Raw genomic sequence first — 56,158 nt, forward strand, 5'->3', positions numbered from 1 at the left:
TGGGGGCCTTGGCTAATGGCGCCTCGTTCCGGCCCCACCGTCGGGTGCGGGCAGACGAAGAACCGTCATTCATCTGGCGCGCCCATAATGGGAAGATGCGCCCTTCGACAAGCGCGCGGCGCAGGAAAATGGCCGCAGGCGGGGCAAGCCCCGTGCTATTTGCCCATTTTGTCGAGCTTCTCCTGCATCGCGGCCATTTGCGCGCGCATTTCGGCCAGCTCGTCCGCCTGCTCGCTCGCGGGTGCCTGCCTGGGCGCGGGCGCCTTGCGCGAACCGGGAATGAACGCTTCGGCGGCGTTCTGCATCATCTTGAAATTGGCTTCGGCCATCTGCGCCAACGGATTGGTCTCGAGGCCCTTGGCGAAGGCTTCCTGGATCTGTTCGCGGTTCTTCTGCAGATTGGTCATGCTGGCTTCGAGATAGCTCGGCATCATGGCCTGCATCGAGTTGCCATACATGCGGATCAGGTCGCGCAGGAAGCTGACCGGGAGCATGTGCGAACCATGGCTTTCTTCCTCGACGATGATCTGCGTCAGGATGGTGTGCGTGATATCGTCGCCCGACTTCGCATCCAGCACGTGGAAATCGACGTTCTCGCGGACCATCTTGGCGAGATCGTCGAGCGTGATGTAACTGCTGGTGTCGGTGTTGTAGAGGCGCCGGTTGGCGTATTTCTTGATGATGATGGGTTCGCCCTCGACGCTCCGCTTGGCCATTCTCTCATGCTCCCCATTTGTGCAATGCGAGAGGATTAGCACGCGCGAAAAGTGCAGTGCAACATGACGTAAAGGTCAACCGAAGCGATTGCCCAGTACGGTCAGCAATTCATATTGCGATAGAGTGGTTTGCTGCGCAGCATCAGGAAGCCGGTAGGGCAGGTCGAGCCAGTCCCCCTCGGCCAGCTCGGGGGCCGCCGACAGGTCGAGCACGATCATGTCCATCGATACCTTGCCGAGGATCGGCAGGCGGCGTTCGCCATGGGTGAAATGCGCCCCGCCCCAGCTGCGCAAAATCCCGTCGGCATAGCCGAGCGAGACGACGCCGATGCGCATGTCCTCGCCCGCGGTGAAGGTGGCATTGTAACCCACGCTGGCGCCCGCCGCGATGTCGCGCACCTGGATCAACGCCGCCTGCGGATAAGCGACCTGCGCGATCCGGTCCTCCAGTTCGGGCCGCGGGATGCCGCCGTAAAGCGAGAGCCCCGGGCGCGTGAGATCGAAGGCGTAGTCGCTCCCCAGCGCCACGCCCGCGCTGTTGGCCAGGCTGGTCTCCTCGTGAGCCACGGCGGGAATGCAGTCGCGAAAAACGGCGAGCTGGCGCGCGTTCATCGCCGCGTCCTCGTCGGCGCAGGCGAGGTGACTCATCAGCACGCGCACCTCCAGCGCCTGGATCGACGGATCGGCCAGTTCCGCGGGCGCAATGCCCAGCCGGTTGATCCCGGTATCGACCATCAGGTCGCAGGCGCCGCCTCCGCCTTCGGACCACAGCCGCGCCTGCCGCAGGCTGTCGATCACCGGGCGAACGCCGGTCTCGCGCGCGAACCGGACATCGTCGGCACCAAGCAGCCCATGCAGGACCGACAGGCGCTGTGCCGGGACATGCGCGATGACGCCGGGCACCTCGCTCCAGTGCGCGACGAAGAAATCGCGGCAGCCCGCCTCGTGCAGCACGGGCAGGCAGCGATCGACCCCGAGGCCGTAGCAATCCGCCTTGACCGCCGCTCCCGCCCGCGCCGCGCCCGACATGGCGTCGAGCGTGCGCCAGTTCTGCGCCAGCGCGTCGCTGTCGATATGCAGCCGCAGGCTCGGCGGCGGAGGGCAGGTCATAGCAGGCTCATGGCAGCACGGGCGAGACCGGCGGGTCCTGCACGCTGTCTTCGAAATCGCGCGGCGGACCACCGGGCAATCCCCACCAGGCAACGATCACGCCGAAACCGACCACCACGATCGTGTACCACAGCCCGGCATAGGCATTGCCCGTCATGGCCACGATATAGCCCGCGATCAGCGGCAGGAAACCGCCCAGGTAGCCCGCGCCGATATGGTAGGGGATCGACATCGAGCTGTAGCGGATGCGCGCGGGGAACATCTCGGACAGGAGCGCCGCAACCGAACCGTAGGTCAGCGCCGACAGCATTCCCAGCACCAGCAGCAGCGCAATGATGCCGATAATGCTCGCCAGTGGCGGGACCTGCCGTTCGAACGAATAGCCATTGCTCTCGAGCCAGCTCTGGACGATCGCGCGGCGGGTGTCGGAAGGCAGCCCTTCGTAGCTGTAGCTCTGTGTGCCGATGGCCAGTTCCGGCTGCGGCTCCTCGGTCACCGTATAGGGCACGCCCAGCGCGGTCAGGTCCTGCAGCGCGCGGCCGCAGGGGCTGGCCTGCACTTCGGCGAAGGGATCGTATTCGCAGGCCGGGCCGCTGACCGTGACGGGGGCCGCGCGCGCGCTGTCCTGCAGGCCCGGGTTGGCGAGCGCGCCGATCCCCCAGAACACGGGGAAGAGCAGCGCCAGCGAGGCCAGCGCGCCGATGATGATCGGTTTCTTGCGCCCGACGCGGTCGGACCATTTGCCGACGATGATATAGAAGCCCATCGACAGCGTACCCGCGATCAGCAGCATCCATTCGACTACGTTCTCGTCGACCCGCATCGGGCCGCGCAGGAAGGACAGGCCGGAGAAGAAAGCGGTGTACCAGATTGTGGTGAGCACCCCGGTGATGCCGAACAGCGCCACGAAGATACGCTTGGGGTTGCCGGGATAGGTCAGGCTTTCCTTGAACGGATTGGCGCTGGTTTCGCCTGCGGCCTTCATCGCCTGGAAGACGGGGCTTTCCGACAGCTTGAGCCGCATCCACAGCGAGATGAAGAGCAGCACGATCGACAGCAGGAACGGGATCCGCCAGCCCCAATCGGCGAAGTCCTGCGCGGGGATGAACGCGCGGCAGGCGATCACTACCAGGATCGACAGCACGAAGCCGCCGACCACGCTGGCCTGGATGAAGCTGGTGTAGAAGCCGCGTTTCTCGGGCGGCGCGTGTTCGGCGACATAGATCGCCGCGCCGCCATATTCGCCGCCGAGCGCGAGACCCTGGAGGATGCGCAGGCAGATCACGATCAACGGCGCGGCGATGCCGATGCTGGCCGCGCTGGGGATGAGGCCCACGCCGGCGGTGGCAATCCCCATCAGCGTGACCGTCACGAGGAAGGTGTATTTGCGCCCCAGCCGGTCGCCGAGGAAGCCGAACAGGATCGCGCCCAGCGGACGGAAGCCGAAGCCGACCGCGAAACCGGCCCACACCAGCAGGATCTCGAGCGTCTCGTTATCGCTCGGGAAGAAGGCCGCACCGATCAGCCCGGCAAGCGTGCCGTAGATGAAGAAATCGTACCATTCGAAGATCGTCCCCGCGCTGCTTGCCGCAATGACGAGGCGTATTTCCTTCTCGGTCGGTTCCCTTTGCGGTGTGACGGCACCTGTGGCCATGTCGCGCTCCCCCTGCATCGCGAGTGTGGTTGTCGTTCGATCGGTCTAGCCTGCACCCCCACCCTTGGAAAGCGCGTCGAGCGCGGCCTTCCACGGCAGGAGAATGGCCCCGTGGCGGGCGCGGTAGGCGCGCGCGGGTTCGAGCATGTCAATCCGTTCGAGCGCGGGCGCGTGCGCATCGCCCTCGAGCCATTCGCCGAGGGCACCCAGCGTGCGTGACACCGCGGCCGCGTCCATGCCGCCCGCTTCGCGCGCGAAAATGGCCGCCGAGGCCTGCCCGACTGCGCAGGCGCTAACCTTCAGACCGATCCGCTCGAGCCGGCCGGTGTGGACCGACGACAGCGAAATCACGCTGCCGCAGCTGCGCGACCGCGCCTCGCCCACCGCGATCGCCTGCGCATCGAAGGGATAGTCCGCCAGTTCGACCGCCATGGCGAGCAGTGCGGGAGAATACAGCGCCGGCGCGCGCGGGGCCGCCATCAGGCGCCGTCGGCGGCCTGCTCGCGCAGCCGGGCGCGCCGTTCGGCCAGCACTTCGACCAGCGAGCGCGAACTGGCGTCGACCAGTTCATAGCTGCGCGCGGTGGTGATCCAGTTCGGGCGTCCCTTGTAGCTCCACACCGTGTCGTAGCCGACCACCAGCAGCGAAAAGGCGATGACGACAATCAGCATGCCCTTGAGCGCGCCAAAACCGAAGCCGAGCACCCGGTCCACCGGCCCGAGCATAGACGAGCGCGACACCGCGCCGACATTGTTGGCGATCACCTTCATCGCGGCATAGGGGATCAGCAGCAGCAGTGTGAACGCCAGCAGCGCAGTGGTGATGTCGGTGCCGATGTGGTCCTGCAGCGCCAGCGTCAGCGGCGTATGCAGCGCGCGGATCGCGAATGCGGCGAGGACCCACGCCGCCAGCGACAGGACTTCCTGCAGGAATCCCCGCATGAAACCGCCCGCCGCGGCAATGCCCACGATCAGCAAAACGATGTAATCGAAACCAGTCATGACCTGCCCATGCGGCCGGACTTATGAATTCCCGATTATGCGGTCAACGAGATTGGCCAATTGTCCCAAGCCGTCATAAGCCAGCGCGCTGCCCGCGCCCTTGACGTCAACCGGGCCGAAACCGCGATCGAAGCCGAGCTTGGCGGCTTCGCGCAGCCGCAGCCCGCCATGCGCCACCGGGCGGATCTCTCCGGCGAGCGAGACTTCACCAAGCCATACGCTGCGTGGCGGGAGCGGCTTGTCCGCCATCGCGCTGACCAGCGCCGCGGCCACCGCAAGGTCGGCAGCCGGGTCCGACAACCGATAGCCACCGGCCACGTTGAGATAGACCTCGGCCGCCGAGAAGTTGAGCCCGCAGCGCGATTCGAGCACGGCCAGGAGCATCGCCAGCCGGCCATTGTCCCACCCCACGACTGCGCGGCGCGGCGTCGCGCCCGACTGCAGGCGGACGATCAGTGCCTGGATCTCGACCAGCACCGGCCTAGTCCCTTCGATCGCGGGGAACACCGCGCTGCCCGCCATCGGCTCGTCCCGGCCCGAAAGGAACAGCATCGAGGGGTTGTCGACTTCTTCCAGCCCCTCGCCCGCCATCGCGAATACGCCGATCTCGTCGACCGCGCCAAAGCGGTTCTTGAGCGCGCGCAGGATGCGGTACTGGTGGCTGCGCTCGCCCTCGAAGCTCATCACCACATCGACCATGTGTTCGAGCACGCGCGGCCCGGCAATGCTGCCATCCTTGGTGACGTGCCCCACCAGTACCAGCGCGACACCGTTTTCCTTGGCGTAGCGGATCAGTTCGAAGGCGCAGCCGCGCACCTGGCTGACCGTACCGGGCGCGCCTTCGATCGTGTCCGAATGCATGGTCTGGATCGAATCGATCACCAGCAGCCCCGGCGCATCCATCGATCCGAGCGAGGTAAGGATATCGCGCACGCCGGTGGCCGCAGCGAGTTTGACCGGTGCATCGGACAATCCGAGCCGCGCGGCGCGCATGCGCACCTGCCCGCTGGCCTCCTCGCCGCTGACATAGACCACGCCGCGCCCTTCGCGCGCGATCCTGGCCGCGGCCTGAAGCAGCAGCGTCGACTTGCCGATACCCGGGTCCCCGCCCAAGAGGATCGCCGAACCGGGCACCAGCCCGCCGCCCAGCGCACGATCGAATTCGGCCAGGCCGGTGGGCTGGCGCTGCGGTAAGGCGCCGGGCTTGTCGAGTTCGACGAATTCGACCGCGCGCCCCCCGCTCGACAGATCGTGTTTCATCGAGAACACGGTCGCCGGCGCGTCTTCCGCCAGCGTGTTCCATTCGGCGCAGTCGGGGCACTGCCCCTGCCAGCGATGCGACACGCCGCCACATGCCTGGCAGACATAGCGTTTCTTCGGTTTGGCCATGCCCGATCGCTAAACGGAACATTTCACGAACGCAATTGCCTTTACCGATTTATCCCGCCATGAGCGGGCGATGCGGCAAAAGGAATTGCGGATAGCGCTGGTCTGCTATGGCGGCGTCAGCCTGGCGATCTACATGCATGGGGTCACGCGCGAGCTGTGGCAGCTGGCCCGCGCCAGTCGCGCGTTCCACGCCGCAAGCGGTCCGTTGCAAGGGGTGGAGGCGGTCTACCGCCAGCTGATCGAACGGATCGAGGACGAACACGGCCTGCGGCTGCGCATCCTGCCCGATATTATGAGCGGGGCCAGCGCTGGCGGGATCAACGCGGTGTTCCTCGCGCAGGCGGTCCATTCGGGCCAGTCGCTCGAACCGCTGACCGACCTGTGGCTCGAGGTGGCCGATGTCGACGAACTGGTCGATCCCGCCGCGCGCCTGAAATGGCGCTTTTCGAAGATGTGGGCGCAGCCCTTCGCCAACTGGCTGCTTAGTCGTCCGGGCAGCGACATCACCGATGCAGTCGCGCCCGAAACCCGGGCCGAGGTGGAGCGCAAGGTATCGCACCTCATCCGGGGGCGCTGGTTCGAACCACCCTTTTCCGGCCTCGGTTTTTCGCGCCTGCTCGAACGAGCGTTTTCGGCCATGGCCGAGGGCCCGATCGACGAACCGCTGCTGCCGCCGGGCCATCCGCTCGACCTGTATGTCACCGCCACCGATTTCCACGGGTACCAGGAATTGCTGCGGCTCCACAGCCCGCCGGTGGTAGAGGATACCGAACACCGCATGCCGATCGCATTTCGCGCGCGCGCGCCGCTTGCCGGCGGAACCGATCTCGCCAACCCGCTCGAACTCGTCTTCGCGGCCCGCGCGACCGCCAGCTTCCCGGGCGCGTTCCCTCCGCTGCGGGTCGAGGAAATCGACCGGCTGTCCGACCTGACCGAACGGAACTGGCCCGAAAGGGAAGCTTTCCTCAAGCGCGTCATGCCTGTCCATGTTGCGCGGGAAACGCTTGATAACGTGTCGCTTATCGATGGGTCGGTGCTGGTCAACAAGCCCTTTGCAGGCGCGATCTCGGCCCTGCAGGGGCGCCCCGCCCAGCGCGAGGTGGATCGGCGCTTCGTCTATGTCGACCCGCGGCCCGACCGGTTCGGAGAACGCGCCGACGGCAAGAGCGAACCGGTCGGCTTCTTCTCGGCGATCTTCGGTTCGCTGTCGACGCTGCCGCGCGAACAACCGATCCGCGACAATCTCGAACAGCTCGAGGAACAGAGCCGCGAGGCCGAACGGCTGGGCCGCATCGTCGCCGCCCTGCGCCCCGAGGTCGATGGCGCAGTGGAAAAGCTGTTCGGGCGCACGCTGTTCTTCGACCGGCCCACCCCGGCCCGGCTCAAGAGCTGGCGCCAGAAGGCGCAGCAATCCGCCGCCGAACGCGCGGGTTATGCCTTTCACGCCTATGCGCAGGCGAAGTTCACCGGTATCGTCGGACGGCTAGCGCGGCTGGTTCTGGATGCGGCGCCCAAGCTGGCAATCGATGATCCCGCACCGATCGAAGCGGTGCTGCGTGAAGAACTGATCCGCCGCGGGCTGGAAACGCTGGCATCGCCTTCGGGCGGGGCGTCGGCCGAAGCGATCGCCTTCTTCCGCGAACACGACATCGGCTTCCGCATCCGCCGGCTGCGATTACTGGCGCGCCGGTTGGCTCGCGATTGGGAGGCCGATCCCGAAATTCCCGACGATGCGCTGGAGCAGGCCCGCGACGCGGTGTACCGCATCCTGTCGCTCTATTTCGAGAAGGAAGGCACGGCCGCGCTGGGCAGCCGCTTCGGCGATCTGGCAGAGCGCGTCCTGCAGGATCCGGGCACGCTGCTCGACCTAATCGAGGCCCAGCGCCTGCTCCCGGAGCTCGATGACCGCGCCGAGGAAATGCTGGCCGAAGCGCTGGAGGTCATGCCCAAGAACCTGCGCCGCCGGATGCTGCTGACCTATCTCGGCTTTCCCTATTACGACGTCGCTACCCTGCCCCTGTTGCGAAACGAAGGTTTGACCGAGTTCGACCCGGTGAAGGTCGACCGGATCAGCCCCGACGATGCCCGCAGCATTCGCGAGGGCGGCACCGCCGCGACGCTGCGCGGGATCGAGTTCTACAATTTCGGTGCGTTCTTCAGCCGCGCCTATCGCGAGAACGATTACCTGTGGGGCCGGCTGCACGGATGCGAACGGATGATCGATCTTGTCTGTTCGACGCTGGACAAGCCGTTCGCGCCCGAGACGTGCGCGCATTTCAAGCGTGAGGCGTTTCACGCGATCCTGGACGAGGAGCAACGCACGGGGCGCTGTGCGCTGCGGCTGATCGACGAGATCCGCGGCGAAATTGTCGCCCGGATGCCCTAGCGTCCCGCACGCGCGAAGAAGAGCAGCATGACGAGCCGCGCGCTTTCGGGATCGGTGCCGAAACCCGGCGCGGCGGTGTGGAACTGCCACGGCGAAAAAAGGACGAGCCGATTGAAGCGCATGGGCACGCGCATCACGCGTTCCCACTTGGCGGGATGGGTGGTGTCCTTGTTGACCACGTCGGCGACGAGATCGTCCACCGTATCATAGCCGGTCGCGGCGAGTTCGGCGCCATTGGCGGGGACGCGTTCGAGGCCGGTGCGCTTGTGGCGGAAGAAATCGGTGCCGCCCGCGCCGGGCTTGAGACAGTCTTCCGGCCGCGAGAGATAGAGAATGCCAGAGTAGAACGCCGGATCGACATGGACGCCGCTGCGCCCCCTGTCGGCTTTCAGCGTCATGCGGCAATGGCCATGTTCGGTGCCCGGCGCACCGACCAGTTCCACGCCGAGTTGCCGCGAAACCGACGCGTCGATCGCGTCCACCGGCAAGGCCCCGGTGGTATCGCGCCCGGGGTAATTCCCGCCCGCCCCCGGCGGCGCATAATCGAGCGCCAGCGCGGCGCGGCGCGCGGCCCAGGGATCGGACAGGAAATCGTCGATGATCGTCAGCGCAGGCAGCATGGCGCGCTTATCGCGGGCCCTGCCGTGCTTGGCAATCACCCGCCCAGCGCGCCCTTGAGCTTGTCGAAGAAGCCGCGGCTCTCGGGACATTCGTCACCGGTTTCGAGCTCGCGGAACTGTTCGAGCAGCGCGCGCTGTTCCTTGCTGATCCGCGTCGGTGTCTCGACCGCGATCTCGATCACCAGATCGCCGCGTCCGCGGCCCTGCAGCACGGGCATGCCCGCACCGCGCTGGCGGAGCTGCTTGCCCGACTGGATGCCCGCCGGGATTTCGAGCGTGACTTCCTCGCCGTCGATATTGGGAATGGTGATCGATCCGCCCAGGGCAGCCTTGGTGAAGCTGATCGGGACGCGCGTGGCCAGCGTGGTGCCTTCGCGTTCGAAGATCGCGTGCGGTTTCACATGCAGGAAGATGTAGAGATCGCCCGGAGGTGCGCCGCGCGGGCCGGCTTCGCCCTTGCCCGAAAGGCGGATACGCGTACCGGTATCGACGCCCGGCGGGATTTCCACCTCCAGCGCCTGCGCCTTGTCGACGCGGCCTTCGCCGCGGCAGTCGCGGCAGGGCGAGGAAATGACTTCGCCGCTGCCGTGGCAGTTGGGACACGGGCGTTCAACGACGAAGAAACCCTGCTTGGCACGGACCTGTCCCTGGCCGTGGCACAGGTTGCAGGTGCGCGCGCGGGTCCCCGGCGTCGCGCCCGATCCATGGCAAGTCTCGCAGTTTTCGGAGACTTCGATTTCGATCTCGGTCGACTTGCCGCTGAAGGCATCCTCGAGATCGATCTGCAGATCGTAGCGCAGGTCGGCGCCGCGGCGCGCCCTCGTGCGGCCACCCCCGCCGAATGCGCTGCCGAAGATGGTTTCGAAGATATCGCCGATATCGCCGAAATCGGCGCCCGGATGACCGCCGCCGCCGGGACCGCCCTGCTGGAACGCGGCATGCCCGAAACGGTCGTAGGCCGCCCGTTTCTGCGGGTCCTTGAGCACTTCATAGGCAGCGCTGACCGCCTTGAACTTGCCCTCGCTTTCGGTGCAACCCGGATTGCGGTCGGGGTGGTGTTTCATTGCCAGCTTGCGATAGGCGGACTTGATCGTCGCCCCATCGGCATCGCGGCTGACGCCGAGCAATTCGTACAGGTCGGTTTCGGTTGTCGACATGGCTTCCCAATAACTAATCGCCACCGGTGCGCTGGAGCACCGGTGGCGACTGGTTTCTCATCGTTCGATCAGTTCTTTGCGTCTTCGTCGACTTCGGAGAATTCGGCGTCGACCACCTCTTCCTCCGCGCCGCCGTCGCTCGCGGCTTCGCCTTCCGGAGCTGCGGACGCGGCATTCGCCTGTTCCTGCTCGTAGATCGACTGGCCCATCTTCATCGCGCTCTGCGACAGGTCTTCGGCCTTGGCGTTGATGTCGGTGGGGTCATCGCCCTCGAGCGCGGTCTTGAGCGCGGCGACCTTCTCCTCGACTTCGCTCTTCAGCGAAGCGTCGATCTTGTCGCCATGCTCTTCGAGCTGCTTCTCGGTCGCATGGACGAGACTGTCGGCCTGATTGCGGGCCTCGGCGCCTTCACGGCGCTTCTTGTCCTCGTCGGCGAACTTCTCTGCATCCTGGACCATCTTCTCGATGTCGTCATCGGACAGACCGCCCGAAGCCTGGATGCGGATCTGCTGCTCCTTGCCAGTGCCCTTGTCCTTCGCAGACACGTTGACGATGCCATTGGCGTCGATGTCGAAAGTGACCTCGATCTGCGGCACGCCGCGCGGGGCAGCGGGAATGCCGACCAGGTCGAACTGGCCGAGCATCTTGTTGTCCTGCGCCATTTCGCGCTCGCCCTGGAAAACACGGATCGTCACCGCGTTCTGGTTGTCCTCGGCGGTCGAGTAGGTCTGCGTCTTCTTGGTCGGGATCGTCGTGTTGCGGTCGATCATCTTGGTCATGATGCCGCCCAGCGTCTCGATCCCCAGCGACAGCGGAGTCACGTCGAGCAGCAGCACGTCCTTGACGTCGCCCTGGAGGACGCCGGCCTGGATCGCTGCGCCCATGGCGACGACTTCATCGGGGTTCACGCCGGTGTGCGGCTTGGAACCGAAGAACTCTTCGACCACTTCGCGCACCTTGGGCATGCGGGTCATGCCGCCGACCAGGATAACCTCGTCGATCTCGTTCTTCGACACGCCGGCGTCGGCCAGTGCCTTCTTGCACGGCTCGAGCGTGCGCTTGATCAGGTCGCCGACGAGCTGTTCGAGCTTCGAACGGCTGATCGTTTCGACCAGATGCAGCGGGGTCGAGCTGCCGCCTTCCATGCGGGCAGTGATGAAGGGCAGGTTGACTTCGGTCGAAGCCGAGCTCGACAGTTCGATCTTGGCCTTTTCGGCGGCTTCCTTGAGGCGCTGCAGCGCGAGCTTGTCGGTCCGGAGATCCATGTTCTCCTTCTTCTTGAACTCGTCTGCGAGATATTCGACGATGGCGCTGTCGAAGTCTTCGCCGCCCAGGAAAGTGTCGCCATTGGTCGACTTCACTTCGAACACGCCGTCACCGATTTCGAGCACGGAGACGTCGAAGGTGCCGCCGCCAAGGTCGTAGACGGCGATCGTCTTGCCGTCTTCCTTGTCCATGCCATACGCAAGCGCCGCGGCGGTCGGCTCGTTGATGATGCGCAGCACTTCGAGACCGGCGATCTGGCCGGCGTCCTTGGTCGCCTGGCGCTGCGCATCGTTGAAGTATGCGGGAACGGTGATCACTGCCTGCGTGACGGTTTCGCCAAGATAGCTCTCGGCGGTTTCCTTCATCTTCTGCAGGATGAAGGCCGATACCTGGCTGGGCGAATAGTCTTCGCCGCCGGCTTCGACCCAGGCATCGCCGTTCTTACCCTTGACGATGTCATAGGGAACGAGTTCCATGTCCTTCTTGGTCAGCGGGTCGTCGAACCGGCGGCCGATCAGGCGCTTGATCGCGAACAGCGTGTTGTCCGGATTGGTCACTGCCTGGCGCTTGGCCGGCTGACCGATCAGGCGTTCGTTGTCCTTGGTGAAGGCAACGATCGAAGGCGTGGTGCGCGCGCCTTCCGAATTTTCCACGACCTTGGGCTTGCCGCCGTCCATCACGGCGACACAGCTGTTGGTAGTGCCAAGGTCGATACCGATAACTTTGCTCATGGTTTCCCCATCTGTTTCAAGTCGTTGGACACCGCACGCTGGGTTCCCCGATCCTGGCGGAACCGGTTGGCGGCTCTATCCGGTGGTGTGTTACACGAGCGATATAGGTGCGGTTTTTCTTGGCACAAGGGACGTGCCGCGCTAGTTTTTGCGCAGGACGAAGAGGGGATCAAATCCATGAAATTCACGCATTTCGCGCCGCTGGCGCTGGGTTTTGCGACGGTTGCGCTGGCAGGTTGTTCGGATACCGGCGACGAGGCCGCCGCCCCCGTCGCCGATGAAGTCATGCTCGAAGTCAGCAATGCGCGGCTGATGTTGCCGGCGGTTTCGGACCGCCCGGGCGCGATCTATTTCGACGTCGAGAACACCGGCGATCGCAATTACGCGATCCGCCGCGCCGATGTTGAAGGCGCCGGCAGCGCCGAACTGCACGGATCGATGGAAATGAACGGCCAGATGATGATGGACAGCGTCGGTCAGGTGCTGGTCAATGCGGGCGAGAGCGAGAACTTCGCCCCCGGCGGCTTCCACGTGATGGTGTTCGATGTCGATCCCGCACTCGAGGCCGGCGGCACCACCGATATGACGCTGACCGTGGTCGGCGGTAAGCAGAAGACCTTCCCGGTGGAAATTCGCGCCGCGGGTGACGAACGCTGAACGATCTGCACGACACGCTGGGAATGGAAACCCACGACCAGCCTGTCGCGCATTCCTGCCCGGCGGGGGGCGAACGCCGCCTGACGCGGGGCGAGATTAAGCTCGCGCGGAGCGTGTTCGGCGACGCGATCGATTACGGCAAGGTGACGATCCGGCGGCGGAAATGGTTTCCGTTCCAGCCCCGCCGGATCACGATGGCGCCGCGCGGACACGTCCATTTCCACCCGCGGGGCGATGCCTATTGCGACGATTTCTCGACTGCGAACGTGCTGCGCCAGGGGCTGTTGATCCATGAACTGGTGCATGTCTGGCAGGTCCAGACCATGGGCGACTGGTATTTGGTCACGCGCCGCATGCCGTGGGCGCGCTATGACTATGCGCTCAAACCCGGATGGCCGCTCGATCGCTACGGGATCGAACAGCAGGCCGAGATCGTGAAGCACGCCTTTTGGCTGCGCAATGGTGTCAAGGTCGCGGGCATCGCCGATCCCGCAGCATACGACCTGCTGGTCCGCTTCCCGGGGGCTGAGCGCTAGGCCCTTTGGGCAGCCGATGCGAAAAGGGCCGCCCCATGCGGGACGGCCCTTTTAGTTTGATCGGATGTTCATCCGGCCAGGCGATCAGCGCCAGTAGCGGGCGTAGCGATCGTCATCGCGGCAGTCGTCGTCGACATAGCGGCCATCGCCGTAATAGCCGTCGCAATCGTCGTCCTTGTCGCTGACATAGCCGATCACCCCGCCGATCGCGGCACCGGCTAGCGCGTAGGTTTCGAGGTCTTCGCCCAGCAATGCGCTCAGCCCGGCACCGGCGGCCGCACCGGCAGCTGCGCCCTCGACCGCGTAATTCTGCGCGCAGGCGCCCAGACCGAGGCTCGAGGCGAGTAGCGCGGGTGCGAGTAACAGCTTGGTGTTCATGGTATCTCTCCGTTTGCGTCCCTGTCGGATCACATACGGACGAGCGGCCTCGCCGTTCCTCAGTCGTAAGTCACGCCGGGCAGTCCTTGCCCGCCATCGGCGATAAAGGCATCGATGCGCGCTTCGAGCGCGGGCAGCGGCACCGATCCCAGCGCCAGCACAACATCGTGGAACTTGCGGATATCGAAGCGTTCGCCCAGCTCCTCCTCGGCCTTGGCGCGAACCCTGCGAATGGTCATTTCGCCCAGCTTGTAGGCCAGCGCCTGGCCGGGCCAGCTGATATAGCGATCTATCTCGGTCCCGACTTCGCGCTCGGACAGGGCAGTATGGCTCGACAGGTAATCGACCGCCTGTTCGCGGCTCCACCCGTAGTGGTGGATGCCGGTATCGATGACCAACCGCGCCGCGCGCCACATCTCATAGGAAAGCCGACCGAACTTCTCGTAGGGCGTGCGGTAGATGCCCATCTCCTCGCCGAGATATTCGACATAGAGCCCCCAGCCCTCGCCAAAGCCCGAAAAATAGGTCTGGCGGCGGAACCGCGGGGCTTCGTCCTGTTCGAGCGCGACCGCGCCCTGGAAACTGTGCCCGGGCGCGCATTCGTGCAGCGTCAGCGCGGGAATGTTGTAGAGCGGGCGCGACGGCAGATCATAGGTATTCATCTGGCACGCATCGAGCCCGCCGCGCCCCGCGGTGTAGAAGGGGGCGATTGCGGGATCGACCGGGCGGATCGTGAAGCGGTGGCGGGGCAGGAAACCGAAGTAATCGGCCAGTTTCCCGTCGACGCGCTTGGCGACATAGGATGAGACGCCCATCAGCTCGTCGCCGCTGCGCGCCACGAATTGCGGATCGGTGCGCAGGAAGGTGACGAATTCGGCCAGCGTCCCCGCGAAGCCGGCTTCGTCCTTCACCTTTTCCATTTCGGCGGTGATCCGCGCGACTTCGTCGAGCCCGATGCGGTGGATCTGCTCGGCGGACAGGTCGAGCGTGGTGTATTGGCGGATCTGCTGCGCGTAATAGGCCGCCCCGTCGGGAAACTCGCTCGCGCCCAGAGAGGTGCGGGTCTGCGGCAGGTATTCTTCGCGAAAGAAGGCGAGCCAGTCGGCATAGGCGGGCGTCACGCTTTCTTCGATCGCGGCGCGGCCGGCGGTGCGCAAGCGCGCTTGATCGGCCGGCGAGATGCTGCGCGGCATAGCGGCGAAGGGGGTCCAGAACGCGCTTTGCTCGGGATCGTCCACGACATAGGATGCGATCGAGACGTCGCGTCCCTCGAGCGTGACCCGCGGTACCGAGAATCCGCGCGCCAGCCCGGCGCGGGCATTGGCGGTGTGTTCGGCGAAATAGCGCGGGATGTCGCGCATCCGGCCGATGTAATCCTCATATTCCGCGACTGTGGTAAAACCTGAACGCGGTGCGAGATAGGACCAGAAATTGCTGTCGCTGTCGAAGGGCATTTCCCATTCGGCAAACCGCGCATCACCGATTTCGGCTTCGAGCAGGGTCCGCAGCACCAGCGCATTGGTGCGCTCCGTCGCGTCGAGGGCGGACAGGTCGATGGCATCGAGCCGGGCGAGGTAATCGGCATATTGCGCCGCCCGTGCCCGCTGCGCTTCGGGTGCGACCGACCACAGCGCGGGGCCGCGCCGGGTGCTGCCGTTGGCAGTCTCGATCTGGCCGAATTGTTCGAGCCGGTAGTCGTAGAAGGCATCCGCCAGCGTCGAAAGCCGCGTGGCAGGCGTATCCTGCGCTGCCACCGGCGCTGTCAGCGAAGCGGCGACGAGGACCGCCGCACCGTAGATCGCAGTCCTCATCGTCACTTCCCCTTGTCCGGTATTCAGTCCGGTTTCTTCGCCACGCCGACCATGGCCGGGCGGAGCAAGCGGTCCTTGATCATGTAGCCGGCCTGCATTTCCTGCACGATGGTGCCCGGTTCGACTTCGTCGCTCGGCACTTCCATCATCGCCTGGTGCTGGTTGGGATCGAGCGGCATGCCCTTGGCCGCGATGCGGGTGATGCCATTGCTGGCGAACACCTTCTCGAGTTCGCGCTGGGTCGCCTCGATACCCGAGATGAAATTCTTGGCCTTCTCGTGATCGCGCAATTCATCGGGCACATGGTGGAGCGCGCGGGCCAGATTGTCCGCCACGCTCAGCACGTCGCGGGCGAAATTGGTCGCCGCGTAATTGCGCGCGTCCTGGACGTCCTTTTCCATGCGGCGGCGCACGTTCTGCGTTTCCGCGCGGGCATAGAGCACGTCCTGCATCGCGGTTTCGAGGTCGCCCTTGAGCTTGGCGAGCGCATCCTCGACTGGCGTTTCGTCGCCCGCTTCATCCGCATCGTCACGCAGATGTTCGGGCACGCCTTCCATTTCGCGTAGCACTTCGTCGTCGACCGCCTTTTTCTGCGGTTCGTTGTTGTTTTCGTCGGTCACGTAAAAACCCTGTCAGCCAATGCGTTTGCCCAAGGATCGGGCGGTGAAATCAACCATGGGGACGACCCGCGCGTAATTCAACCGCGTCGGGCCGATCACCCCCAGCACGCCGACCACCCTGCCCTCGCGGTCGCGATAGGGCGAGGCGATGACCGACGATCCCGAAAGCGAGAACAGGCGGTTCTCGCTGCCGATGAAGATCCGCATCGCTTCGGCGCGGCGCGCGCGTTCGAGGAGGCTGGCGACCGACTGCTTGCTTTCCAGATCGTCGAGCAGCGACCGGACGCGCTCGATATCGCCCAGCGCCGCCTCGTCGAGCAGGTTGGCCTGCCCGCGCACGATCATCACCGGGCGCTTGGCCGCATCCTCGCTCCATGTCGCAAGCCCGCGGCGCACCAGATCGCTGCTGGCTTCGTCGAGCGCCGATTTCCCGCTGGCGATCTCCTCTTCCACCGCGCTGGCCGCTTCGGCCAGCGTACGGCCCGCGCTGCGCGCGGTGAGGTAGTTGCTGGCCTGTTCCAGAGACGTGCCGAGCGCTTCGGCGGGCAGCGCGATGATCCGGTTTTCGATCTGGCCGTCTTCACCAACCAGCACCGCCAGCACGCGGTGCGTGTCGAGCGCGGTGAGCGAGACCTGCGCCAGGCGCGGTTCGCGCGTCGGGACCATGACCATGCCCGCTGCCCCCGAGAGGTCGGACAGCAGCGCGCTGGTTTCCTCCAGCGCGCGTTCGATCGGTCCGGGCTCGCCCAGCCGCTGCTCTATCGCGTCGCGTTCCTCGCGCGTCGGTTCGGCCACCTGCATCATCGCGTCGACGAACAGCCGCAAGCCCGTATCGGTGGGCATGCGCCCCGCGCTCGTATGCGGCGCGGACAGGAGCCCGCGCGCCTCGAGATCGGCCAGCACGTTGCGGATCGAGGCGGGAGAAAGGTTGACGCGCCCCTCGCCCGCGAGCGCTTTCGATCCGACCGGCGAGCCGCTGTCGAGATAGCCTTCGACGACGAGACGGAAGATCTCGCGGGCGCGTTCGGTCAGATCGTTCAGCGGCGGGGAATTCATGCCCCCTATCTAACCACTCCCCTTGCGGCCTCAAGGGGCTTGCGCCACAGGCACTCGCGAGATTCGACTGCAATGGAGAACCCCATGCGACCTTCCGGCCGGGCGCCCGACGAAATGCGCGCCATCACTATCGAAACCGGTTACACCAAGCACGCCGAAGGCAGCTGCCTGATCAGCTTCGGCGAGACGCGCGTATTGTGCACCGCCAGCGTCGAAGAACGCATCCCGCCGTGGCTGCGCGGCAAGGGCGAAGGCTGGGTCACCGGCGAATATTCGATGCTTCCGCGCGCCACGCATACGCGCGGCCAGCGCGAGGCGGCCAAGGGCAAGCAGAGCGGCCGGACGCAGGAAATCCAGCGGCTTATCGGACGCAGCTTGCGCGCGGTGGTCGATCACAAGAAGCTCGGCGAGCGGCAGATCACGCTCGATTGCGACGTGATCCAGGCTGACGGCGGCACGCGCACGGCGTCGATCTCGGGCGCATGGGTCGCACTGCGCCTCGCGGTCAACGGGCTGCTCAAGTCGGGCGACATCACGCAGGACCCCATCACCGCCAAGGTCGCGGCAATATCCTGCGGTGTCTACCAGGGCACGCCCGTGCTCGACCTCGACTATCCCGAGGACAGCAATGCCGATGCCGATGCCAATTTCGTGCTGATCGAAGGCGGCAAGATCGCCGAGGCGCAGGCAACTGCCGAAGGCGCGCCCTATGACGAGGAAGCCTTCCTCCGCCTGCTGCGGCTGGCGCAGATGGGCTGCGCGCAGATTTTCAAGGCGCAGGACGAGGCCACGCGCAAATGACGCGTCGGCTCGGTTCGGGCTCGCTCGTGATTGCCACGCATAACGCCGGCAAGCTGAAAGAGATTTCCGCGCTGCTCGAACCGCATGGCATGAATTGCCTGTCGGCCGGGTCGCTGGGTCTGCCCGAACCGGCCGAAACCGGCACCACCTTCGTCCAGAACGCGATGCTCAAGGCACGCGCAGCGGCGGAGGCGTCGGGCATCGTCGCGCTCGCCGACGACAGCGGCCTGTCGGTCGCTGCGCTCGGCGGGCGGCCGGGCGTCTATACCGCCGACTGGGCCGAACGGCAGTGGTTCGAAGGCGATCCGGGCCGCGACTGGTACATGGCGATGGGCAAGGTCGAGGGGCTGTTGCAGGAACAGGGCGCGGATGTAGACCGGTCCTGCGCGTTCCACTGCGTGCTGGCACTGGCATGGCCCGATGGCGAGCACGCAGTCTATGAAGGCACCGTGCCGGGCACCCTCACCTGGCCGCCGCGCGGCGCGATGGGCTTCGGTTACGACCCGGTGTTCGTGCCCGAGGGCAGCGAGCAGACCTTTGCCGAGATCGACCCGGCGCAGAAACATGCGATCAGTCACCGCGCCGATGCATTCGCGAAGCTGGTCGCGGAGCAGTTCGGCTAAGCCTCAGTAGGGCTTCTGACCCCAGATGTTGCCGGCGGGCCAATAGCGGCAGACCAGTACATCGTTGCCCGCGGCGGTAGCGACGGCGCAGCCCACTTCCTGCGTGTCGCGCCAGACCACCTGCGTGTAATGCCCGACATCCGCCCAATTGCCGGTGTGCGAGATATCGGGGAAGCGGGCGTGGCGGTAATGCCGTTTTTCGGCGATGAACATGTCGACCATGGTCTCGACCGGCCAGTGACCGGCGGTCCCCATCCAGAGGTTTTCGCCCGTCCGGTTGCGCTGGCGGCTGTCAGCATGCTGGAGCCGACCGATGCGCGAGAGATGCTGTGCCCATTCCTCCGCCTCGCGTTCGAGATGGACGTTCCACTTGAGCGGCTGGAGACGCAGGCGATGGCGCTCGTCATTATGCGCGCGCAGGATCCGCGCGGCGAGGTGCCGATCGGTCGCAGTGTACAGCGCGCGGGAGTGGGTGAAGGCGCCATTCGCCGCTGCAGGAGTCGACGAACCGCTTGCAGCCAGCCCCAAGGCCATGGCACACGCCACGGACCAAGCACCGAACCACGACATTCTGCGATTTCCTACGCTCTTCATGCGTCGGGCAAATCGGTTACGATCGTTAAGATTGGGTAAACTCACAATTGGCCCGCGCGCTCTACATTCACTGGCCTTTCTGCATCGCAAAATGCCCTTATTGCGACTTCAACAGCCATGTCCGGAAAACTGCGGAGACCGCCGTCTGGAAAGACGCGCTCATAGCGGACATGCGCCATGAGCATGTTCAGGCAAATTCTGAAGAACCGCTGACAAGCATCTTTTTCGGCGGCGGAACACCGTCTCTGATGCCGCCCAGCCTGGTGGCCGAACTGATCGCCGAAGCCGATCGGTTGTGGGGTTTCGATCCCGCTGTCGAGATCACGCTGGAAGCCAATCCCAGCAGCGTGGAGGCAGCCAATTTCGCCAATCTGGCCATGGCCGGGGTCAATCGGGTGTCGCTTGGCGTCCAGAGCCTGCACGACGAGGCGTTGCGTTTCCTCGGCCGGCTGCATGGCGCAAGCGAAGCACTGCAGGCGCTGGAAGTCGCACAGCGGCATTTCAAACGCGTTTCGATAGATCTCATCTATGCCCGCCCCGGTCAGACCGAGGCCGATTGGCACGCCGAGCTGGGCCGCGCGCTTGCGCTCGGTACCGACCATATGTCGCTCTACCAGCTGACGATCGAACCCTCGACACGGTTTGCCACCGATGTCCGCCAGGGGGTTTTCGCACCGCTGGAGGACGACCCGGCAGCCGACCTCTTCGCCCTCACCCGCGAAATGACCGAGGCGGCGGGACTACCCGCCTACGAGACCAGCAACCACGCCCGCCCCGGCCAAGAGAGCCGCCACAACCTGACCTATTGGCGTTATCTCGACTATATCGGGATCGGACCCGGCGCGCATGGCAGGCGCTGCGACACCGCCACGGTGAGGCACCGCAAGCCCGAGAACTATCTGGGCGCATTCGCAGCGCAGCAGCACGGGATCGCCGAGGCGCGGCCGCTGGGGCGCAGCGAACAGGCGAGCGAGGCGCTGCTGATGGGGCTGCGTCTGCTCGAAGGCGTCGATCTTGCGCAGCTGGCGCAGCGCTTCGGCGCGCAGCCCGAAACGTTGATCGACGGCCGCAAGCTGGCACTCTACCGCGATCTGGGCATGGCGTGGTCCGACGGGCCGCGGATCGGTGTCACGCCGCGCGGAATGCCGGTGCTCGACGCGCTGCTCGGCGAGCTGGTCCAGGCTGACCTCGTAACCTCATGACCAGCGCCGACATGCTCGCGGCCTGGCACGACCATCTGGCCCTCGGGCTGAGGCGCTCGCCGCACACGGTACGGGCCTATGGCACGGCGGCGCAGCGGCTGCTGACGCGGATGGATCTGGCGACATGGGACGAGGTAGCCCGAATGCCGGCAACGCGGTTGCGCACGCATCTGGCATCGCGCCGGGCCGACGGGCTTTCCAATGCCTCCGCCGCGCGCGAACTGTCTGCGCTCAAGGGGTTCATCGCCTTTGCCCGCGCGCAGGCTGGCCACGCGGTATCCGAACCCCCGCGGCTGCGCGGTCCGCGTATTGCGAAGGGACTGCCGCGCCCGGTAACGCCCGACGATGCTGTCGGGCTGGCCGATACGGTTGCCGAACTGGCGAGCGACGACTGGATCGGCGCGCGCGATCGCGCGGTCTTGCTGCTGCTCTACGGTGCCGGCCTGCGGATTGCCGAAGCGCTGTCGCTGACCGGCGCCGACCTGCCGCTGGGCGAACGGCTGACCGTGACCGGCAAGGGCGGCAAGCAGCGCGTGGTCCCGTTGCTCCCGATCATTCGCGAGGCGGTGGCCGATTATGTCGCCCGGTGCCCGTGGCCGCTCACCCAATCGGATCCGCTGTTCCGCGGGGCAAAGGGCGGCGCATTGTCACAGGGCGTGCTGCAGAAAGCGACCGCGCGGGCGCGCAGGGCGCTCGGCCTGCCCGATAGCGCCACGCCGCATGCGCTGCGCCACAGCTTCGCCACGCATCTGCTGGGTGCCGGGGCCGATCTCAGGAGCCTGCAGGAACTGCTGGGCCATGCCAGCCTGGGATCGACGCAGATCTATACCAAGGTCGATGCGGCCACCCTGCTCGATACCTATCGCAAGGCCCATCCGCGCGAACAGGACTAGCGTTCGGCGCGCGGTTTCCAGGTCACGACCCGCCACGCATAGCCAGCCAGCGTCAGACCGAGCAGGCCGAGGGTGATCCAGCCGAGCACCTCTTGCGATTCGGCGAGCCATACCGCCAGCCGCCGTCCGCTCTCGACCAGCAGCAGGTTCCAGATGAAGGCCCCGGCAAAGGTGAAGCCGAGGAACCGCCACAGCCCCATATGCGCGAGTCCCGCTGGCAGCGAGATCATCGTGCGAAAGACCGGGGTGAAGCGGAACACGAAGACGACCCAGGGCCCGTGCCGCTGGAAGAAGCCCTGCGCGCGTTCGACATCCTGCCACTCCATCGTCAGCCAGCGCGCCCAGCGGTTGACGAAGGGTTCGAGCCGCGTGCGCCCCCAGTGGTCGCCCAGCCAGTACCAGACGTAATTGCCCGCGGTCGAACCGACCGTGCCGACGATCATCAGCGGCCAGAAATCCATCGTTCCGCGCGATACCGCGACCCCGCCCAGCCCCATGATCACTTCGGACGGGATCGGCGGGAAGATGTTCTCGACTGCCATGAGCAGGAAAATGCCTAGCAGCCCGCCCTGCTCGATCGCGCGGAGGATAAATTCGTGCATAGGTGCCCTAACGGCCCGGCCGCGCCAACGGTCCTACATCGCCGCGTGGCGGCGTTCGATGGCATCCCAGATCAGGCCCGCACTGTCGGTCCCGTTGAACTTGTCGATCGCGACGATGCCGGTGGGCGAGGTGACGTTGATCTCGGTCAGCCATTTGCCTCCGATCACGTCGATGCCGACGAAGACCAGCCCGCGCCGTTCGAGCTCGGGGCCCATCGCCGCGCAGATTTCTTCCTCGCGCGCGGTCAGCGTCGCCGCTTCCGCGTGGCCGCCCTGCGCAAGGTTCGAACGGAACTCGCCTTCACCCGGGAAGCGATTGATCGCGCCGACGAATTTGCCATCGACCAGCACGATCCGCTTGTCGCCTTCGCTGACTTCGGGGAGGAACGGCTGGACCATGTGCGGTTCGGGCCAGGTCTGGTCGAACACTTCGGACAGCGCGGACAGGTTGGTGCCCTGCTCGTCGATGCGGAAGATCGCCTTCCCGCCATTGCCATGCAGCGGCTTCACCACCACCGAACCGTGGCGTTTCTGGAAGTCGCGCAGATCGTCGAGATGCCGCGCGACCAGCGTCGGCGGCATGAACCGCGCGTAATCGAGCACGAACATCTTTTCCGGTGCATTGACCACTTCGCGCGGATCGTTTGCCACCAGCGTGGTGCCCTTGAGCCGGTCGAGCAGCAGCGCAGCGCTGATATAGCCGAGATGGAACGGCGGATCCTGCCGCATCAGCACAACGTCGATATCCTGCGCCAGATCGATCCGGCGCCGTTCCCCGACGGTGTAATGGTCGCCCTCGACCCGTTGGACCGTCACCGGCGCGGCATGCGCGGTGATCCGCCCGCGGGGCGTGCCGTCGCTTTCATAGGCCAGGCTGGTGACATCGTAATGCCACAGCTCGTGGCCGCGTGCCTGAGCCGACAGCATCAGCGCAAACGAACTGTCGCCCGCAATCCTGATGCTTTCGAGCGGGTCCATCTGGATAGCAACGCGGAGCGACATGCACTTACCTTTCGCTTGGCGTGTCCGGGTGGTGCCGGGCACGGTAGGGAATTCCGGCTGGCCCGCTCACCACCCGCTGCGCACCGGACGCGCAAGCGGAGCTCAGGGCTGCCATGCGTTGGCGATGTGGCGAGGGAAGCTGCCCGGTGCAAGCAGGATCACGTCGAGCCGGATATCTTCGCCGCTTCCGGCATAGCGATGCGCCACCGCTTCCACGGTAGCGGCCACGCGCGACAGCCGGTGTTCGTCGACTGCGTGATCGAGAACGGCGCGCCGGCGGCGCCACTTCACTTCGACGAAGGCGATCACCCCGCCTCTTCTGGCGACGATGTCGATCTCGCCCGCCGGTGTCTTGACCCGCCGGTCGAGGATTTGCCAGCCCTTGGCCCTGAGCCAGACCGCAGCGCGGGTTTCGCCGTCGCGGCCGCGTTTCTCGGCCAGCCTGCGCGTCATTCGGACCGCAGTTCCAGCGCCCTGGCGTAGAGTTCCTTGCGATCGAGCCCGGTCGCTTTCGCCACCTGTCCCGCGGCCTGCGAGGGCTTGAGCGTGCGCAGTGCATCGGCGAGCAATTGTTCGGCGTATTCGGGGCTGGCCACGCGCTCGGGCGGCGGCCCGACCAGCAGCACGATCTCGCCCTTCGGGGGATGCGCCTCGTAATAGGCGATCAGGCCGTGCGGCAGGCCGGGGCGAAGTTCCTCGTGCAGCTTGGTCAGCTCGCGCGCCACGGCGACATTGCGGTTGGGCAGCGCCTCGGCGATGGCAGCCAGCGACTTGGTCAGTCGCGGTGCGGTTTCGTAGAATACCAGCGTCGTGTCGACATCGGCCAGTTCCTCCAGCGTTTCGCGCCGCGCCTTGTCCTTGTTCGGCAGGAAGCCGGCGAAGAGGAAGCGGTCGTTGGGCAGTCCGCTGAGCGCGAGCGCCGTGACCGCGGCGCAGGCGCCGGGCAGCGCGGTCACCGGAATACCCTCGGCGCGGCAGTCGTTGACGAGGCGATAGCCGGGATCGGAAACCATCGGCGTGCCCGCATCGCTGACCAGCGCGACCGCGCGATCGCGCATCGATTCGACCAACCGGGTGCGGTCGCGGTGTTCGCTGTGGTCGTCATAGCGCCACATCGGCTTCGATATCCCCAGATGCTTGAGCAGCTTGCCGGTGACGCGCGTATCCTCGCACGCGACCCCGTCGCAGCGGCGCAGCACGTCGACCGCGCGCAATGTGATATCCCCTAGGTTGCCGATCGGGGTGGCGACGATATAGAGCCCGGGTGTAAGGGCATTTTCGGGAGGGGGCGCATCTGTCACCACCCTCCTTTGAACCAAGAATGAGGGACGCGGCAAGATGAAGCGCTGGACTATCGACCGCCGGGCAATGGTAACCGTGGGGCTGGCCGCCCTGCTGGGGGCCTGTTCGGTCATTCCCAAGGGCGCCGACCGCGCCGGACCGGTGGTCACCACGCCGACCCCCGAACCGACCCAGAGCCTGCCGAGCGACGAAACGCGCCACCGCATCGCGCTGCTGGTACCGATGTCGGGCACCAACGGCGCCGTGGGCCAGTCGATCGCCAACGCCACCACCATGGCCCTGCTCGACACCAATGCCAGCAATCTGCGGATTACCAGCTACGATACCGCCAAGGGCCCCGAAGCGGCAGCGCGCCAGGCGATCGCCGAGGGCAACAAGCTGATCCTCGGCCCGCTGCTCGGGTCGAACATCCCGTCGATCACCGCCACGGCGCGGGCGGCGGACGTCCCGGTCATTTCCTTTTCGAACGATACCGGCGCGGCCGGACCCGACGTGCTGATCATGGGGCATATTCCCGAGCAGTCGATCATGCGCACAGTGCAATATGCGCGCAGCCGCGGATCGCAGAATTTCGCCATCATCGCTCCCGATGGCGAATATGGCGCCCGTGCCGAGGAAGCCGCCCGCCGCGCGGTGGCGGCCTATGGCGGCACCATGGTGTGGACCGAACGCTACGCCCGTGGCAATACGTCGATCGTCAGCGCCGCCGAACGGCTCAAGGCGCATGGCGGGTACGACACAGTGCTGATCGCCGACGGCGCGCGTCTTGCGGCGCAGGCAGCCGGCGTGCTTAAGCCGCGTGCCGGCGGCACACCGCAATTGCTCGGCACCGAATTGTGGAGCGGCGAAGGCTCGGTAACGCGGGCCTCCGCGCTGCGCGGCGCGCTGTTCTCGGCCGTGTCCGACAATCGCTACAAGCGGTTCGTCGACAGTTACGAGGCGCGCTTCGGCAGCCAGCCCTATCGCATCGCCACGCTCGGCTATGACGCGGTGTTGCTGACGCTGCGCGTGGCGCGCGACTGGCGCGTCGGCCGCGATTTCCCCGACCGGGCGCTGCGCAGCGAGGACGGTTTCCTCGGTCTCGACGGCGCCTTCCGCTTCGGCCCCAACGGCCTCGTCGAACGCGCCTTCGAGGTCCGCGAGGTCCGTGACGGTGCGGTTGTGGTGGTCGAGAACGCCCCGGCCCGTTTCTGACCTCGTCCCCGTCCCGCTGGACGCGGCCCGCGCGCCCCGGCCTCGGTACGGTGGGTAAATCCGGCCGCGCCGCTTGTAAGGCAGCGGCCTAGAGCGGTATTCCTGCAGCATGTCCGACGATCTGTTCGAAAACACGCCCACGTCCAGCGGCGATTACGACGCTTCCTCGATCGAAGTCCTCGAGGGGCTCGAACCTGTCCGGCGGCGTCCGGGCATGTATATCGGCGGGACCGACGACCGCGCGCTGCACCATCTCGTGGCCGAAGTGCTCGACAACGCGATGGACGAGGCCGTAGCCGGGCACGCGACACGGATCGAACTGCGGCTCGAGGAAGGCAATCGCGTCGTCGTCAGCGACAACGGGCGCGGCATCCCGGTGGGTGAACATCCCAAATATCCGGGCAAGTCGACGCTCGAAGTGATCCTCTCGACACTGCACTCGGGCGGCAAGTTCTCGGGCAAGGCCTATGCCACCAGCGGCGGCCTGCATGGCGTCGGCGTATCGGTGGTGAACGCGCTGTCGAGCGATACGCGCGTCGAAGTGGCACGCGACAAGCAACTCTACGCACAGAAATTCTCACGCGGCGAAACGCTCGGGCCGATCGAACAGCTCGGCCCTACCCCCAACCGCCGCGGAACCACGGTCAGCTTCGTGCCCGACACCGAAATTTTCGGCGACCGGCAGTTCAATCCGAAGAAGCTGTTCAAGCTTGCGCGCTCGAAAGCCTATCTCTTCGCGGGGGTCGAAATCCGCTGGAAATGCGCCCCCAGCCTGACCAGCGACGATGTCCCCGCCGAAGCGGTGTTCAAATTTCCCGGCGGCCTTGCGGACCACCTGGCCGAACAGCTCGGCGGGCGCGAATGCGTCACCGCGCAGCCCTTTGCCGGCACGCAGGATTTTCCCGACGAGGCCGGGCGCGTCGAATGGGCGATCGCCTGGCCGCTCTATTCGGACGGGTCGACCAGCTGGTATTGCAACACCGTGCCCACCCCTGACGGCGGAACGCACGAACAGGGCCTGCGCGCTGCGCTGACCAAGGCCCTGCGCGCCTTCGGCGAGCTAACCGGCGCGAAGAAGGCGAAGGACCTGACCGCCGACGATGTCATGGTGGGTGCCGAAGTCATGCTCTCGGTTTTCATCCGCGATCCGCAATTCCAGAGTCAGACCAAGGACCGGCTGACCTCGCCCGAAGCGGCACGGCTGGTCGAGAACGCAGTCCGCGACCATTTCGATCATTTCCTGTCGGACAATATGGACCGCGGCAAGGCTCTGCTCGGCCAGGTCATGGAGCGCATGGACGAGCGCCTGCGGCGCAAGCAGGAACGCGAGATCAAGCGCAAGACCGCGACCAATGCCAAGAAGCTGCGCCTGCCCGGGAAGCTGACCGATTGCTCGGGCGAAGGCGAAGGCGAGACCGAACTGTTCATCGTCGAAGGCGATTCTGCGGGCGGCAGCGCCAAGCAGGCGCGCAACCGCAAGACGCAGGCGATCCTGCCGATCCGCGGCAAGATCCTCAACGTGGCCAGCGCCACGGCGGACAAGATCCGCGCCAACAGCGAGATCGCCGACCTGACGCTGGCGATGGGCTGCGGCACGCGCAAGGATTGCGAGCCGGAAAACCTGCGCTACGATCGCATCATCATCATGACCGACGCCGATGTCGACGGCGCGCATATCGCCACGCTGTTGATGACCTTCTTCTTCCAGGAAATGACCGAAGTGGTGCGCGGCGGGCATCTCTACCTCGCGCAGCCCCCGCTCTATCGTCTGACCGCGGGTAAGGAGAGCCGCTATGCCCGCGACGACGAACATCGTGCCGAACTCGAGGCCACCGTGTTCAAGGGCAAGAAAGTCGATGTCGGCCGCTTCAAGGGGCTTGGCGAGATGAACCCCGCGCAGTTGCGCGAAACCACGATGGACCCGGAGACCCGTAGCCTGATCCGCATCACCCTGCCCGCCGAGTTCGAACAGCGCGCGGTGGTCAAGGAGCTGGTGGACCAGCTGATGGGCCGCAATCCCGAACACCGGTTCAACTTCATCCAGAACAATGCCGGCGACATGGACCGCGAGATGATCGACGCCTAGTCGGTGCTTTCGGTATGCACGTGCAGCTCGCCTTCGAGCGTGCGGTGAACCGGGCATTTATCGGCGATTTCGATGATCCGGCGGCGCTGGTCTGCATCCAGCGCGTCGCCGTGCACTGCAATCCGCCGGTTGAGCGCCTGCATCTTGGTGCCTTCCGCCATGGCTTCGGCATGGTCGCAGCGATCCGCGTGGTTGCGCTCATGCGTGACTTCAACGGTCACGCCCTCGAGCGGCCAACCCTTGCGGTCGGCATACATCTTCATTGTCATCGCGGTACAGGTACCCAACGCCGCGTTGAGCAGGTCGTAGGGCGTCGGGCCGCTGTCGTCGCCGCCATAGCTGCGCGGTTCATCGGCCACGAAGCTGTGGTTCGAGGTATGCACTTCGGTCCCGAACTTGCCGTGGCCGGTCTTGGCGACGATCCCTTCTTCGGGCAGCGGCCAGTCGTCGCGCAGCGGGAGATAGCGCTTGGCCCAAGCGGCGATCATGCCAGCTGCGAATTCTGCCGACTGGTGGTCGAGCAGCAGGTGGTCGGCGCCTTCGAGGCTGACGAAGCTCTTGGGATGCCGTGCCGCGCCGAACAGCGCACTGGCATTCTCGATACCGACGATATCGTCCGTCGGCGAATGGAGGAACAGCAAAGGGCAACGCAGCTTGCCGACTTCCTCGAGCAGGTCGGTCGCCTCCACCCGCTCGATGAATTCGCGGCTGAGCGAGAAATCGCGGCCACCGATCGTGACCGGCCCTTCCCCCTGCTCGCGGATGGCGTCGATATCGCCTTCGATCCGGGCCAGCACATGCGGCACATCGCTGGGCGCGCCGATGGTAGCGATCGCGGCGACCTTGTCGAATCCCAGATCGTCTGCCGCAGCGAGCACCGCCGCCCCGCCGAGGCTGTGCCCGACCATCAGGACGGGCTGCGCAAACCGGCGCAGCAGGTCCTCGGCCGCAGCGACCAGGTCGGCGACATCGGTGGCGAAACCGGCACGGCCGAAGTCGCCTTCACTGCCGCCCAGCCCGGTGAAGTCGAACCGCAGACAGGCAATGCCTTCACGCGACAGCGCGCGCGCCACGCTGACCGCCGCGCGGCTCTGCTTGGTGCAGGTGAAGCAATGCGCGAACAGCGCCGCCCCGCGCACCAGCCCGGTCGGCATTTCCAGGGAGCCGGTCAGCTCGTGCCCCGCATCGGTGGCGATCGTGATCGTTTCGGTAGGCATGCAATCTCCCTCGCGTCTGAACCCATAACGCCCCCTTGCACGAGCGGTGCCCGGCCCCTAACGCTAACGTAAAGTTGCAAGGGAAAACCGATGACAGAACCGACCCGTTTTGAAGGCACCAAATCCTATATCGCGACCGACGACTTGAAGGTCGCGGTCAATGCCGCTGTTACGCTAAGGCGTCCGCTGCTGGTCAAGGGCGAGCCGGGAACGGGCAAGACGGTTCTGGCACACGAGATTTCCAAGGCGCTCGACGCGCCGCTGATCGAATGGAACGTCAAGTCGACCACCAAGGCGCAGCAGGGCCTTTACGAATATGACGCGGTGGCCCGCCTGCGCGACGGCCAGCTCGGTGACGAGCGCGTCCATGACATTTCGAACTACATCCGGCGCGGCAAGCTGTGGGAAGCCTTCACCTCCGAAAAGCTGCCCGTGCTGCTGATCGACGAGATCGACAAGGCCGATATCGAGTTCCCCAACGACCTGTTGCAGGAACTCGATCGCATGAGCTTCGACGTCTACGAAACGCATGAGCGGATCGAGGCGAAGGAACGCCCGATCGTGGTCATCACCTCGAACAACGAGAAGGAACTGCCCGACGCCTTCCTGCGCCGCTGCTTCTTCCATTACATCAAGTTCCCCGACACCGAGACGATGCGCGACATCATTGAAGTCCACTTCCCCGGCGTGCAGAAGAGCCTGGTGACCAAGGCGATGGAAGTGTTCTACGAAATCCGCGAAGTGCCGGGTCTGAAGAAGAAGCCCTCGACCAGCGAACTGCTCGACTGGCTCAAGCTACTGCTCAACGAAGACATGCCGCTCGAAGTGCTGCAGGATGCCAACCCCAATGCCGCAATCCCCCCGCTGCACGGCGCGCTGCTGAAGAACGAACAGGACATCATGATGTTCGAACGGCTCGCCTTCATGGCCCGCCGCCAGAGCTGATCGCGCACAGCGAAATACGCATGTGAAAGGGGCGCGGACCGGATATGGTTCGCGCCCCTTTTCGCGTCTGAAAAGCCGCCGTCAGTTGAAGCTGTACGCCAGTTCGAAATCGCCCCAGCGGCGGCCGTTGATAACCAGCGGGACATAGACATTGCGCACGACGACATAGTTCCGGCCGTCGCCTTCCTGCCGGTACACCGCCATCATGTAGGGATCGGTCTGGCTCTTGGCCTTCTTGTCGATCGCATAGAGCATGACGCGCCCGTTGCGGCAGTAGGTCGTATCATGCGTGACATCGCCGGTCGGCGCGCGGCAGCGATCGGTGATATGCGTCGGCAGGAAGCCGTTCATATCCGCTTCCGAACACATCAGGATCGGTCCGCCCTGCGCGACCACGCGGTCGTTGATCGGGCGCCAGTTCGCATCGGCCCAATCGCTCAGTGCAGTGCGGTACTGTTCGGGGTTGGTGCCGGGGACATATTGGTAATCGCGGTCGAACAGCTGGTCCATGCTGAGCGATCCGTCGGCGATCGCGGCTTCGGCGACGCCGGCGACTTCCGCGGCGAAACGGCGCGCCTGTTCGACCATCCGGCTGTCATCGGGCGAAAGGTCCGCCTTGACCAGCTGGTCGAACATCTCGCTCGCGGTCATTTCCAGATCCTCGATCCGGGCATGCGCCGTACCGAGCTTGGTTTCGTTGACCGTGACCGCCTCGTCGAAATCGTCGAGCACATCCTGCACGCGGTGGACATGCCCCGAAATGGTGGCGGTGTTGCGCGCAATCAGGTCCTGCTGGCCGTCGACCTCGAGCAGCAGTTCGGTGACGCTGCGCATGGTATCCTCGATCGAGCCGACCGAGTTCTTCGCCTGGCTGCTCGCTTCCGCGCCGCTTTCGATCTTCTCGATCACCTGACCCGCTTCGTTGCCGAGCGTATCGATCGTCCGGCCGATCTCCTCGGTTGCCTTGCGGGTCTGGCTGGCAAGCGATTTCACCTCATTGGCGACGACCGCGAAAGTGCGGCCCTGCTCGCCCGCGCGCATCGCCTCGATCGTCGCATTGAGCGCGAGGATGTTGGTCGTCTCGGCGATCTGGTCGATCTCCTGGCTGGAGCGGCGCACCTGGTCCATCGCCGCGGCAAAGCCGGTGACATGCTGGGTCAGCGTTTCGACCAGGCTGAGCAGATTGCCGATCTCGTTCAGCGAGTTGTTGATCATCGTCGAACCGTGCCTGAGCCGTTCGATCGCGCGTTCGGACAGCAGCCGGGCCTCGTCGCTCGCTTCGAGCACCTTGCGCTGATCTTCGTCGAGCGTCCGCACGGTGCCCTGCAACTCGCCATATTCGCTGCGCAGGTGGCCGAACGAATCGATCACGCCCTGGACGATACCCGCCACATCGGAACAGCCGACGGTGACCTTGCCGCAGGCGGCCGGAATTTGATCGAGAGCGGACGCACCGCCCTTGTCGATCGCGCTGAGTTCCATGTGCTTACGACCCCCTTATTCGTTTTGATCAGCGAGGTTTAGGCGCTGATGGTTAGTGGAGGGTAAAAATCGGTTGCGATTCACACACTGGTGCACTCGCCCTACACGCGCTAAGCCGTTCGGCATGTTCTTCAATTTCGTCGACGAGCTTCGCTCTGCGGGCATTTCCGCAAGCTTCAAGGAACACCTCACGCTGATCGAGGCGCTCGACCGCGACGTGATCGAGCAATCGCCCGAAGCCTTCTACTACCTCAGCCGGGCGACCTTCGTGAAGGACGAAGGGCTGATCGACCGGTTCGACCAGGTGTTCCAGAAAGTCTTCAAGGGCATCCTCAGCGATTACGGGCAGAACCCCGTGGATGTCCCCGAAGACTGGCTGAAGGCGGTGGCCGAGAAATTCCTGTCCGAAGAGGAGATGGAAAAGATCAAGGCCCTGGGCGACTGGGACGAGATCATGGAGACGCTCAAGAAGCGTCTGGAGGAACAGGAAAAACGCCACCAGGGCGGCAACAAGTGGATCGGCACGGGCGGGACATCGCCCTTCGGCAATTCGGGCTACAACCCCGAAGGCGTGCGGATCGGCGGGGAAAGCAAGCACAAGCGTGCGGTCAAGGTGTGGGAAAAGCGCGAGTTCAAGAACCTCGACAACACCAAGGAACTGGGCACGCGCAACATCAAGATGGCGCTGCGGCGCCTGCGCCGCTTTGCCCGCGAAGGCGCCGCCGACGAGCTCGACCTCGATGCGACGATCGAGGGCACGGCCAAGCAGGGCTGGCTCGACATCCGCATGCGGCCCGAACGGCACAATGCGGTCAAGCTGCTGCTGTTCCTCGACGTCGGCGGGTCGATGGATCCCTTCATCAAGGTGACCGAGGAACTGTTCAGCGCGGCCACGGCCGAATTCAAGAACCTCGAATTCTTCTACTTCCACAACTGCCTGTATGAAGGCGTGTGGAAGGACAACCGCCGGCGCTGGCAGGAACGCACCAAGACCTGGGATGTGCTCCACAAATACGGGCACGACTACAAGATCGTGTTCGTCGGCGATGCGGCGATGAGCCCCTACGAGATCACCCATCCGGGCGGCAGCGTCGAGCATATGAACGAGGAAGCCGGCGCCACCTGGATGCAGCGCGTGACCAGTACTTATCCGGCGACCGTGTGGCTCAACCCGGTGCCCGAAAAGCAGTGGAGCTATTCGCAGTCGACCAAGGTGATGAAACAGCTGGTCAACGACCGCATGTATCCGCTGACGCTCGACGGGCTCGACGACGCGATGCGCGAACTGAGCCGCAAGACCGGGGCATGAGAAAACCCCGGGCGTTGCTTACGCCCGGGGTCGTTGCTTCCAGCGGGTAGCGGGCCACGCGGCCCGCCCCGGCTAGTCCTTCTGATCGAGTTCCTCGTTGAGGCGCAGCGAACAGCGCCAGAAGAAGAACGCCGGCAGCAGCCCGAGGAACGTCGCGCCGTAAAGCACGTAGCGCACGCTTTCCTCGCCATAGGCGGGCTGCAGCAGATCGGACATCATCCCGAAGAACAGTGGCCCCAGCCCCAGCCCGATGAGGTTCTGGAAGAACAGCAGCACGGCGGCCGCGATCGCCCGGGCGCGCAGCGGCACGAGGCCCTGCACGCTCGAATAGGTGGGGCCGTAATAGAGCGAATTGCAGATCGTCGGGACGATCAGCAGGAACAGCGCCAGCAGCCAGTTGTCGGTCATGAAGGCGAGCAGCGCGAAGGGTATCGTCACCACCATGCCCACCGCGGGCGCGGTGAGCACATGGCGGCGGTTCTTGGCGCCCCAGCGATCGGCGATATAACCGCCCAGGACCGTGCCGGCGATGCCCGCCCCGCCATTGACCAGCCCGAACCACAGCCCGGTTTCACCCGGGGTCAGCCCGTGCGTGCGCTGGAAGAAGATCGTGATCCAGGTAACCTTGCCGTAGGCGAGGAAGGCCGCGGCCGAACCTGCCGCCACCAGCAGGACGAAAGCGCGCGAGCTGAACATTGCCTTGAGCGCGGCCTTCATCGGCATCTGTTCGGCCGACTGCTGCGTACCGGCCTGCATCATCCCGGTGCGGCGGGGGTCCTTCAGATAGGTGAAGACGACCACGGCCAGCGCAATGCCCGGAAGCCCGACGATCAGGAAGGCGTTGCGCCACCCGACCGAATCGGCGAGCAGGCCGCCGATCAGCATGCCCAGCAGTGTGCCGATGGGGATGCCAAGCGCGTAGAAGGCCAGCGCGGAGGAGCGCTTGGAAGGTTCGACCATATCCGCGATCAGCGAATGCGCAGGCGGCGTGCAACCCGCCTCGCCCACGCCCACGCCGATCCGCGCCAGCAGCAGCTGGATGAAATTCTGCGCCAGTCCGCACAAGGCAGTCATGGCCGACCAGATCGCCAGCGCACCGCCGATCAGCCATGGGCGGTTGGTAGTCGAGCGATCAGAGAAACGCGCGATCGGCAGGCCGAGGATCGTGTAGAACAGTGCGAAGGCCAGGCCCGTCATCAGGCCGATCTGCGTATCGCTCAGACCCAGTTCGAGCCGGATCGGCTCGGCCAGGATGTTGACGATCTGCCGATCGATGAAATTGAAGATGTAAACTATCAGAAGGATCCACAGGGTAACCCTGACCGATCCACCAGTCTGCCGTGCTGCCGCAGTCGCCATTATAACCTCTCCCGAAGCGCGGGTATGCCCGTCACTTTCAAGTAGGCTCGCCTTCCCGGGGCCTTAGGTCAAGACCATTGATCGAAAATCGAACTTGCGGTCGGGTAGAAAAGTTTGCCGCTGTCCAACCCTGCGACCGCGTACGGACGGCGGTGCTGCCCGACCGGTCAGTTGTAGGCCAGATGCGCTGCGATCGATTCGCGCCAGGCGGCTTCGTCCGCGCTGGCGACCCGGTCGAGATCGTCGGGAACGGCTTCACTGTCGTCGACCCATTCGCGCAGCACCGAACCCCCGTTGATCACGTCGATCGCCAGGCGGTCGAGTTCGTATTCGTAAGGGAAATCGCGCCAGATCGGATAGTCGCAATAGAGAGCGCGGATGGCCTTGAAGGCCAGGGCCTGCAATCGCCAAGGGCGGAACGCGTGGTGATCGTAGAACTCGCCTTCGGCATGGATCATCAGCCCGTTGCACAGCGCGCCCGCGTGCTTGTGGAAAGTCGGTTCGAACCAGCATTCGCGAAGCGCCGAACCGCGCATCCAGACCGGCGCCAGACGATGCATTTCGGCCAGCACTGCCTTGGCATCCACGTCGGGCGCCCCGAACAGGACTTCCAGCGGCCGGGTCGTCCCCCGGCCCTCGCTCAGCGTGGTGCCTTCGAGCATGACGGTGCCGGCATAGGCCCGCGCCATGTTGAGGCTGGCCGCATTGGGGCTCGGATTGATCCAGATGCGGCTTTCGGGCCAGCCATAGCCGGGGGCCCGGCCGGGCGACCAACCCTGCATCTCGATCACCTGCAGATCCACGTCGAGCTTGAAATGCGCGACGAACCAGCGCGCCATTTCGCCCATGGTCAGCCCGTGACGCATCGCCATCGGCGCGGCGCCAACAAAGCTCTCCTGACCGGGTTCGAGTAGGGTTCCTTCCACCGGCCCACCGGCGGGATTGGGGCGGTCAAGCACCCATACCGACTTGCCCGCCTTCGCCGCCTCCTCGAGCAGATACAGCAGCGTGGTGACGAAGGTGTAGATCCGGCAGCCGAGGTCCTGCAGGTCGAACAGGAAGACGTCGGCGCTGTCCATCATCTGCGCGGTGGGGCGCCGTACTTCGCCATAGAGGCTGAAAACGGGGATGCCGTAGTGCGGATCGACCTCGTCCCCGGTCTCGACCATGTTGTCTTGCTTGTCGCCCTTGAGCCCGTGCTGCGGACCGAAGGCGGAGGTCACATTGACCCCGCGGTCGATCAGCGCGTCGAGCGAATGCGTGAGGCCCGCGGTTACCGAGGCAGGATGCGCGACCAGCGCGACCCGGCGCCCGTCCAGCGGCTTGCGCAGTTGCTCTTCCGTGACGAGCCGATCGATGCCGAATTTCATGGCGCGCTAGCTGCCCCAAGCCGCGCGGTGAAGCAAGACGGATCGTGGAAATCGGGCGCCTCTCTGCCATGAGCGAGCGCCCAGTAGCTCTTGTGCCCGCCGGTCTCCTCGATCACGCAGCTGATGCCCATCGCGCACTCGGTCTGCGGCAGCCCCGCGGCGGGCAGCGCGGCATCGAAGATCGCGAACTTGCCGCCAGGGCGCATAGTGCAGACCGCATCGCGCGGCATCGGCCATTCGCTCATGCCGTCGCGCGGGGCCGAGAAGCGGTAGGCATTCCAGCGCTCGGAGGGCGACAGATTGAACTCGTGATAGGCGGTGTCCCCATCGGGCCGCAGGAAGAGCTCGAAGCAGGTGGTCTGCCACAGTCCGTCGGCGCGTCCCTTGCCGGCAAATCCGGGGAGGACGAGATCATGCGCAGCCTCGATCCGCCAGCGCAGCGTCAGCCAGTTGGCATCGTGCGCGGTCACGCGCGCCTCCACCGCCGTTACCCCCAGTGCAGGGCATGCCGGATGCGGTTCCAATCGATAGATTTGCATGCCGCCCCTTACCTGCTAGCGCGCGCCTCGTCATGAACAACTATACGTCCGAACTCATGCGCGTGCTCGACGAGCGCGGCTATATCCACCAGGTCACCGATGCCGCAGGGCTCGATGCGCTTGCCGCCAGGCAGATCGTCCCCGGCTATATCGGTTTCGATGCCACCGCGCCGTCGCTCCACATCGGCAGCCTCGTCCAGATCATGATGCTGCGGCGCCTCCAGCAGGCGGGCCACAAGCCGGTCGTGCTGATGGGCGGCGGGACCACGCGGATCGGCGATCCGACCGGCCGCGACGAGAGTCGCAAGATGCTCACCGACGAGACGATCGCAGCCAATATCGAGGGGATCCGCACCGTCTTCGAACGGTTGCTGACCTTCGGCGAGGGGCCGACCGATGCAGTCATGGTCGACAACCAGGACTGGCTGGGCGAACTCGGCTATATCGAAATGCTGCAGAAGGTCGGCACACATTTCACCGTCAACCGGATGCTGACATTCGATTCGGTGCGGCTGCGGCTCGAGCGCGAGCAGCCGATGACCTTTCTCGAATTCAACTACATGATCCTGCAGGGATACGACTTCCGTCACCTGGCGCAGGACATGGGCGTGCGGCTGCAGATGGGCGGCAGCGACCAGTGGGGCAATATCGTCAACGGGATGGAGCTCGGCCGCCGGATGGATGGCAGCGAGCTGTTCGGCCTGACCACGCCGCTGCTGACCACCGCCGATGGCGGCAAGATGGGCAAGACCGCCTCGGGCGCGGTCTGGCTCAACGAAGCGCAGCTGCCGAATTACGACTTCTGGCAATATTGGCGCAATGTCGACGACCGCGACGTGGGCCGCTTCCTGCGGCTGTTCACCGACCTCGACCTGGCTGAAATCGCCCGGCTCGAAGCGCTCGAAGGCGCGCAGATCAACGAAGCCAAGACGGTTCTTGCCAATGAAGTAACCACGCTCGTTCGGGGTGCCGAAGCCGCGCGGCTCGCCGAGCGCACCGCGGCCGAGACCTTCGCCGGCGGCGGCGCGGGCAGCGATCTGCCGACGCTTGCCGTGGGCGCGGACGGCATGCGGATCGGCGCGGTGCTCACCGAGCTCGGCTTCACCGCTTCGAACGGCGAGGCCAAGCGAAAGCTGGCCGAAGGCGCGGTCAAGCTCGACGGGGCAGTGATCACCGAACCGGGGCATCTGGTAACGGTCGCGCAAGGCGGCGAATGCAAGCTCAGCCTGGGCAAGAAGAAGCACGCAATCATCCGCGCGCAATAAGCGGCGAAGCGAGCATCAGGAACGTCGAAAGGCCCCGATTGTTTACCATTTGGAAGACTTTTCCGCGCATAGTATATTTCGTCTTAAGCACTTCAAAGGGAACGCCAGCATGACTGTCGGAGCACAACTGAGCGTAACCGACCAGCGCCGGATGGCGCGTCATCCGGTCGACCATCCCGTCATCGCCGAACATTTCGGAAAAGGCGACGTGCACCTGCATATCGCCAACGTCTCCTCCAACGGCTTCATGATCGACAATGCGGAAGACATCGCCCGCGGCGAGCGCGTGATCGTGCGCTTGCCGGTCATCGGCCGGATCGAAGCCTATTGCATCTGGATCCGCGACAACCGCGCCGGCTTCCAGTTCGAACGGATCATCCGGGTCGACGATTTCCTGGCGATGATCGACACGCTGCAGCCCAATCCGCGGCTGCGCAAGCTGCGCTGATTTCCAACCGCTTCTTCTAGAACGACAAGCAGGCCCGTCTTCACAACCGAAGGCGGGCCTGCCATGCGTCCGGGGTGAACGACACAAGCAAGCTTTCCCCCGACGCATCGCCCCTCAGGATCGCGAACTTCCGCGCCTACTGGCTCAGCCGCCTGTCGATGACGCTGGCGCAATATGCGATGATGCTGATCATCGGCTGGCAGACCTACAATCTGGCACGCGACGGCGGGATGGGGGTCGGCGCGGCATCGGGCCAACTGGCGCTGATCGGTCTGCTGCAATTCATCCCGCTGTTCCTGCTCACGCCCTTTTCCGGCTGGGCGGCGGATCATTTCGACCGGCGCAACATCGCCCGCCTGACCGTGCTTGCCCAGCTGGGCTGCGCGGGCACCCTCGCCTGGTTCACCTGGAGCGAGACGCTGACAGTGACCGTATTGTTCGGCGTGGCGATCGTGCTCGGGATCGTCCGCGCGTTCAACGGCCCCGCGCTGTCCGCGCTGGCCCCCAATCTGGTACCCAAGACGATCCTGCCCAACGCCATCGCGCTGTCGAGCATCGCCTGGCAGGTCGGGATGATCGTGGGCCCGGCGATCGGCGGCTACACCTACGCCATAATGCCCGCCCTGCCCTATATCACCGCCTTCGCGCTGTTCGCGGTATCGCTGGCCGCGCTGAGCTTCATCGGCAAGGTGCAGCAGCCGGCACGCGCGGCGAACAGGCGCCCGATCCACCAGATGGTCGAAGGGCTGCGCTACGTGGTCCGCAACAAGATGGTGCTGGGCGCGATCACGCTCGACCTGTTCGCGGTCTTTCTCGCCGGGGCGACTGCGCTGTTCCCGGTCTATGCGCGCGATATCCTGGAGGTCGGCGAAACCGGGCTGGCGCAGCTGGCGATGGCGCCGGCAGTGGGCGCCGCGCTCACCGCGCTGTGGTTCAGCTTCCGTCCGCTTAAGACCAATGTCGGGCCCAAGATGCTGTGGGCGGTGGCGGTATTCGGACTGGCCACGGTGGTCTTCGGGCTCTCCAAGACGATGCCGCTCAGCCTCGCCATGCTGTTCATCATCGGCGCGGCGGACATGTTCAGCGTCTATATCCGCCAGTCGCTGATCCAGCTGCACACGCCCGACGACAAGCGCGGGCGCGTGTCCTCGGTCAGCCTGCTGACGATCAGCGCGTCGAACGAATTCGGCGATTTCTTCTCGGGCAGCCTCGCCTTCCTGTTCGGCCCGGTGATCGCGGTGGTCGGCGGCGGGGTCGGCGCGATCGCCACGGTCGCGCTGTGGTCGCGAATTTTTCCCGTCCTGCGGACAACGCGGACCTTTGACCCGCCTGACGAATTGTTAGACACTCCCCCCGAAGAGAAATTGCAGGAGCAGATGCCATGAAAGCCGACTCCGTCCTCGCCACGATCGGCGATACCGCCCACATTCGCCTGTCGCGCCTGTTCCCCGACCACGAGGTCTGGGTGAAGAACGAGCGCGCCAATCCGGGCGGTTCGATCAAGGATCGCATCGGCCTCGCGATGATCGAGGATGCCGAAGCGGCGGGCAAGCTCAAGCCCGGCGGCACAATCGTCGAACCCACCAGCGGCAACACCGGGATCGGCCTCGCGATGACTGCCGCGGTCAAGGGTTACAAGCTGGTGCTGGTCATGCCCGAAAGCATGAGCGTCGAACGCCGCCGGCTGATGCTCGCCTATGGCGCGACCTTCGACCTGACGCCCAAGGAAAAGGGCATGAAGGGCGCGATCGAACGCGCGCAGGAACTGGTCGAACAAACCGAAGGCGCCTGGATGCCCAGCCAGTTCGACAATGAAAGCAACTGGAAGGTCCACGCGCGCACCACCGCCAAGGAAATCCTCGATGACTTCGCCGATACGCCGATCGATGCGATGATCACCGGGGTCGGCACCGGTGGGCACCTGACCGGCTGCGCCGAAGTGCTCAAGCAGAGCTGGAGCGCGCTGAAAGCCTATGCGGTCGAACCGCAGGGCTCGCCGGTCATCAGCGGCGGCCAGCCCGGCCCGCACCCGATCCAGGGCATCGGCGCCGGCTTCGTCCCCGACAATCTGCACACTCAGGCAATCGACGGCGCGATCCAGGTCGATCCCGAGGATGCCAAGGAAATGGCCCGCCAGTGCGCTGCGAAGGAAGGCCTGTTGGTGGGTATCTCAAGCGGCGCGACATTGGCCGCAATCAAGCAGAAACTGGCCGATCTGCCTGCCGGATCGCGCGTGCTGGGCTTCAATTACGACACTGGCGAACGGTACCTGTCGGTGCCCGATTTCCTGCCCGAGTGATGCCTTTCGAGAAGGTCGGATACGAAGACGGCGCGGTCGCGCTGACCGCGTTTTACGCGCGGCCCGCCGTCCCGGCCCGCGCCGCGGTGGCGATCTATCCGACCTTCATGAACACGACCCCCGCGGTCGAGGCGAAGGCCGATGCACTCGTCGATGCCGGTTACGCAGTGCTGATCGGCGATTTCTACGGGCCCGAAGCCCCGTCCGATGCCGACCAGGCTTTTGCCGCCATGGGCCGGCTGCGCGGTGATCCGCCGGCAATGCGCCAGCGCCTGCGCGCCACGCTCGATCTTCTGCGCCGGCTCGAACCCGATGTGCCGCAAATGGCGATCGGTTTCTGCCTCGGCGGCATGGCAGTGCTCGAAATGGCGCGCGACGGGCAGGATCTCGCTGCCGTGGTGAGCTTTCACGGCCTGCTCGAAACCGCCCTGCCCGCCGACAAGCGGATTATGCCGCGGATCCTGGTATGCCACGGCGATGCCGATGCGCTGGTCCCCCGCAGCCAGGTCACCGGTTTCTGGGAAGAAATGGACGCGGTGGGGGCCGATTGGCATTTCCACAGCTATGCAGGTGTCCAGCATGGCTTCACCACGCCGCGCATGCGCGACGGCTCGCCCAATCCCGCCTATGACGCAAGTGCCGACCGCCAGAGCTGGGCGGCGATGCATGCGCTGTTCGACGAAGTGCTCGGATAGGGTAAGCGCCCTGACGGAATTGCCGCGCGAGGTCCGGTAGCAGGCTTAACCGAAAGATTGGACCAATCGGTCGGATGGGGCGGCAAATTCCGCCCCTGCAGCGTCGGGCTTGACGGACCGCAGGCGCGGAGCGGCACAGACCGTGTCGCGCCCGGCCGCTTTCGCTTCGTAAAGCGCCAGGTCGGACCGGCGGCAAAGATCCGAAAGCCGCTCGCCGAATTGCAATTCAGCCACGCCGAACGACGCGGTAACCGCGGGCGCGTTGTCGAGCCGCACCGGCAGGTCCCGCGCCACCGCCCAACGCATCCGTTCGGCCAGAGCCTGGGCCTGCGCAGTGGTGCGCCCCGGCAGGAGGATGGCGAATTCTTCGCCCCCCAGACGCGCGACCAGATCGTCGCTTCCCACCGTATCGTCCAGCAGCCCGGCGAGATCGGCAATCACCCTGTCGCCTGCCGCGTGGCCGAAACTGTCGTTGATGGCCTTGAACCGGTCCAGATCGAGCATGATCAGCGACAGGGGCCGGTCGGTCCGCCGGGCCCGGGCCACCGCCCGATCGCCATGGGTTTCGAAGCCGCGCCGGTTGAGGGCGCCGGAAAGCGGGTCGGTTTCCGACCGGGCGATCATTTCCATCGTCGTGTCGCGCATGATGACCAGCAGCAGCACCAGCGCGAGTGCGATCAGGACCACCGATCCCATCGTCTGCGAGATCGCCGCATAATCGGAAGCGAGATAGGCTTGCGCGTGGTCCGCAGTGCCGATCCACCAGGCAATCGCGGGTTTGGCCAGGTAGACAAGCACCGCGAGGGCGCCGACCACGACCAGCAGCCGGTCGAGCGCCAGCTTACCGCCGGACCGCACGACGACCGCGACCATCAGCACCTGCATTGCCGCATAGGGGAGCTGGTAGAGGAGCGTCCGCAGGGCCGAGCCGTACGGCAGTCCGAGCATGACGGGGACGAAGGCCAGCCCGGCAAGCCAGACGATCGCGGTGGCGGACCGGGGCAGCGCTGCGCCATAATGCCGGGCGACGCCGATCAGGCCGCAGGTCAGCGCCGCCAGATAGCTGACATAGATCGCCACCACGACCGGAGTGGGCTGCGCCAGCGAGGGCAGAATGAATTCCAGCGCCACATCGATCACGCCAATGCCATAGGCCGCCGCCAGCCATCGCGCGCCGCGAACCGTCGGGTTGGTCGACGCCACCACGGTGAACGCAACCGCGAACAAGGCGGCGATGAACATGTTGATGCTGAGTACGAACGCGGCTGTCATAGGCGGGATATCCGAGAAAGGTCCTCCCTAACCGGCAAGTCCGAAATCTTGGTAAACGCGCGCGCGTTCGGGCGCGCTGATTTGCTCCGCAGGCGGTGCGTGCCGGGCCGACGCGGCTGCGATCACCACTGCGGAACCCTGCGCAATCTGCTGTCCGACAAAGAAAACGGGCCGGGGGACTGGATCGCCCCCCGGCCCGTCATGCCTTCCTGCGGAAGGTTAAGCTGCGGTCGCGAACGCGTCCTCGTCCAGCGCCATCAGGCTTTCGCTGCCCGCTTCGAGCTTGCGGCGCAGCGCGCCGGCGTCGGGCAGGTAGCGGTCCATGTAATAGCGCGCGGTCGCGACCTTGCCTTCGTAAAAGGCCTTGTCCTCGCCGCCTGCGGCAAGCGCGGCCTGCGCGACCTTCGCCATGCGCAGCCACATCCAGCCCAGCGTCACGATACCCATGATGTGCATGTAGTGATGGGCGCCTGCGCCAAGATGATTGGGGTTCTGCATCGCGTTCTGCATGAACCACATCGTCGCCGCCTGCTGCTGGCCCAGCGCCTTCTCGAGCGCTTCGGCCATCGGGGCGAGCGTATTGTCGCCCTTGGCGTCGGCGATGTCGTCGCCCACCACCTTGAAGAAGGCCTGGATTGCCGCGCCGCCCTTCTGCGCCAGCTTCCGGCCGCACAGATCCATCGCCTGCACACCATTGGTGCCTTCGTAGATCTGCGCGATCCGGGCGTCGCGGACGAACTGGCTCATGCCCCATTCCTCGATGTAGCCATGGCCGCCGAAGACCTGCTGCATGTTGGTGGCGACTTCATAGCCCTTGTCGGTGCCGTAGCCCTTGATAACCGGGGTCAGCAGCCCGATCAGCATGTCGGCCTGTTCGCGCTCTTCCTCGGTCTTGGCCTTGTGGGTCAGGTCGACCTGCAGCGCGCCCCACAGGCACAGGGCGCGCATGCCTTCGGTGAAGGCCTTGGCGTCCATCAGCATGCGGCGCACATCGGGGTGCACGAAGATCGGGTCGGCCTGCGCCTCGGGTTCCGCCGGGCCGGTCAGAGCGCGGCCCTGCCGGCGATCGAGCGCATAGGCGACCGCGTTCTGATAGGCGACCTCGGCCTGGCTGAGACCCTGGACGCCGACGCCGAGACGCGCAGCGTTCATCATGATGAACATCGCGGCGAGGCCCTTGTTCTCCTCGCCCACGAGCCAGCCCTTCGCGCCATCGTAATTGAGCACGCAAGTGGCGTTGCCGTGGATGCCCATCTTGTGTTCGATCGAACCGCAGACCACGCCGTTGCGCTCGCCGATCGAGCCGTCGTCGCCGACGAGGAACTTGGGCACGACGAACAGCGAGATGCCCTTGCTGCTGTCGGGTGCGCCGGGGGTCTTCGCCAGCACGAGGTGGATGATGTTCTCCGCCATGTCGTGTTCGCCGGCCGAGATGAAGATCTTGGTCCCGGTGATCGAATAGCTGCCGTCGGCCTGCGGTTCGGCCTTGGTCCGGATCATCCCCAGATCCGTCCCGCAATGCGGCTCGGTCAGGTTCATCGTACCGGTCCATTCGTTGGAGATCATCTTGGGAAGATACTTCTCCTTCTGCTCCTGGCTGCCCTTGGCGAGCAGCGCGGAGACCGCCCCGTTGGTCAGGCCGGGATACATGCCGAAGGCCTGGTTGGCGCTCGACACGAATTCCTCGAAGGCGAAGCCGAGGACATGCGGCATGCCCTGCCCGCCGAATTCTTCGGGCTGCGACAGCGTGCCCCAGCCCGCTTCGCGGAACTGGTCGAAAGCTTCCTTGAAACCCTTGGGCGTGGTGACCGAACCGTCTTCGTGGCGGGTGCAGCCTTCCTGGTCGCCCGACTGGTTCAGCGGGGCGAGCACTTCGGCGCAGAACTTGCCGCCTTCGTTGATGACCGCATCGGTGACATCGACGCTGGCGGCCTCGAAGCCGGGCAGGTCGGCATAGCCGGCGAGATCGAGCATCTCGTTGATGATGAAGCGGGCGTCGCGGGTCGGCGCGGTGTAACTGGGCATCTGCGTGTCCTTAGGGTTGGGGGGTGTCGGTTGTAGGGGCCTTGCGGCACATCATTCGGTTTCGAGCCGTTCGATCTGGTCGATGAACTCGGTCAGATCGGTGATCGAGCTGTCGATATCGTCACGCTGTTCCTTCAGCTTGGCGACATGCGCCTTGCACTTCTCGATCGTGACGCGCCGCTGTTCGACCCGGCCATCGCCGAGATCGTAGAGGTCGATCATCTCGCGGATCTCGGTCAGCGAGAAGCCCACGTTCTTGGCGCGCATGATCCACGCGAGACGGGCGCGATCGCGCTTGGAATAGATGCGGGTCAGGCCAATCCGCGAAGGCGCGATCAGCCCCTCGTCCTCGTAGAAGCGCAGCGCACGCGCGGTGCAGCCGAATTCGCTGGTGAGGTCCGAGATCGAATATTGTTCGCGCCCCAACTCGTCGGGCCGTTCGATATGTGCGCCGGCGTGGCGGCGATCGCTGGTTTGCGCACGAGGATCGTTGGGCAGCGGCTGTGTCATGCCGCGTGCATAATGGAACGTTTACGTAAGCGTCAAGTCTTGACGGGTTGGAGAACGTCACCGACGAGTTCGCGGTAGAAACAGCTTGGCGCCCCCGTGTGGCAGGTCGGCCCTGCGGGGGTGCACGACAGGACCAGTGCGTCCTGGTCGCAGTCGACAAAGATCCGCTCGACCCGCAGGACATGGCCCGAAGTCTCACCCTTCTGCCAGAGCTTCCCGCGCGAGCGCGAATGGAAGTGCGCAAGGCCGGTTTCGCGCGTCGCAGCCAAAGCCTCGGCATCCATGAAGCCGACCATCAGCACCGCCTGCGTCGCATGGTCGACGACCACCGCGGTCAGCAATCCCTTGTCGTCGAACTTGGGCATGAAGTCGCTGCCGGCTTCCCGGTCGGTACGCTCACTCACTCTCTCGGCCTTTCACATCAGAAACTGCGCGCCCTGTTGTTGCAAGATAACCACAAAGTCGACCCAAAATCGGACATTGTTGCAAATGCCTGTTTGATGATCGCGAAGTTTCGGGAACATATGCGGCGCAGGCAAGTGAGGCCTGCCCACCGGAACAACGGTGCCATCAGAGCGCCAGGGTTCAGGGGGTCACCGGGTTCGCTGCCGCGATCGAGGGGTCGCGGCGCATCCGGGAACGATGAGGGATGGATCCGAGGTGCATGCTGGGGGGCTGCACCATGCCGCAAGGCCGGTCCGGTTATATTCGTCACGTGGCGCCCGGGATCGCAAGATCCCGGGCGTTTCGTTTCTACCGCGTGCTATCGGTCCTGCGCGCGTCGCGCGCTTCGTCGAGCACCCTCGCAAAACACGCGATAATTACGCTGCGGGCGCCGCCCCGCTTGAGCGCGCGGACACAAGCCGTGCTCGTCGCCCCGCTGGTCAGCACATCGTCAACCAATATGACATCGGCATCCGCGATCATGCCCGCGCGCGCGGGGCGCAGCGCGATAGCCCCGCTCAGCGTACGGGCCCGCGCCTTCTTTCCCAATCCGCCCAGCGGCGGGGTCGGCCGATTGCGGACAAGGGCGTCGACGCACAGCGGGCCATGACCGAGCTGGTGCAATTGGCGGCCAAGCAAGGCGGCCTGGTTGAAGCCGCGCTGCCAGATCCGCCTGCGGTGCAGCGGCACCGGTACGATCACCCGGTTGCCCATTGCCGGCGGGAGGCGCGCCGCGATCAGCCGCGCGAGCAATGGGGCCAGCGCGATCCGGCGACCGTGCTTGTACGCCAGCACCAGCTTGCGCGCCGTATCAGTATAGAGCGTGCCCGCGGCGATCCCGTCGTGGAGCGGAGGCGTAGCCAGGCAGACCGCACAGGATGCCCCCTCCCCCGGCTCGGTGCTGGCAAACGGGCGCTGGCAGGACACGCAGCAAGGCTCCGACGGGATCGACAGGTCCTCCCAGCAGGCGGCGCACAAACCGCCCTGTTCGCCCACGCCCCCGCCGCATGCTGGGCAGCGCGGGGGATAGACGAAATCCAGCACGGGCGCGAAGCTGTCGCGCAGGAGGCGGCTTGTCGACACCTTGCGATGGTGCGCCGCTTGCACGGCGCTGGCAAGCGCGGCAGGGCAACGGGCGATGACCAGCCATGCTCCCCCGCGCATCTTTTCCCGCAAGCGCCGGATTGCCGGGTTGCGCCGCGCGCGCGTTCGCCAGGCACACCGCGATGCCGCGCGCTACCTGCTCGACGACATGGTCGAGGACGTGCTCGACCGGCTCGAATTCATCCGCCTGACGCCCGGCCGCGTGCTGGTGATCGGCGACTGGACCGGTACTCTCGCGCTGTCGCTGCGCGGCGCGGGGGCCGAGGTCGACGAACACGATGCCGCCAGCCTGGACGAGGAACGTCCACTCGACGGCGGCCCCTACGACCTGATCGTCAGCCTCGGATCGCTCGACCGCGTCAACGATCTGCCCGGCGCGCTGCTCCACCTCCGCAATGCGCTGGCCGAAGACGGACTGATGATCGCCAGCTTTCCCGGTGCGGGCAGCCTGCCGCACCTGCGGCGGGCGATGCTCGCCGCAGAGCCCGATCGGCCCGCGGCGCGGATGCATCCGCTGATCGACAACCAGGCAGCTGCCGGCCTGCTTCAGCGCGCGCTGTTCAAGCGCCAGGTGGTCGACAGCCATACGCTCACCGTGTCGTTCGGAGGGCTACACCGGCTGGTGTCCGACCTGCGCGACCAGGGCCTGGGCAGCGTGCTGGCCAGCGCCGCCCCGCCGCTCGGCAAGGCCGCGCTCGAACGCGCCGAACACGCCTTCATGAAGCAGGCGAACAACAAGGGCCGCGTGCTCGAAAGCTTCGAGATCCTGACGCTGACTGGCTGGAAAGACTAGCGAATTGCCTAGCGCAGGCTGGCCTGCGCTGCCGCGAGCCGCGCAATCGGCACGCGGTAGGGCGAGGCGCTGACGTAATCGAGCCCGGTCTTCTCGCAAAAAGCGATGCTCGCCGGATCGCCGCCATGTTCTCCGCAGATGCCCAGCTTGAGCCCGTCGCGCGTCGCGCGCCCGCGTTCGGCGGCGAGTTCGACCAGCTGGCCGACGCCGTCGATGTCGAGGCTGACGAAGGGATCGCGCGCGAAAATGCCCTTGTCGACATAGGTTGTCAGGAAGCGGCCCGCATCGTCGCGGCTCACGCCCAGCGTAGTTTGTGTCAGGTCGTTGGTGCCGAAGCTGAAGAATTCGCCCACTTCGGCGATTTCGCCCGCCATCAGCGCGGCGCGCGGCAGTTCGATCATCGTGCCGACGAGATATTCGAGCGTCGTGCCGGTGGCGGTGAACACTTCCTTGGCCACGCGGTCGACGACATCCTTGAGCAGTTCAAGTTCGCGGCGCGTGGCGACCAGCGGGATCATGATCTCGGGCACCGGCGCATCGCCGCTGTCCCTGGCAACCTGGCAGGCCGCCTCGAAGATGGCGCGCGCCTGCATTTCGTAGATCTCGGGATAGGTGATCCCGAGCCGGCAGCCGCGATGGCCGAGCATCGGGTTGAATTCATGCAGCTCGCCGGCGCGGCGGCGCAGCTTTTCGATATCGACGCCGGTGGCGCGCGCGAGGTCTTCGAACTCGACATCGCCATGCGGCAGGAATTCGTGCAGCGGCGGGTCGAGCAGGCGGATCGTGCACGGCAGGCCCGCCATAACCTCGAAGATCGTCCCGAAGTCGCTGCGCTGTTCGGGCAGCAGTTTGTCGAGTGCGGCGCGGCGGCCAGCCTCGCTATCGGCGAGGATCATTTCGCGCACCGCGCTGATGCGGCCCGCATCGAAGAACATGTGCTCGGTGCGGCACAGGCCGATGCCTTCGGCGCCGAACTGGCGCGCCATACGGCATTCGGTCTCGGTTTCGGCATTGGTGCGCACGCGCATCCGGCGGTGCTTGTCGGCCCATTCCATCAGCGTGCCGAAGTCGCCCGCCAGTTCGGGTTCGATGGTGGCGACTTCGCCCGCCATGACCTGCCCGTTGGCGCCGTCGATGGTGATGACATCGCCTTCCTTGAGTTCGCGGTCGCCGATGGTGAGCATGCGGCCTTCGCGCGCGATCGACACTTGCGATGCGCCCGACACGCAGGGGCGGCCCATGCCGCGCGCCACCACTGCGGCGTGGCTGGTCATCCCGCCGCGCGCGGTGAGGATACCGGTGGCGGCATGCATGCCGTGAATGTCCTCGGGGCTGGTCTCGACGCGCACGAGCACGACCTTCTCGCCGCGATTGGCCCACAGTTCGGCAGTGTCGGCATCGAGCACGATCTTGCCGCTGGCCGCGCCGGGCGAAGCCGGCAAGCCGGTGGTCAGCACGTCGCGCGGCGCTTCGGGATCGAGCGTCGGGTGAAGCAGCTGGTCGAGCGCCATCGGGTCGACGCGCAGGATCGCGGTCTTCTCGTCGATCAGCCCTTCGCCGACCATGTCGACCGCCATCTTGAGCGCCGCCTTGGCAGTGCGCTTGCCATTGCGCGTCTGGAGCAGCCACAGCTTGCCCTGCTGCACGGTGAACTCGATGTCCTGCATGTCGGTGTAATGCCGTTCGAGCAGGTCGAACACGCGCGCGAGTTCGGCGAAGGCTTCGGGCATGGCTTCTTCCATGCTTGGCTTGTCGGCCCCGGCCAGTTCGCGCCGCGCCTTGGTGAGGTATTGCGGCGTGCGGATGCCCGCGACCACGTCTTCGCCCTGCGCATTGACCAGCCATTCGCCGTAATAGGCCTTCTCGCCGGTGGACGGATCGCGGGTGAAGGCGACGCCGGTGGCGCTGGTATCGCCCATGTTGCCGAACACCATCGCCTGCACGTTGACCGCGGTGCCCATGTCATGCGGGATGTCGTTGAGGCGGCGGTAGATCTTGGCGCGCTCGGTATCCCAGCTGTCGAAGACCGCGCTGATCGCGCCCCACAACTGCTCGACCGGGTCCTGCGGGAACGGCGAGCCGAGCTCGCGCTCGACGATCGCCTTGTATTCGGCGACCAGCACCTTCCATTCTTCGGCGCTCAGCTCGGTATCGGCGTAATAGCCCTGGTCTTCCTTGGCGATTTCGAGCGCTTCCTCGAACAGGCCGTGATCGACGCCGAGCACGACATCGCCATACATCTGGATGAACCGGCGGTAGCTGTCCCAGGCGAAGCGTTCATCGCCGCTGGTGTTGGCCAGCCCGGCGACGGTGTCGTCGTTGAGGCCGAGGTTGAGCACGGTATCCATCATGCCGGGCATCGACACTGCGGCGCCCGAGCGGACCGAGACGAGCAGCGGATCGGCGGCATCGCCGAAGCCCTTGCCCACGGTCTTCTCGACATGGTTCAGCGCGGCGGCGACATCGCTGCGCAGCTTGGCGGTGAAGTCGCTGCCGCCGGCGAGATAGGTGAGGCATTCCTCGGTCGCGATTGTGAAGCCCGGCGGGACCGGCAGGCCGATGCTCGCCATTTCGGCGAGGTTGGCGCCCTTGCCGCCGGTCACGGTCTTGTCCTTCTGCCTTGCATTCGTATGCGGCGCGTTCCCGCCGAAGGTGAAGACCGTGTCGTTACTCATCAAGGCAATCCCTACAACTTGGACCACATGGACCACGGTCCATGGAGCAATAATTCATCAGCCCTCGATGCGGCTGAAATCGGCGACTTTGTGCACCGCAGCACGGAAGCGCGCAAGCAGGTCGAGCCGGTGTGCCCGCTTGTTTTCTTCATCGGCATTTACCGTCACTTCTTCGAAGAAACGGTCGATCGGCGCCCGCAAAGCGGCCAGTGCGGCCATGGCGGCGGAAAAGTCTTCCGCTGCAATGGCTCGGCTCGCTGCCGGTTCCGAATTTGCCAAGGCATCCATGAGCGCCTTTTCGGCCGGTTCGGCCGCGTAGGAAAGCTCGCTGGCGTGGCGCTGCTCCATCTTGGCCGCGACCACTGCCTTCAGATCGGGATCGTCGACAATCGCCAGCGGGTCTTCCTCGCCCGTCCGCGCGATTTCGCCTTCGGCGCCGTGCCAGTCCTCCTTCTTGAGGATATTGGCCGCGCGCTTGTAGCCGGCGAGCAGGTTGGCGCCGTCTTCGCTGTCCATGAAGGACTGGAGCGCATGCACGCGGGCAAGCAGGCGGACAAGGTCGTCCTCGCCGCCAAGCGCGAAGACCGCGTCGATCAGGTCGTGGCGGACACCTGCCTCGCGCTGCTGGACCTTGAGGCGGTCGGCGAAGAAGTCGAGGAGGTCGCCTTGGGCAACGCCGAAACGAAGGTCGTTGTCTTGTACGATGCGGATAACACCCAGCGCCGCACGACGAAGTGCGAAGGGGTCTTTCGATCCGGTGGGCTTCTCATCGATCGAGAAGAAGCTGCGCAGCGTATCCAGCTTGTCCGCCAAGCTCACCGCCACCGTCACCGGTGCGGTCGGAACGTCGTCGCCCTGCCCCACCGGCTTGTAGTGATCGCGGATCGCGTCGGCGACGGCATCGGGCAGGCCCTCGGCGCGGGCATAATAGCCGCCCATCAGGCCCTGTAGCTCGGGAAACTCGCCGACCATTTCGGTGACGAGGTCGGCCTTGGCGAGCCGCGCGGCCTGTTCGGCCATGTCGGCGAGGTCGTCCCGGCTCAAGCCGTCACCCCCGCGCAGGCGGGGGTCCAGCTGGCCTGAATTGCCTGTACCACCGCCGTTATCTGGATTCCCGCCTTCGCGGGAATGACGGGTGTTGGGTTTGACGATTTCTTCCTCGACCAGCCAGCGCGCAAGCTTGGCCACGCGCTCGACCTTGTCGGCCACCGCGCCCAGCTTCTCGTGGAAGGTGATCCGCTCCAGCCCCTTGGCGTGCTCGGCGAGCGTTTTCTTGCGATCGACGTCCCAGAAGAAGCGCGCGTCGGACAGGCGCGCGGCGAGGACCTTGCGGTTGCCGTCGACCACGCGCGCGCCGCCATCCTCCGCCTCGATATTGGCGGTGCAGATGAAAGCGTTGGCGAGTTCGCCCTTCTCGTCCTCGCAAACGAAGTACTTCTGGTTGACGCGCGCAGTCAGCTGAATCGTCTCGGGCGGGACCTCGAGGAAATCCTCCTCGAACCGGCCGAGCAGCGGAACGGGCCATTCGGTCAGGCCTGCGTTCTCGATCACCAGCCCCTCGTCCTCGACGAGGCGGAGGCCGGCTTCACTGGCGACCTTGGCGGCGCCCGAGCGGATCAGGTCCTGCCGTTCCTCATGGTCGACGATGACATGCCCCGCGCGCAGCTTCATCGCATAGTCGTCGGCATTGCCGATGGTGATGTCGCCCGAGTGGTGGAAGCGGTGGCCCAGCGTGACCGCGCCGCTGGTGACGCCGTGCACCTCGCATTCGACCACGTCGTCACCCAGCAGCGCGACGATACCGGACAATGGGCGAACCCAGCGCAAGGACTCCGTGCTGATCGAGGCCGCGCCCCAGCGCATCGACTTGGGCCATGAAAAGTCGCGGATAATCGCGGGGATCGCTTCGGCGAGCAGGTCCGCCGTGGCGCGACCGGGTACGTTCTTTACCGCGAAATAGGTCGCCCTGCCCTTCACATCGCGCGTTTCGAGCTGGCCCTTGTCCACCCCCGCCTTGCGGCAGAAACCGTCGATCGCCTGATCGGGCGCGCCAACCGGCGGACCCTTCAGTTCTTCGCTGACAGCCTCGGTCGCCAGCGGCAGGCCGCGCGCGATCAGCACAAGGCGGCGCGGAGTCGACCAGACGGTGATCTCGCCGCACTCGACACTGGCGGCGTCCAGTTCGCGGCGGAACAGCTTTTCCAGTTCGGCGCGCGCGCCGGCCTGCATGCGCGCGGGGATTTCTTCGCTGCGGAGTTCGAGGAGAAAATCAGACATAATCCCGCTCCGTCGCCCCTGCGCAGGCAGGGGCCCAGATAAGGGCTGTAGCAAGCTCCTCAGGTGGCAGATAGGCTCCTGCCTTCGCAGGAGCGACGGGAGCGGGTAAACAGATCATTTCGACCACTCCGGATATTTCTCGGCCCAGGCGGGCGCTTCCTTGGCCATATGCGCTTCGCAGCTGCCGCGCGCGAGATCGCGGACCCGGCCCATGTAGCTGGCGCGTTCCTGCACGCTGATCACGCCGCGCGCCTGCAACAGGTTGAAGATGTGGCTGGCCTCCACCGCCTGTTCGTAGGCGGCGATCGGCACGTCATTGGCGAGCGCGTTCCGGCACTCGGCCTCGGCCTTGTTGAACAGGTCGAACAGCGCGCCCGTTTCGGCGACTTCGAAGTTCCATTTCGACATCTGTTTCTCGTTCTCGAGGAAGACGTCGCCATAGCTCACGCCGCGATCGTTGAAGGCGAGATCGTAGACGTTGTCGACACCCTGGATATACATCGCGAGGCGTTCGAGCCCGTAAGTCAGCTCGCCCGCCACCGGCTTGCAGTCGAACCCGCCCATCTGCTGGAAATAGGTGAACTGGGTAACTTCCATGCCGTCGCACCAGACTTCCCAGCCAAGCCCCCAGGCGCCCAGCGTGGGGCTTTCCCAATCGTCCTCGACGAAGCGGATATCGTGCTTCAGCGGATCGATGCCGATCACTTCGAGACTCTTGAGATAGAGGTCCTGAATATCGGGCGGGCTCGGCTTGAGGATAACCTGGTATTGGTAATAATGCTGCAGCCGGTTAGGGTTCTCGCCATAACGCCCGTCGGTCGGGCGGCGGCACGGCTGGACGAAGGCGGCGTTCCACGGCTCGGGGCCGAGCGCGCGCAGCGTCGTCGCGGTGTGGAATGTGCCGGCGCCCATGCGCATGTCGTAGGGTTGCAGGATGAGGCAGCCCTGCGCGCTCCAGAAATCGTGCAGCGCGAGGATCATGTCCTGGAAGGAATTTTGCGGATTGCGGTCCATGGCGCGGGGCAATGGCGCACGATGTTTCACCGGTCAATGCCGCAGCGCTGCTTGGCAAGCACGGGGTTGCATAGGTATCCTGCAGGCAACTGTCCCGAATGGAATCGCATTACATGACCGCCTTCTCGCTTCGCCCGGCGATGCTCGCCCTCGCCCCCCTTGCTCTCGCGCTGCAGGGATGCGCCACCTATTCCGACCCGGTCGCCGAGCCGGCTGCGCCGGTCGCGCAGCCTGCCGCGCCTGCCGAACCCGTGGGCCCGGGCCTGTGGAAGGTCGTGGACGAGGACACGACGATCTACCTGTTCGGCACCATCCACGCCCTGCCCGAAACCGTCGAATGGTATCGCGGGCCGATCGGCGAAGCGCTGGCGGAAACGCAGGAACTGGTCACCGAGATCCCCAGCGGTGCCGCGCTCGATCCTGCAGCGCAGCAGCAGGTGATGACCAAGGCGCTGCTGGCCGACGGGCGCACGCTGCGCGACCTGCTGGGCGACGATGATCGCGCGAAGTTCGAAGCCGCGCTGGCCGGGATGAACATGCCGCCCGCCGCCTTCGACCAGTTCGAACCGTGGTTCGCGGCCATGACGCTGTCGATCGTACCCCTGCTCCAGGCCGGCTACAAGGCGGAAAGCGGGGTCGAGATGAAGCTGGAGGAACTCGCTCCGGCCAGTGCGGCGCGCGGCGCGCTCGAAACGCTCGAATGGCAGATCGAACTGTTCGACACGCTGCCGGTGGAATCGCAGGTCGCCTTCCTGATGGTCTCGGCCGACAATATCGACGACATCGTCCCGATGATGGACCGCATGGTCGAAGAATGGCTCGATGGCGATGCCGACGGGCTGGCCGCGCTGCTCAACGAGGGGCTGACCGATCCGGTGCTCGCCAAGGCGCTGCTCTACGATCGCAACGAGCGCTGGGCCGAATGGATCGATACGCGGCTGGACGAGCCCGGCACGGTGTTCGTTGCCGTGGGCGCGGGGCATCTGGCGGGCGCGATGAGCGTGCAGGACTATCTCACCGGCCGCGGGCTGGCGGTGACCCGCGTGCAATAGCTGTCCCATCGTCGGACCGCGGGCTTTTCCCGGCTTGCGCGGCCGCGCGTTCCATGCAGATAGGCCATGTGACGTTTCGCTTATCCTCCCGGGCCGGCCGCATGCTCGGTCTTGCGCTGGCGCTGCTGCTCGCCGCTTGCGACAGCACGCCCGATGCCGCCAAGCCCGATGGGCCGCACCCCGCATTGTGGGAAATCACCGATAGCGCAGGTGCGGTCGAGGGATGGCTGTTCGGCACGATCCACGCGCTGCCCGACGGGGCCAAGTGGCAATCGCCGCGGCTGACCGAAACGCTTGGCGATGCCGACATGCTGGTGGTCGAAGTGGCCGATCTCGACAATGGCGAGGACCTGTCGAATCTGTTCCAGCAGATGGCCTTCGACCGGCGCGAGGGGCCGGTGATCGAGCGGATCGATCCCGCGCTGCGCGGCGAATTCGAGGAACTGCTGGTCAAGGCCAAGGTCCGCCGGAGCTATTTCGACCCGATGGAAAGCTGGGCTGCGGCGCTGGCGCTGGCGCAGGTCGCGCAGACCAACAAGGCGGAAAACGGCGCCGACCGCGTGCTGCTGGCCGCCTTCGACCAGCGCGAGGTCGTCGAGCTCGAGGGCGCGCGCGCGCAACTGGCCATCTTCGATACGTTGCCCCAGACCGAACAGCGCGACCTCCTCAATGCCGTGATCGAGGAAGCGCGCGAATATGGCGACAAGGGCGATACGCTGGCCAACGCCTGGCTGGGCGGCGACACCGACCGGCTGATCGAGCTGACGCGGCGCGGGATCCTCGCCGACCCCGAACTTGCGCAGGTCCTGCTGTATGACCGCAACCGGGCCTGGGCGGCGCAGATCGAGAACCTGCTTTCCGCCAGCGAACGCCCGCTGATCGCGGTGGGCGCGGGCCACCTGCTCGGCGAACGCGGTCTGCCCGCCCTGCTCGAAAGCCGCGGCTACACCGTCAGCCGCCTCGAATAACGCCGCCCGGCAGGCGATGCCGCTTGCTTTTCACGCCCGCCCTGCGTATGCGCGCGCCCTTCGGCACCATGGTCATCCCTGGAGGCGTGGTGGACCGAGCAACCAAATAGCATTCGAAAGGTAAGTGCCATGAGCGACGCTCTGACCCTGCCGGCCGAGGCGCGTGAACGGGCTGGCAAGGGAGCCTCCCGTCAGCTGCGCCGTGAAGGCCGTGTCCCCGCCGTGATCTACGGCGGCAAGGAAGACCCCATCATGATCCACGTCGAGGAGAAGGAACTGGTCAAACAGCTGATGACCGGTCACTTCATGAACTCGATCGTCGAGGTCGAAATCGGTGGCAAGAAGGTCAAGACACTTCCCAAGGACGTCGCTCTCAACCCGGTCACCGACCGTCCCGAGCACGCCGACTTCTTCCGCCTCGCCAAGGGCGGCAAGATCGAAGTTTCGGTCCCCGTCGTGTTCCTCAACGAGGAAGCCAGCCCCGGCCTGAAGAAGGGCGGCGTGCTGAACGTGGTCCGTCACGAGCTGGAACTGGTCTGCGACAACGACAAGATCCCCGGCGAGATCGAAGTCGACGTCACCGGCAAGGAAGTCGGCGATTCGATCCACATCAGCGAAGTGCAGCTGCCCGCCGGCAGCGAAAGCGCGATCACCGATCGCGACTTCACCATCGCCACGCTGGTTGCTCCCTCGGCGCTCAAGAAGGCCGAAGGCGATACCACGCAGGACGGCGAAACCGATCCGCAGGATGTCCCCGCCACCGAACAGGGTGTCGACGAGGACGCTGCGCAGGAACAGGCAGACAAGAGCGAGTAATCGCCTCTTGCCTCACCGCAACGAAGCGCCGGTCCCGCGAGGGGCCGGCGTTTTGCGTTTGGCCCCATGGTCGCTAGAGGACCCCGCATGCAGATATGGACAGGCCTTGGAAATCCCGGACCGCAATACGCCATGAACCGGCACAATGTCGGCTTCATGGCGGTCGACGTCATCGCGGCGATGTACGATTTCGGCCCGGTCCAGAAGAAGTTTTCCGGCTGGGCGCAGGAAGGCAGGATCGGCACGCACAAGGTGCTGCTGCTCAAGCCCGCGACCTTCATGAACGAAAGCGGCCGCGCGGTGGGCGAAGCGCTGCGGTTCTACAAACTCGACCCAGACGCGCTGACGGTGTTCCATGACGAGCTCGACCTTGCCGCCTTCAAGGTCAAGGTCCGCATGGGCGGCGGGCTGGCGGGCCATAACGGGCTGCGGTCGATCAACCAGCACCTTGGTCCCGATTTCCGCCGCGTGCGGATCGGCATCGGCCACCCCGGATCGAAAGAGCGCGTCCACGGCCATGTGCTGGGCAATTACGCCAAGAGCGAAATGGACCCGCTGGCCGACATGCTGGCGGCAATGGCGGCCGAAGCCGAATGGCTGGCCAAGGGTGACGACGCCCGCTTCATGAACGATATCGCGCTGCGCCTGCAGGACTGAACCGGCGAGAAGTCGAAATGTCCCGGTTGGAGACAATCGTGCAAAGACGGTTCGAAAAGTGCGAATGCTCCATTATCGCGGCATTCGAATAATTCGGGGATCATTCATGCGCCTGTTGCAGACAGCACTTCTCACCGCCAGCTTGCTGGTCACGGCCACTTCCGCGGCGGCGATGACCCGCCCGCCCAGCGATTCGGGTGGCGGAAACGGCAGCGGCGGAACTGCGGTTCCCGAAC

At 65.4% G+C, this 56,158-nt stretch carries 53 protein-coding genes (1 of these 53 running past the window's edge); 22 read left to right on the forward strand and 31 right to left on the reverse strand.

Features of this window, described 5'->3' with window-relative positions:
* Positions 1-155: 155 nt before the first annotated feature.
* The 6 genes from phaR to radA all read right to left on the reverse strand — a co-directional run bounded on the left by phaR (position 156) and on the right by radA (position 5,870).
* Positions 156-716 carry a polyhydroxyalkanoate synthesis repressor PhaR gene (gene phaR, locus GRI55_RS08505; protein ID WP_160766835.1) on the reverse strand — a complete coding sequence of 187 codons (561 nt, stop codon included), beginning with the start codon at positions 714-716 and terminating at the stop codon, positions 156-158.
* A 75-nt stretch (positions 717-791) separates the two neighbouring features.
* A complete protein-coding gene (locus GRI55_RS08510; protein ID WP_160766836.1) occupies positions 792-1,826 on the reverse strand; it encodes an alanine racemase in 1,035 nt (344 codons plus the stop codon).
* Between the two features lie 7 nt (positions 1,827-1,833).
* A complete protein-coding gene (locus tag GRI55_RS08515; protein ID WP_160766837.1) occupies positions 1,834-3,480 on the reverse strand; it encodes an MFS transporter in 1,647 nt (548 codons plus the stop codon).
* A 45-nt stretch (positions 3,481-3,525) separates the two neighbouring features.
* On the reverse strand, positions 3,526-3,960 hold the full coding sequence (locus GRI55_RS08520) for an iron-sulfur cluster assembly scaffold protein (protein ID WP_050600527.1): 435 nt from the start codon (positions 3,958-3,960) through the stop codon (positions 3,526-3,528).
* Positions 3,960-4,481, reverse strand: coding sequence for a CvpA family protein (locus GRI55_RS08525; protein WP_050600528.1), 522 nt, complete (start codon positions 4,479-4,481; stop codon positions 3,960-3,962). Before GRI55_RS08525 ends, GRI55_RS08520 begins: the two co-directional genes overlap by 1 nt.
* 21 nt (positions 4,482-4,502) lie before the next feature.
* The gene (radA, locus tag GRI55_RS08530) at positions 4,503-5,870 is read right to left on the reverse strand and encodes a DNA repair protein RadA (RefSeq protein ID WP_160766838.1); all 1,368 of its coding nucleotides are present in this window, start codon (positions 5,868-5,870) and stop codon (positions 4,503-4,505) included.
* Between the two features lie 70 nt (positions 5,871-5,940).
* On the opposite strand from radA, the gene GRI55_RS08535 reads away from it, so the two are divergent.
* On the forward strand, positions 5,941-8,256 hold the full coding sequence (locus GRI55_RS08535; protein ID WP_160766839.1) for a patatin-like protein: 2,316 nt from the start codon (positions 5,941-5,943) through the stop codon (positions 8,254-8,256).
* Here the strand turns inward: GRI55_RS08535 and GRI55_RS08540 are convergent.
* The 3 genes from GRI55_RS08540 to dnaK all read right to left on the reverse strand — a co-directional run bounded on the left by GRI55_RS08540 (position 8,253) and on the right by dnaK (position 12,030).
* On the reverse strand, positions 8,253-8,915 hold the full coding sequence (locus GRI55_RS08540; protein WP_307019366.1) for a DUF6445 family protein: 663 nt from the start codon (positions 8,913-8,915) through the stop codon (positions 8,253-8,255). The genes GRI55_RS08535 and GRI55_RS08540 overlap by 4 nt on opposite strands.
* A complete protein-coding gene (gene dnaJ, locus GRI55_RS08545) occupies positions 8,912-10,033 on the reverse strand; it encodes a molecular chaperone DnaJ (RefSeq protein WP_050600532.1) in 1,122 nt (373 codons plus the stop codon). Before dnaJ ends, GRI55_RS08540 begins: the two co-directional genes overlap by 4 nt.
* A gap of 68 nt (positions 10,034-10,101) precedes the next feature.
* Positions 10,102-12,030, reverse strand: coding sequence for a molecular chaperone DnaK (dnaK, locus tag GRI55_RS08550; protein ID WP_063505605.1), 1,929 nt, complete (start codon positions 12,028-12,030; stop codon positions 10,102-10,104).
* A gap of 177 nt (positions 12,031-12,207) precedes the next feature.
* On the opposite strand from dnaK, the gene GRI55_RS08555 reads away from it, so the two are divergent.
* Together GRI55_RS08555 and GRI55_RS08560 are read left to right on the forward strand one after the other, a co-directional pair.
* Positions 12,208-12,687, forward strand: coding sequence for a copper chaperone PCu(A)C (locus GRI55_RS08555; protein ID WP_160766840.1), 480 nt, complete (start codon positions 12,208-12,210; stop codon positions 12,685-12,687).
* Positions 12,688-12,710: 23 nt separating this feature from the next.
* Entirely contained in the window at positions 12,711-13,223 is a 513-nt protein-coding gene (locus tag GRI55_RS08560) for a hypothetical protein (RefSeq protein WP_050600535.1), read from the forward strand.
* An 84-nt stretch (positions 13,224-13,307) separates the two neighbouring features.
* On the opposite strand, the gene GRI55_RS08565 is transcribed toward GRI55_RS08560, so the two are convergent.
* The 4 genes from GRI55_RS08565 to hrcA are packed head-to-tail and all read right to left on the reverse strand — an operon-like array spanning position 13,308 to position 17,088.
* Positions 13,308-13,601, reverse strand: a complete 294-nt coding sequence (locus tag GRI55_RS08565) for a YMGG-like glycine zipper-containing protein (RefSeq protein WP_050600536.1) — start codon at positions 13,599-13,601, stop codon at positions 13,308-13,310.
* Between the two features lie 59 nt (positions 13,602-13,660).
* Positions 13,661-15,412, reverse strand: coding sequence for a DUF885 domain-containing protein (locus GRI55_RS08570; RefSeq protein ID WP_160766841.1), 1,752 nt, complete (start codon positions 15,410-15,412; stop codon positions 13,661-13,663).
* Positions 15,413-15,435: 23 nt separating this feature from the next.
* Positions 15,436-16,032, reverse strand: coding sequence for a nucleotide exchange factor GrpE (grpE, locus tag GRI55_RS08575; RefSeq protein ID WP_160766842.1), 597 nt, complete (start codon positions 16,030-16,032; stop codon positions 15,436-15,438).
* Positions 16,033-16,044: 12 nt separating this feature from the next.
* The gene (hrcA, locus tag GRI55_RS08580; protein ID WP_050600539.1) at positions 16,045-17,088 is read right to left on the reverse strand and encodes a heat-inducible transcriptional repressor HrcA; all 1,044 of its coding nucleotides are present in this window, start codon (positions 17,086-17,088) and stop codon (positions 16,045-16,047) included.
* Between the two features lie 84 nt (positions 17,089-17,172).
* On the opposite strand from hrcA, the gene rph reads away from it, so the two are divergent.
* Positions 17,173-17,889, forward strand: coding sequence for a ribonuclease PH (rph, locus tag GRI55_RS08585; RefSeq protein ID WP_050600709.1), 717 nt, complete (start codon positions 17,173-17,175; stop codon positions 17,887-17,889).
* Complete coding sequence (gene rdgB / locus GRI55_RS08590) at positions 17,886-18,512, forward strand: RdgB/HAM1 family non-canonical purine NTP pyrophosphatase (RefSeq protein WP_160766843.1); 627 nt, start codon at positions 17,886-17,888, stop codon at positions 18,510-18,512. The genes rph and rdgB overlap by 4 nt, the downstream gene beginning before the upstream one ends.
* A gap of 3 nt (positions 18,513-18,515) precedes the next feature.
* Here rdgB and GRI55_RS08595 read toward each other — a convergent pair whose 3' ends face one another.
* Positions 18,516-19,046 (reverse strand): CAP domain-containing protein, encoded by a 531-nt coding sequence (locus GRI55_RS08595; RefSeq protein WP_237452457.1) that lies wholly within the window; start codon positions 19,044-19,046, stop codon positions 18,516-18,518.
* A gap of 107 nt (positions 19,047-19,153) precedes the next feature.
* On the opposite strand from GRI55_RS08595, the gene hemW reads away from it, so the two are divergent.
* Both hemW and GRI55_RS08605 read left to right on the forward strand, forming a co-directional pair.
* Positions 19,154-20,308: a radical SAM family heme chaperone HemW gene (gene hemW, locus GRI55_RS08600; protein ID WP_160766845.1), complete on the forward strand. Its 1,155-nt coding sequence runs from the start codon at positions 19,154-19,156 to the stop codon at positions 20,306-20,308.
* On the forward strand, positions 20,305-21,201 hold the full coding sequence (locus tag GRI55_RS08605) for a tyrosine recombinase XerC (protein WP_160766846.1): 897 nt from the start codon (positions 20,305-20,307) through the stop codon (positions 21,199-21,201). The genes hemW and GRI55_RS08605 overlap by 4 nt, the downstream gene beginning before the upstream one ends.
* Here GRI55_RS08605 and GRI55_RS08610 read toward each other — a convergent pair.
* The 4 genes from GRI55_RS08610 to rsmI form a co-directional block, all read right to left on the reverse strand.
* Positions 21,198-21,803, reverse strand: a complete 606-nt coding sequence (locus GRI55_RS08610; RefSeq protein WP_050600544.1) for a DedA family protein — start codon at positions 21,801-21,803, stop codon at positions 21,198-21,200. The two genes, GRI55_RS08605 and GRI55_RS08610, sit on opposite strands and share 4 nt — an antisense overlap.
* Positions 21,804-21,836: 33 nt before the next feature.
* On the reverse strand, positions 21,837-22,805 hold the full coding sequence (gene gshB, locus GRI55_RS08615; protein ID WP_063506048.1) for a glutathione synthase: 969 nt from the start codon (positions 22,803-22,805) through the stop codon (positions 21,837-21,839).
* 102 nt (positions 22,806-22,907) lie between these two features.
* Positions 22,908-23,258 carry a YraN family protein gene (locus tag GRI55_RS08620; RefSeq protein ID WP_160766847.1) on the reverse strand — a complete coding sequence of 117 codons (351 nt, stop codon included), beginning with the start codon at positions 23,256-23,258 and terminating at the stop codon, positions 22,908-22,910.
* Positions 23,255-24,106 (reverse strand): 16S rRNA (cytidine(1402)-2'-O)-methyltransferase, encoded by an 852-nt coding sequence (rsmI, locus tag GRI55_RS08625; protein WP_063505899.1) that lies wholly within the window; start codon positions 24,104-24,106, stop codon positions 23,255-23,257. Before rsmI ends, GRI55_RS08620 begins: the two co-directional genes overlap by 4 nt.
* Positions 24,107-24,143: 37 nt before the next feature.
* Between rsmI and GRI55_RS08630 the strand changes: the two genes are divergently transcribed.
* Both GRI55_RS08630 and parE read left to right on the forward strand, forming a co-directional pair.
* Positions 24,144-25,301: a penicillin-binding protein activator gene (locus GRI55_RS08630; RefSeq protein ID WP_050600548.1), complete on the forward strand. Its 1,158-nt coding sequence runs from the start codon at positions 24,144-24,146 to the stop codon at positions 25,299-25,301.
* 109 nt (positions 25,302-25,410) lie between these two features.
* A complete protein-coding gene (gene parE / locus GRI55_RS08635; RefSeq protein WP_050600549.1) occupies positions 25,411-27,387 on the forward strand; it encodes a DNA topoisomerase IV subunit B in 1,977 nt (658 codons plus the stop codon).
* On the opposite strand, the gene GRI55_RS08640 is transcribed toward parE, so the two are convergent.
* A complete protein-coding gene (locus GRI55_RS08640) occupies positions 27,384-28,604 on the reverse strand; it encodes a bifunctional alpha/beta hydrolase/OsmC family protein (RefSeq protein ID WP_160766848.1) in 1,221 nt (406 codons plus the stop codon). The two genes, parE and GRI55_RS08640, sit on opposite strands and share 4 nt — an antisense overlap.
* A 90-nt stretch (positions 28,605-28,694) precedes the next feature.
* Between GRI55_RS08640 and GRI55_RS08645 the strand changes: the two genes are divergently transcribed.
* Positions 28,695-29,549 carry an AAA family ATPase gene (locus GRI55_RS08645; protein ID WP_063505897.1) on the forward strand — a complete coding sequence of 285 codons (855 nt, stop codon included), beginning with the start codon at positions 28,695-28,697 and terminating at the stop codon, positions 29,547-29,549.
* 81 nt (positions 29,550-29,630) lie between these two features.
* Here the strand turns inward: GRI55_RS08645 and GRI55_RS08650 are convergent, their stop codons facing one another.
* Positions 29,631-31,031, reverse strand: coding sequence for a methyl-accepting chemotaxis protein (locus tag GRI55_RS08650; RefSeq protein WP_160766849.1), 1,401 nt, complete (start codon positions 31,029-31,031; stop codon positions 29,631-29,633).
* A gap of 124 nt (positions 31,032-31,155) precedes the next feature.
* Here GRI55_RS08650 and GRI55_RS08655 point away from each other — a divergent pair, with 124 nt between their 5' ends.
* A complete protein-coding gene (locus GRI55_RS08655; protein ID WP_050600553.1) occupies positions 31,156-32,340 on the forward strand; it encodes a vWA domain-containing protein in 1,185 nt (394 codons plus the stop codon).
* A gap of 72 nt (positions 32,341-32,412) precedes the next feature.
* On the opposite strand, the gene GRI55_RS08660 is transcribed toward GRI55_RS08655, so the two are convergent.
* The 3 genes from GRI55_RS08660 to GRI55_RS08670 form a co-directional block, all read right to left on the reverse strand.
* The gene (locus GRI55_RS08660; protein ID WP_160766850.1) at positions 32,413-33,699 is read right to left on the reverse strand and encodes a spinster family MFS transporter; all 1,287 of its coding nucleotides are present in this window, start codon (positions 33,697-33,699) and stop codon (positions 32,413-32,415) included.
* Positions 33,700-33,866: 167 nt separating this feature from the next.
* A complete protein-coding gene (locus tag GRI55_RS08665) occupies positions 33,867-35,069 on the reverse strand; it encodes an exo-beta-N-acetylmuramidase NamZ family protein (protein ID WP_160766851.1) in 1,203 nt (400 codons plus the stop codon).
* Positions 35,066-35,539 carry a DOMON-like domain-containing protein gene (locus GRI55_RS08670; RefSeq protein WP_307019354.1) on the reverse strand — a complete coding sequence of 158 codons (474 nt, stop codon included), beginning with the start codon at positions 35,537-35,539 and terminating at the stop codon, positions 35,066-35,068. Before GRI55_RS08670 ends, GRI55_RS08665 begins: the two co-directional genes overlap by 4 nt.
* A gap of 101 nt (positions 35,540-35,640) precedes the next feature.
* On the opposite strand from GRI55_RS08670, the gene tyrS reads away from it, so the two are divergent.
* The 5 genes from tyrS to GRI55_RS08695 all read left to right on the forward strand — a co-directional run bounded on the left by tyrS (position 35,641) and on the right by GRI55_RS08695 (position 40,315).
* The gene (gene tyrS / locus GRI55_RS08675; protein ID WP_160766853.1) at positions 35,641-36,873 is read left to right on the forward strand and encodes a tyrosine--tRNA ligase; all 1,233 of its coding nucleotides are present in this window, start codon (positions 35,641-35,643) and stop codon (positions 36,871-36,873) included.
* A gap of 109 nt (positions 36,874-36,982) precedes the next feature.
* Positions 36,983-37,321, forward strand: coding sequence for a PilZ domain-containing protein (locus GRI55_RS08680; protein WP_050600558.1), 339 nt, complete (start codon positions 36,983-36,985; stop codon positions 37,319-37,321).
* A 74-nt stretch (positions 37,322-37,395) separates the two neighbouring features.
* Complete coding sequence (locus GRI55_RS08685) at positions 37,396-38,706, forward strand: MFS transporter (RefSeq protein WP_160766854.1); 1,311 nt, start codon at positions 37,396-37,398, stop codon at positions 38,704-38,706.
* Positions 38,703-39,620 carry a cysteine synthase A gene (gene cysK, locus GRI55_RS08690; RefSeq protein ID WP_160766855.1) on the forward strand — a complete coding sequence of 306 codons (918 nt, stop codon included), beginning with the start codon at positions 38,703-38,705 and terminating at the stop codon, positions 39,618-39,620. Before GRI55_RS08685 ends, cysK begins: the two co-directional genes overlap by 4 nt.
* Positions 39,620-40,315, forward strand: coding sequence for a dienelactone hydrolase family protein (locus tag GRI55_RS08695; RefSeq protein WP_160766856.1), 696 nt, complete (start codon positions 39,620-39,622; stop codon positions 40,313-40,315). Before cysK ends, GRI55_RS08695 begins: the two co-directional genes overlap by 1 nt.
* Before the next feature lie 45 nt (positions 40,316-40,360).
* Here GRI55_RS08695 and GRI55_RS08700 read toward each other — a convergent pair whose 3' ends face one another.
* The 5 genes from GRI55_RS08700 to GRI55_RS08720 form a co-directional block, all read right to left on the reverse strand.
* Positions 40,361-41,587 (reverse strand): GGDEF domain-containing protein, encoded by a 1,227-nt coding sequence (locus tag GRI55_RS08700; RefSeq protein WP_160766857.1) that lies wholly within the window; start codon positions 41,585-41,587, stop codon positions 40,361-40,363.
* 219 nt (positions 41,588-41,806) lie between these two features.
* The gene (locus GRI55_RS08705) at positions 41,807-43,612 is read right to left on the reverse strand and encodes an acyl-CoA dehydrogenase C-terminal domain-containing protein (RefSeq protein WP_160766858.1); all 1,806 of its coding nucleotides are present in this window, start codon (positions 43,610-43,612) and stop codon (positions 41,807-41,809) included.
* A 51-nt stretch (positions 43,613-43,663) separates the two neighbouring features.
* Entirely contained in the window at positions 43,664-44,122 is a 459-nt protein-coding gene (locus tag GRI55_RS08710; protein WP_050600563.1) for a MerR family transcriptional regulator, read from the reverse strand.
* Between the two features lie 32 nt (positions 44,123-44,154).
* Positions 44,155-44,526 (reverse strand): phosphoribosyl-AMP cyclohydrolase, encoded by a 372-nt coding sequence (gene hisI / locus GRI55_RS08715; protein ID WP_082847593.1) that lies wholly within the window; start codon positions 44,524-44,526, stop codon positions 44,155-44,157.
* Between the two features lie 349 nt (positions 44,527-44,875).
* Entirely contained in the window at positions 44,876-45,730 is an 855-nt protein-coding gene (locus GRI55_RS08720) for a ComF family protein (RefSeq protein ID WP_160766859.1), read from the reverse strand.
* On the opposite strand from GRI55_RS08720, the gene GRI55_RS08725 reads away from it, so the two are divergent.
* Positions 45,705-46,463 carry a class I SAM-dependent methyltransferase gene (locus GRI55_RS08725; protein ID WP_160766860.1) on the forward strand — a complete coding sequence of 253 codons (759 nt, stop codon included), beginning with the start codon at positions 45,705-45,707 and terminating at the stop codon, positions 46,461-46,463. The genes GRI55_RS08720 and GRI55_RS08725 overlap by 26 nt on opposite strands.
* Positions 46,464-46,471: 8 nt before the next feature.
* On the opposite strand, the gene ppdK is transcribed toward GRI55_RS08725, so the two are convergent.
* From ppdK to GRI55_RS08740, 3 genes are all read right to left on the reverse strand, one after another.
* Positions 46,472-49,138 carry a pyruvate, phosphate dikinase gene (ppdK, locus tag GRI55_RS08730; RefSeq protein ID WP_160766861.1) on the reverse strand — a complete coding sequence of 889 codons (2,667 nt, stop codon included), beginning with the start codon at positions 49,136-49,138 and terminating at the stop codon, positions 46,472-46,474.
* Between the two features lie 57 nt (positions 49,139-49,195).
* Positions 49,196-51,415: a glycine--tRNA ligase subunit beta gene (gene glyS, locus GRI55_RS08735; protein ID WP_160766862.1), complete on the reverse strand. Its 2,220-nt coding sequence runs from the start codon at positions 51,413-51,415 to the stop codon at positions 49,196-49,198.
* Positions 51,416-51,529: 114 nt separating this feature from the next.
* On the reverse strand, positions 51,530-52,429 hold the full coding sequence (locus GRI55_RS08740) for a glycine--tRNA ligase subunit alpha (protein ID WP_130586545.1): 900 nt from the start codon (positions 52,427-52,429) through the stop codon (positions 51,530-51,532).
* Positions 52,430-52,542: 113 nt separating this feature from the next.
* On the opposite strand from GRI55_RS08740, the gene GRI55_RS08745 reads away from it, so the two are divergent.
* From GRI55_RS08745 to GRI55_RS08765, 5 genes are all read left to right on the forward strand, one after another.
* Positions 52,543-53,481 (forward strand): TraB/GumN family protein, encoded by a 939-nt coding sequence (locus GRI55_RS08745; protein ID WP_160766863.1) that lies wholly within the window; start codon positions 52,543-52,545, stop codon positions 53,479-53,481.
* A gap of 101 nt (positions 53,482-53,582) precedes the next feature.
* Positions 53,583-54,449 (forward strand): TraB/GumN family protein, encoded by an 867-nt coding sequence (locus GRI55_RS08750; RefSeq protein ID WP_160766864.1) that lies wholly within the window; start codon positions 53,583-53,585, stop codon positions 54,447-54,449.
* Between the two features lie 129 nt (positions 54,450-54,578).
* Positions 54,579-55,265, forward strand: a complete 687-nt coding sequence (locus GRI55_RS08755) for a 50S ribosomal protein L25/general stress protein Ctc (protein ID WP_050600569.1) — start codon at positions 54,579-54,581, stop codon at positions 55,263-55,265.
* Positions 55,266-55,352: 87 nt separating this feature from the next.
* Positions 55,353-55,922 (forward strand): aminoacyl-tRNA hydrolase, encoded by a 570-nt coding sequence (gene pth, locus GRI55_RS08760; RefSeq protein ID WP_160766865.1) that lies wholly within the window; start codon positions 55,353-55,355, stop codon positions 55,920-55,922.
* Positions 55,923-56,028: 106 nt separating this feature from the next.
* Positions 56,029-56,158: the 5' portion of a PEP-CTERM sorting domain-containing protein gene (locus GRI55_RS08765; RefSeq protein ID WP_050600571.1), read on the forward strand. Its footprint extends 92 nt past the window's final position; 130 of the gene's 222 nt are visible here — the first part of the coding sequence; its start codon is at positions 56,029-56,031; its stop codon lies beyond the right edge, outside the window.

Origin of the sequence: Qipengyuania citrea (assembly GCF_009828015.1) — a bacterium.
In the GTDB taxonomy this organism is placed as follows: Bacteria; Pseudomonadota; Alphaproteobacteria; order Sphingomonadales; family Sphingomonadaceae; genus Qipengyuania; species Qipengyuania citrea.

Excerpts from the sequence above, each read along its gene's own strand:
- phaR (WP_160766835.1), bottom strand. The coding sequence starts at position 716 with ATGGCCAAGCGGAGCGTCGAGGGCGAACCCATCATCATCAAGAAATAC.
- GRI55_RS08510 (WP_160766836.1), bottom strand. The coding sequence starts at position 1,826 with ATGACCTGCCCTCCGCCGCCGAGCCTGCGGCTGCATATCGACAGCGAC.
- GRI55_RS08515 (WP_160766837.1), bottom strand. The coding sequence starts at position 3,480 with ATGGCCACAGGTGCCGTCACACCGCAAAGGGAACCGACCGAGAAGGAA.
- GRI55_RS08520 (WP_050600527.1), bottom strand. The coding sequence starts at position 3,960 with ATGGCGGCCCCGCGCGCGCCGGCGCTGTATTCTCCCGCACTGCTCGCC.
- GRI55_RS08525 (WP_050600528.1), bottom strand. The coding sequence starts at position 4,481 with ATGACTGGTTTCGATTACATCGTTTTGCTGATCGTGGGCATTGCCGCG.
- radA (WP_160766838.1), bottom strand. The coding sequence starts at position 5,870 with ATGGCCAAACCGAAGAAACGCTATGTCTGCCAGGCATGTGGCGGCGTG.
- GRI55_RS08535 (WP_160766839.1), top strand. The coding sequence starts at position 5,941 with ATGCGGCAAAAGGAATTGCGGATAGCGCTGGTCTGCTATGGCGGCGTC.
- dnaJ (WP_050600532.1), bottom strand. The coding sequence starts at position 10,033 with ATGTCGACAACCGAAACCGACCTGTACGAATTGCTCGGCGTCAGCCGC.
- dnaK (WP_063505605.1), bottom strand. The coding sequence starts at position 12,030 with ATGAGCAAAGTTATCGGTATCGACCTTGGCACTACCAACAGCTGTGTC.
- GRI55_RS08555 (WP_160766840.1), top strand. The coding sequence starts at position 12,208 with ATGAAATTCACGCATTTCGCGCCGCTGGCGCTGGGTTTTGCGACGGTT.
- GRI55_RS08560 (WP_050600535.1), top strand. The coding sequence starts at position 12,711 with ATGGAAACCCACGACCAGCCTGTCGCGCATTCCTGCCCGGCGGGGGGC.
- GRI55_RS08565 (WP_050600536.1), bottom strand. The coding sequence starts at position 13,601 with ATGAACACCAAGCTGTTACTCGCACCCGCGCTACTCGCCTCGAGCCTC.
- GRI55_RS08570 (WP_160766841.1), bottom strand. The coding sequence starts at position 15,412 with ATGAGGACTGCGATCTACGGTGCGGCGGTCCTCGTCGCCGCTTCGCTG.
- hrcA (WP_050600539.1), bottom strand. The coding sequence starts at position 17,088 with ATGAATTCCCCGCCGCTGAACGATCTGACCGAACGCGCCCGCGAGATC.
- rph (WP_050600709.1), top strand. The coding sequence starts at position 17,173 with ATGCGACCTTCCGGCCGGGCGCCCGACGAAATGCGCGCCATCACTATC.
- rdgB (WP_160766843.1), top strand. The coding sequence starts at position 17,886 with ATGACGCGTCGGCTCGGTTCGGGCTCGCTCGTGATTGCCACGCATAAC.
- GRI55_RS08595 (WP_237452457.1), bottom strand. The coding sequence starts at position 19,046 with ATGGCCTTGGGGCTGGCTGCAAGCGGTTCGTCGACTCCTGCAGCGGCG.
- GRI55_RS08605 (WP_160766846.1), top strand. The coding sequence starts at position 20,305 with ATGACCAGCGCCGACATGCTCGCGGCCTGGCACGACCATCTGGCCCTC.
- GRI55_RS08610 (WP_050600544.1), bottom strand. The coding sequence starts at position 21,803 with ATGCACGAATTTATCCTCCGCGCGATCGAGCAGGGCGGGCTGCTAGGC.
- gshB (WP_063506048.1), bottom strand. The coding sequence starts at position 22,805 with ATGTCGCTCCGCGTTGCTATCCAGATGGACCCGCTCGAAAGCATCAGG.
- GRI55_RS08620 (WP_160766847.1), bottom strand. The coding sequence starts at position 23,258 with ATGACGCGCAGGCTGGCCGAGAAACGCGGCCGCGACGGCGAAACCCGC.
- GRI55_RS08630 (WP_050600548.1), top strand. The coding sequence starts at position 24,144 with ATGAAGCGCTGGACTATCGACCGCCGGGCAATGGTAACCGTGGGGCTG.
- parE (WP_050600549.1), top strand. The coding sequence starts at position 25,411 with ATGTCCGACGATCTGTTCGAAAACACGCCCACGTCCAGCGGCGATTAC.
- GRI55_RS08640 (WP_160766848.1), bottom strand. The coding sequence starts at position 28,604 with ATGCCTACCGAAACGATCACGATCGCCACCGATGCGGGGCACGAGCTG.
- GRI55_RS08645 (WP_063505897.1), top strand. The coding sequence starts at position 28,695 with ATGACAGAACCGACCCGTTTTGAAGGCACCAAATCCTATATCGCGACC.
- GRI55_RS08650 (WP_160766849.1), bottom strand. The coding sequence starts at position 31,031 with ATGGAACTCAGCGCGATCGACAAGGGCGGTGCGTCCGCTCTCGATCAA.
- GRI55_RS08655 (WP_050600553.1), top strand. The coding sequence starts at position 31,156 with ATGTTCTTCAATTTCGTCGACGAGCTTCGCTCTGCGGGCATTTCCGCA.
- GRI55_RS08660 (WP_160766850.1), bottom strand. The coding sequence starts at position 33,699 with ATGGCGACTGCGGCAGCACGGCAGACTGGTGGATCGGTCAGGGTTACC.
- GRI55_RS08665 (WP_160766851.1), bottom strand. The coding sequence starts at position 35,069 with ATGAAATTCGGCATCGATCGGCTCGTCACGGAAGAGCAACTGCGCAAG.
- tyrS (WP_160766853.1), top strand. The coding sequence starts at position 35,641 with ATGAACAACTATACGTCCGAACTCATGCGCGTGCTCGACGAGCGCGGC.
- GRI55_RS08680 (WP_050600558.1), top strand. The coding sequence starts at position 36,983 with ATGACTGTCGGAGCACAACTGAGCGTAACCGACCAGCGCCGGATGGCG.
- cysK (WP_160766855.1), top strand. The coding sequence starts at position 38,703 with ATGAAAGCCGACTCCGTCCTCGCCACGATCGGCGATACCGCCCACATT.
- GRI55_RS08695 (WP_160766856.1), top strand. The coding sequence starts at position 39,620 with ATGCCTTTCGAGAAGGTCGGATACGAAGACGGCGCGGTCGCGCTGACC.
- GRI55_RS08700 (WP_160766857.1), bottom strand. The coding sequence starts at position 41,587 with ATGACAGCCGCGTTCGTACTCAGCATCAACATGTTCATCGCCGCCTTG.
- GRI55_RS08705 (WP_160766858.1), bottom strand. The coding sequence starts at position 43,612 with ATGCCCAGTTACACCGCGCCGACCCGCGACGCCCGCTTCATCATCAAC.
- GRI55_RS08710 (WP_050600563.1), bottom strand. The coding sequence starts at position 44,122 with ATGACACAGCCGCTGCCCAACGATCCTCGTGCGCAAACCAGCGATCGC.
- GRI55_RS08725 (WP_160766860.1), top strand. The coding sequence starts at position 45,705 with ATGACCAGCCATGCTCCCCCGCGCATCTTTTCCCGCAAGCGCCGGATT.
- GRI55_RS08720 (WP_160766859.1), bottom strand. The coding sequence starts at position 45,730 with ATGCGCGGGGGAGCATGGCTGGTCATCGCCCGTTGCCCTGCCGCGCTT.
- ppdK (WP_160766861.1), bottom strand. The coding sequence starts at position 49,138 with ATGAGTAACGACACGGTCTTCACCTTCGGCGGGAACGCGCCGCATACG.
- glyS (WP_160766862.1), bottom strand. The coding sequence starts at position 51,415 with ATGTCTGATTTTCTCCTCGAACTCCGCAGCGAAGAAATCCCCGCGCGC.
- GRI55_RS08740 (WP_130586545.1), bottom strand. The coding sequence starts at position 52,429 with ATGGACCGCAATCCGCAAAATTCCTTCCAGGACATGATCCTCGCGCTG.
- GRI55_RS08745 (WP_160766863.1), top strand. The coding sequence starts at position 52,543 with ATGACCGCCTTCTCGCTTCGCCCGGCGATGCTCGCCCTCGCCCCCCTT.
- GRI55_RS08750 (WP_160766864.1), top strand. The coding sequence starts at position 53,583 with ATGCTCGGTCTTGCGCTGGCGCTGCTGCTCGCCGCTTGCGACAGCACG.
- GRI55_RS08755 (WP_050600569.1), top strand. The coding sequence starts at position 54,579 with ATGAGCGACGCTCTGACCCTGCCGGCCGAGGCGCGTGAACGGGCTGGC.
- pth (WP_160766865.1), top strand. The coding sequence starts at position 55,353 with ATGCAGATATGGACAGGCCTTGGAAATCCCGGACCGCAATACGCCATG.